This window comes from Aquimarina aquimarini (genome assembly GCF_900299535.1).
GTDB classification, from domain to species: domain Bacteria; phylum Bacteroidota; class Bacteroidia; order Flavobacteriales; family Flavobacteriaceae; genus Aquimarina; species Aquimarina aquimarini.
Genome location: NZ_OMKE01000008.1, coordinates 1 through 57671, shown reverse-complemented (window position 1 = coordinate 57671; position 57671 = coordinate 1). Strand labels below are relative to the sequence as shown.

General features: G+C 31.8%; 52 protein-coding genes and 1 pseudogene (1 of these 53 running past the window's edge). 14 read left to right on the top strand and 39 right to left on the bottom strand.

Annotation, left to right across the window (positions count from 1 at the left end; translation table 11 throughout):
• Positions 1–2727: the 5' portion of a glutamate synthase large subunit gene (gltB, locus tag DG508_RS03535; RefSeq protein ID WP_108866814.1), read on the bottom strand. It extends 1773 nt beyond the left edge of the window; 2727 of the gene's 4500 nt are visible here — the first part of the coding sequence; the start codon lies at positions 2725–2727; its stop codon lies off the left edge, out of view.
• Positions 2728–3156: 429 nt separating this feature from the next.
• On the opposite strand from gltB, the gene DG508_RS03530 reads away from it, so the two are divergent.
• Together DG508_RS03530 and DG508_RS03525 are read left to right on the top strand one after the other, a co-directional pair.
• Positions 3157–3495 (top strand): P-II family nitrogen regulator, encoded by a 339-nt coding sequence (locus DG508_RS03530; RefSeq protein WP_103867167.1) that lies wholly within the window; start codon positions 3157–3159, stop codon positions 3493–3495.
• A 56-nt stretch (positions 3496–3551) separates the two neighbouring features.
• Positions 3552–4802, top strand: coding sequence for an ammonium transporter (locus DG508_RS03525; protein WP_108866813.1), 1251 nt, complete (start codon positions 3552–3554; stop codon positions 4800–4802).
• A 42-nt stretch (positions 4803–4844) separates the two neighbouring features.
• On the opposite strand, the gene DG508_RS03520 is transcribed toward DG508_RS03525, so the two are convergent.
• Complete coding sequence (locus DG508_RS03520; protein WP_108866812.1) at positions 4845–5183, bottom strand: DUF4870 domain-containing protein; 339 nt, start codon at positions 5181–5183, stop codon at positions 4845–4847.
• A gap of 193 nt (positions 5184–5376) precedes the next feature.
• Positions 5377–7269 (bottom strand): trypsin-like peptidase domain-containing protein, encoded by a 1893-nt coding sequence (locus DG508_RS03515; RefSeq protein ID WP_108866811.1) that lies wholly within the window; start codon positions 7267–7269, stop codon positions 5377–5379.
• 295 nt (positions 7270–7564) lie between these two features.
• On the opposite strand from DG508_RS03515, the gene mnmE reads away from it, so the two are divergent.
• From mnmE to DG508_RS03490, 5 genes are all read left to right on the top strand, one after another.
• Positions 7565–8956, top strand: coding sequence for a tRNA uridine-5-carboxymethylaminomethyl(34) synthesis GTPase MnmE (gene mnmE / locus DG508_RS03510; protein WP_108866810.1), 1392 nt, complete (start codon positions 7565–7567; stop codon positions 8954–8956).
• 197 nt (positions 8957–9153) lie between these two features.
• Entirely contained in the window at positions 9154–11067 is a 1914-nt protein-coding gene (locus DG508_RS03505; protein WP_108866809.1) for a hypothetical protein, read from the top strand.
• A gap of 97 nt (positions 11068–11164) precedes the next feature.
• Positions 11165–11467, top strand: coding sequence for a hypothetical protein (locus tag DG508_RS03500; RefSeq protein WP_108866808.1), 303 nt, complete (start codon positions 11165–11167; stop codon positions 11465–11467).
• An 88-nt stretch (positions 11468–11555) separates the two neighbouring features.
• Positions 11556–11843: a DUF6922 domain-containing protein gene (locus DG508_RS03495; RefSeq protein ID WP_108866807.1), complete on the top strand. Its 288-nt coding sequence runs from the start codon at positions 11556–11558 to the stop codon at positions 11841–11843.
• Between the two features lie 119 nt (positions 11844–11962).
• Positions 11963–12598, top strand: a complete 636-nt coding sequence (locus DG508_RS03490) for a hypothetical protein (RefSeq protein ID WP_328515266.1) — start codon at positions 11963–11965, stop codon at positions 12596–12598.
• A 367-nt stretch (positions 12599–12965) separates the two neighbouring features.
• On the opposite strand, the gene DG508_RS03485 is transcribed toward DG508_RS03490, so the two are convergent.
• The 5 genes and pseudogenes from DG508_RS03485 to DG508_RS03460 form a co-directional block, all read right to left on the bottom strand.
• Positions 12966–15089: an RICIN domain-containing protein gene (locus tag DG508_RS03485; RefSeq protein WP_159090645.1), complete on the bottom strand. Its 2124-nt coding sequence runs from the start codon at positions 15087–15089 to the stop codon at positions 12966–12968.
• A gap of 854 nt (positions 15090–15943) precedes the next feature.
• The gene (locus tag DG508_RS03480; RefSeq protein ID WP_108866804.1) at positions 15944–16564 is read right to left on the bottom strand and encodes a hypothetical protein; all 621 of its coding nucleotides are present in this window, start codon (positions 16562–16564) and stop codon (positions 15944–15946) included.
• Between the two features lie 171 nt (positions 16565–16735).
• Positions 16736–17359 (bottom strand): annotated as a pseudogene (locus DG508_RS21235) (porin family protein).
• Positions 17360–17510: 151 nt separating this feature from the next.
• Positions 17511–18284, bottom strand: coding sequence for a GNAT family N-acetyltransferase (locus tag DG508_RS03465; protein ID WP_108866801.1), 774 nt, complete (start codon positions 18282–18284; stop codon positions 17511–17513).
• An 18-nt stretch (positions 18285–18302) separates the two neighbouring features.
• The gene (locus tag DG508_RS03460; RefSeq protein ID WP_108866800.1) at positions 18303–19187 is read right to left on the bottom strand and encodes a LysR family transcriptional regulator; all 885 of its coding nucleotides are present in this window, start codon (positions 19185–19187) and stop codon (positions 18303–18305) included.
• Positions 19188–19284: 97 nt separating this feature from the next.
• Between DG508_RS03460 and DG508_RS03455 the strand changes: the two genes are divergently transcribed.
• Complete coding sequence (locus tag DG508_RS03455) at positions 19285–19602, top strand: alpha/beta fold hydrolase (RefSeq protein WP_108866799.1); 318 nt, start codon at positions 19285–19287, stop codon at positions 19600–19602.
• 63 nt (positions 19603–19665) lie between these two features.
• Positions 19666–20163: a hypothetical protein gene (locus tag DG508_RS03450; RefSeq protein WP_108866798.1), complete on the top strand. Its 498-nt coding sequence runs from the start codon at positions 19666–19668 to the stop codon at positions 20161–20163.
• Positions 20164–20370: 207 nt separating this feature from the next.
• Here the strand turns inward: DG508_RS03450 and DG508_RS03445 are convergent, their stop codons facing one another.
• Entirely contained in the window at positions 20371–22728 is a 2358-nt protein-coding gene (locus DG508_RS03445) for a TonB-dependent receptor (protein WP_159090643.1), read from the bottom strand.
• A 225-nt stretch (positions 22729–22953) separates the two neighbouring features.
• Here DG508_RS03445 and DG508_RS03440 point away from each other — a divergent pair, with 225 nt between their 5' ends.
• Positions 22954–24003, top strand: a complete 1050-nt coding sequence (locus DG508_RS03440) for a sensor histidine kinase (protein ID WP_159090641.1) — start codon at positions 22954–22956, stop codon at positions 24001–24003.
• Positions 23994–24716: a LytR/AlgR family response regulator transcription factor gene (locus DG508_RS03435; RefSeq protein WP_108866795.1), complete on the top strand. Its 723-nt coding sequence runs from the start codon at positions 23994–23996 to the stop codon at positions 24714–24716. The genes DG508_RS03440 and DG508_RS03435 overlap by 10 nt, the downstream gene beginning before the upstream one ends.
• Positions 24717–24799: 83 nt before the next feature.
• Here the strand turns inward: DG508_RS03435 and DG508_RS03430 are convergent, their stop codons facing one another.
• The 15 genes from DG508_RS03430 to DG508_RS03360 all read right to left on the bottom strand — a co-directional run bounded on the left by DG508_RS03430 (position 24800) and on the right by DG508_RS03360 (position 37878).
• Positions 24800–25672 (bottom strand): RNA polymerase sigma factor, encoded by an 873-nt coding sequence (locus DG508_RS03430; RefSeq protein ID WP_108866794.1) that lies wholly within the window; start codon positions 25670–25672, stop codon positions 24800–24802.
• Positions 25673–25742: 70 nt separating this feature from the next.
• Positions 25743–26234, bottom strand: a complete 492-nt coding sequence (locus tag DG508_RS03425; RefSeq protein WP_108866793.1) for a YybH family protein — start codon at positions 26232–26234, stop codon at positions 25743–25745.
• Positions 26235–26386: 152 nt separating this feature from the next.
• Complete coding sequence (locus DG508_RS03420) at positions 26387–27004, bottom strand: alpha-ketoglutarate-dependent dioxygenase AlkB family protein (protein WP_108866792.1); 618 nt, start codon at positions 27002–27004, stop codon at positions 26387–26389.
• Positions 26991–27236 (bottom strand): Ada metal-binding domain-containing protein, encoded by a 246-nt coding sequence (locus DG508_RS03415; RefSeq protein WP_103866219.1) that lies wholly within the window; start codon positions 27234–27236, stop codon positions 26991–26993. Before DG508_RS03415 ends, DG508_RS03420 begins: the two co-directional genes overlap by 14 nt.
• A 3-nt stretch (positions 27237–27239) precedes the next feature.
• Positions 27240–27953 (bottom strand): 2OG-Fe(II) oxygenase, encoded by a 714-nt coding sequence (locus DG508_RS03410; protein WP_108866791.1) that lies wholly within the window; start codon positions 27951–27953, stop codon positions 27240–27242.
• Positions 27954–28796, bottom strand: a complete 843-nt coding sequence (locus tag DG508_RS03405) for a bifunctional helix-turn-helix domain-containing protein/methylated-DNA--[protein]-cysteine S-methyltransferase (protein ID WP_108866790.1) — start codon at positions 28794–28796, stop codon at positions 27954–27956.
• 222 nt (positions 28797–29018) lie between these two features.
• Positions 29019–29951 carry an AraC family transcriptional regulator gene (locus DG508_RS03400; protein WP_108866789.1) on the bottom strand — a complete coding sequence of 311 codons (933 nt, stop codon included), beginning with the start codon at positions 29949–29951 and terminating at the stop codon, positions 29019–29021.
• Between the two features lie 389 nt (positions 29952–30340).
• Positions 30341–30694, bottom strand: a complete 354-nt coding sequence (locus DG508_RS03395; RefSeq protein WP_108866788.1) for a hypothetical protein — start codon at positions 30692–30694, stop codon at positions 30341–30343.
• 4 nt (positions 30695–30698) lie between these two features.
• The gene (locus DG508_RS03390) at positions 30699–31718 is read right to left on the bottom strand and encodes an RHS repeat domain-containing protein (protein WP_255412524.1); all 1020 of its coding nucleotides are present in this window, start codon (positions 31716–31718) and stop codon (positions 30699–30701) included.
• Positions 31719–31989: 271 nt separating this feature from the next.
• The gene (locus DG508_RS03385) at positions 31990–32487 is read right to left on the bottom strand and encodes a GTP-binding protein (RefSeq protein ID WP_108866786.1); all 498 of its coding nucleotides are present in this window, start codon (positions 32485–32487) and stop codon (positions 31990–31992) included.
• A gap of 90 nt (positions 32488–32577) precedes the next feature.
• Complete coding sequence (locus DG508_RS03380) at positions 32578–33036, bottom strand: COG2426 family protein (protein ID WP_103866224.1); 459 nt, start codon at positions 33034–33036, stop codon at positions 32578–32580.
• A gap of 409 nt (positions 33037–33445) precedes the next feature.
• The gene (locus tag DG508_RS03375) at positions 33446–34561 is read right to left on the bottom strand and encodes an imelysin family protein (RefSeq protein WP_108866785.1); all 1116 of its coding nucleotides are present in this window, start codon (positions 34559–34561) and stop codon (positions 33446–33448) included.
• Positions 34562–35959 carry a di-heme oxidoreductase family protein gene (locus DG508_RS03370; protein WP_108866784.1) on the bottom strand — a complete coding sequence of 466 codons (1398 nt, stop codon included), beginning with the start codon at positions 35957–35959 and terminating at the stop codon, positions 34562–34564. It lies immediately after the preceding gene.
• A gap of 72 nt (positions 35960–36031) precedes the next feature.
• Positions 36032–37198: an imelysin family protein gene (locus tag DG508_RS03365; RefSeq protein ID WP_108866783.1), complete on the bottom strand. Its 1167-nt coding sequence runs from the start codon at positions 37196–37198 to the stop codon at positions 36032–36034.
• Positions 37199–37452: 254 nt separating this feature from the next.
• Positions 37453–37878, bottom strand: coding sequence for a hypothetical protein (locus DG508_RS03360; RefSeq protein WP_108866782.1), 426 nt, complete (start codon positions 37876–37878; stop codon positions 37453–37455).
• Between the two features lie 397 nt (positions 37879–38275).
• Between DG508_RS03360 and DG508_RS03355 the strand changes: the two genes are divergently transcribed.
• Complete coding sequence (locus tag DG508_RS03355) at positions 38276–38779, top strand: hypothetical protein (protein WP_108866781.1); 504 nt, start codon at positions 38276–38278, stop codon at positions 38777–38779.
• A gap of 71 nt (positions 38780–38850) precedes the next feature.
• Here the strand turns inward: DG508_RS03355 and DG508_RS03350 are convergent, their stop codons facing one another.
• From DG508_RS03350 to DG508_RS03320, 7 genes are all read right to left on the bottom strand, one after another.
• Entirely contained in the window at positions 38851–39678 is an 828-nt protein-coding gene (locus tag DG508_RS03350; RefSeq protein WP_108866780.1) for an ATP-binding cassette domain-containing protein, read from the bottom strand.
• Between the two features lie 4 nt (positions 39679–39682).
• Complete coding sequence (locus DG508_RS03345) at positions 39683–40453, bottom strand: ABC transporter permease (protein WP_159090640.1); 771 nt, start codon at positions 40451–40453, stop codon at positions 39683–39685.
• Positions 40454–40544: 91 nt separating this feature from the next.
• Positions 40545–42359, bottom strand: coding sequence for an OmpA family protein (locus DG508_RS03340; RefSeq protein WP_108866778.1), 1815 nt, complete (start codon positions 42357–42359; stop codon positions 40545–40547).
• 35 nt (positions 42360–42394) lie between these two features.
• Positions 42395–43513 carry a TMEM70/TMEM186/TMEM223 family protein gene (locus DG508_RS03335; protein WP_108866777.1) on the bottom strand — a complete coding sequence of 373 codons (1119 nt, stop codon included), beginning with the start codon at positions 43511–43513 and terminating at the stop codon, positions 42395–42397.
• An 11-nt stretch (positions 43514–43524) separates the two neighbouring features.
• Positions 43525–44214, bottom strand: a complete 690-nt coding sequence (locus DG508_RS03330) for a hypothetical protein (protein WP_108866776.1) — start codon at positions 44212–44214, stop codon at positions 43525–43527.
• 469 nt (positions 44215–44683) lie between these two features.
• Entirely contained in the window at positions 44684–46153 is a 1470-nt protein-coding gene (locus DG508_RS03325; protein ID WP_199912753.1) for an AAA family ATPase, read from the bottom strand.
• A 289-nt stretch (positions 46154–46442) separates the two neighbouring features.
• Positions 46443–46703, bottom strand: coding sequence for a hypothetical protein (locus DG508_RS03320; protein ID WP_108866775.1), 261 nt, complete (start codon positions 46701–46703; stop codon positions 46443–46445).
• Between the two features lie 241 nt (positions 46704–46944).
• On the opposite strand from DG508_RS03320, the gene DG508_RS03315 reads away from it, so the two are divergent.
• The gene (locus tag DG508_RS03315; RefSeq protein WP_108866774.1) at positions 46945–47163 is read left to right on the top strand and encodes a hypothetical protein; all 219 of its coding nucleotides are present in this window, start codon (positions 46945–46947) and stop codon (positions 47161–47163) included.
• A 74-nt stretch (positions 47164–47237) separates the two neighbouring features.
• On the top strand, positions 47238–48911 hold the full coding sequence (locus DG508_RS03310) for a hypothetical protein (RefSeq protein WP_108866773.1): 1674 nt from the start codon (positions 47238–47240) through the stop codon (positions 48909–48911).
• Between the two features lie 222 nt (positions 48912–49133).
• Here DG508_RS03310 and DG508_RS03305 read toward each other — a convergent pair whose 3' ends face one another.
• The 8 genes from DG508_RS03305 to DG508_RS03275 all read right to left on the bottom strand — a co-directional run.
• Entirely contained in the window at positions 49134–49865 is a 732-nt protein-coding gene (locus DG508_RS03305; RefSeq protein ID WP_108866772.1) for a hypothetical protein, read from the bottom strand.
• Between the two features lie 57 nt (positions 49866–49922).
• Positions 49923–50585 (bottom strand): hypothetical protein, encoded by a 663-nt coding sequence (locus tag DG508_RS03300; protein WP_103866704.1) that lies wholly within the window; start codon positions 50583–50585, stop codon positions 49923–49925.
• Positions 50585–51562, bottom strand: coding sequence for a hypothetical protein (locus tag DG508_RS03295; RefSeq protein WP_108866771.1), 978 nt, complete (start codon positions 51560–51562; stop codon positions 50585–50587). The genes DG508_RS03300 and DG508_RS03295 overlap by 1 nt, the downstream gene beginning before the upstream one ends.
• Positions 51563–51564: 2 nt before the next feature.
• On the bottom strand, positions 51565–54720 hold the full coding sequence (locus DG508_RS03290) for a hypothetical protein (protein WP_108866770.1): 3156 nt from the start codon (positions 54718–54720) through the stop codon (positions 51565–51567).
• 10 nt (positions 54721–54730) lie between these two features.
• The gene (locus DG508_RS03285) at positions 54731–55219 is read right to left on the bottom strand and encodes a DUF4280 domain-containing protein (protein WP_103866707.1); all 489 of its coding nucleotides are present in this window, start codon (positions 55217–55219) and stop codon (positions 54731–54733) included.
• 14 nt (positions 55220–55233) lie between these two features.
• Positions 55234–56187: a hypothetical protein gene (locus tag DG508_RS03280; RefSeq protein ID WP_108866769.1), complete on the bottom strand. Its 954-nt coding sequence runs from the start codon at positions 56185–56187 to the stop codon at positions 55234–55236.
• A gap of 2 nt (positions 56188–56189) precedes the next feature.
• Complete coding sequence (locus DG508_RS20950) at positions 56190–56348, bottom strand: hypothetical protein (RefSeq protein ID WP_158250488.1); 159 nt, start codon at positions 56346–56348, stop codon at positions 56190–56192.
• 2 nt (positions 56349–56350) lie between these two features.
• A partial coding sequence (locus DG508_RS03275; protein ID WP_108866768.1) for a type VI secretion system Vgr family protein occupies positions 56351–57671 on the bottom strand: 1321 nt, incomplete at its 5' end.

Here is a 57671-nt window from a genome sequence, read left to right as displayed (position 1 = left end):
TTCTCCTCCTTCTCCCGAATTACTTTTTCCTCCTATTCGGTTCATTGCAACTGCAAGGTTCTCATGTGCTTCTTTACTAATTGATCCATACGACATAGCCCCCGTTTTGAAACGCTTTACAATCTCTGTCCATGGCTCTACTTCTTCTATCGGGATTGGATCATAATTAGAGAATTCTAATAATCCACGAATGGTCATTAATGATTTTGATTGTTCATTAATTAAATTTGCATATTCTGCATATGTTTTGGAGTCATTGTCACGTACGGATTTTTGTAGTTTGGCTACAGACAAAGGATTAAACTGATGTTTTTCTCCATTACGTCTCCATCGATATTGTCCTCCTATTTCTAAATTCAAGTTTGCTGCTACTTCTTGATCAATATAAGCTCTTTTATGACGCTTAGAGATTTCTTTTTCGATTTCATACAACCCTATTCCTTCTATACGAGTAGCCGTATTAGGAAAATATTGATCAACAACTTTGGCGTTGATTCCTATACATTCAAATAACTGAGAACTTCTATAGGAGTTCAATGTTGAAATCCCAATCTTATTCATGACTTTTAATACCCCTTTGCCTACTGCTTTGTTATAGTTATAAACTGCTTCTTCAAAGGCTAAGCCCGAGATATCATTTTCTTTGATTTGCTCTGCAATGATCTCATTGACCATATATGGGTTGATAGCACTAGCACCATACCCAAACAGTAGTGCAAAATGATGTACTTCTCTAGGTTCTGCAGATTCTATAATTAAACTTACTTTAGACCGTTTTCCCATTCTTTGCAATCCACTATTTACATATGAACAGGCTAATAATGCTGGAATCGGTGCTCTGTGTTTACTCACATTTCTATCAGAGAGGATAATAATATTAGTGTCTTGTTCTATCTCATCTGATACATCATTGAGCAATCCATCAAGTGCATCTTCAAGCCCATTTAATCCTCTGTTGATATTGTATAACATAGATACAGAGCTACATTTAAATCCTTTGCCTGTATATGTTTTGATTTTATCAAGATCTTCTTTGGATATTACAGGATTCTGTACTTTTAGCTTATTACAATGTTTTTCTGTAATATCAAATATATTATGATCTGCTCCCAGAGTTAAACTGATATCTGTAATCAGTTCTTCTCTAATCCCATCAAGAGGTGGATTGGTTACCTGTGCAAATAATTGTTTAAAATAGTTATAAATCAATTGCGGGCGTTCTGAGAGTATGGCTATTGGTGTATCAGATCCCATAGAACCAATTGGTTCTTTACCTAATTGTCCCATTGGTGCAATAATCGTATCGATATCTTCTTGTGTGTATCCAAATACTTCTTTGCGCTTGGCTACTGTTTCTTCTCCTAAAAATAAAGGACAATCATTATATGGTATATCTTTAAGGTGTACCATATTCTTATCTAGCCATTTACGATATGGGTGTCTAGCGGCTATTTCTTCTTTGACTTCTTCATCATTTATAATTCTTCCTTCATCCATGTTTACTAGAAACATCTTTCCTGGTTCTAGTCTACCATGATATTCTATATTACTAGGTTCTAGATCTACCACCCCTGTTTCTGAAGACATAATTACATAGCCATCCTTGGTCACACTATAACGAGAAGGTCTTAACCCATTTCTATCTAATACTGCACCTATATAATTACCATCTGTAAAAGGAATCGATGCTGGACCATCCCATGGCTCCATAGTACATGAATTATACTCATAAAATGCTTTTTTCTTTTCTGACATTTCTGGATTTTTCTCCCATGCTTCTGGTACCATCATCATCATTACTTCTGGAAGCGATCTTCCTGTCATTAATAATAACTCTACCACCATATCCATCGATGCTGAATCTGACTTGCCTTTTAATACAACTGGTAGTATTTTTTTTATATCCTCTCCAAACCAATCACTCTCTAATAGTTCTTCTCTAGAGCGCATTCTAGTCACATTACCACGCAGGGTATTTATTTCGCCATTATGACACATGTATCTAAAAGGTTGGGCCAAATCCCAAGTAGGAAATGTATTGGTAGAGAATCGTTGATGTACCAATGCTAAACGTGTTACCACCTTTGGGTCTAAAAGGTCTGTATAATAAAGCTTTATATCTTCTGGCATTAAAAGCCCTTTGAATATTAAGGTTTTTGTAGACAGACTTGGTAAATAGAAAAATTTGCTCTCAGAGAGTTTAGAACTATATATGGTATGTTCTGTTATTTTTCTAGCTGTAAATAGCTTTAAATTAAAATCAAAATAGCTTTGACTCTTATCTTTTTTACCTATAAATATTTGTTTTATAAAAGGTTCTGTTGTTGTTGCTATTTTTCCTAAATGGGTTTCATCTACAGGAACATCTCTCCATCCTAATAACACTAATCCCTGATCATTAATATTTTTTTCAAAAGTATCTATACAGAATTGTCTTTGATTATCTTTCTTAGGCAAGAAAACATTACTAACTGCATATTCTCCAAAATCAGGTAATTTAAAATCGCAATGTTCTACAAAAAAATCATGAGGAATATCAATTAATATTCCTGCTCCATCTCCTGTTTTTCCGTCAGAACTCACTGCACCGCGATGTTCTAGTTTTTCAAGAATTTCTAAAGCCTTATGAATAATATCATTTGATTTTTTTCCTGCTAGACTACAGATAAATCCGGCACCACATGCGTCATGCTCAAATTCTGGTAGATACATTCCTTGTTTCTTCATACTGTTTTCAAACTTAAAAGGTGTTACAAGTTGATGAAATTAACAAATCATTAAGGAAGGAAAAAGAAAACGAGAGCATTCAGCATCACTTTTCTGAGCTCGTTAAAAAAAGCCTGTATTGGGTAGTATAATCACAAAATAAGGACCTCTAATTATGAATTTGACAATGCATTTTTGACTAAAAACTGTAAATCTTAGCTTATTGATAATCAATAAATTTTAATGAAAACGTTTTCGTAAAGTATCGTTAAAAAACCAATATCAAATCCTCACTTTTATATTAAAAAAATAATTACCCCTAATTTAAATAGGGTTAAAAATTCAATATTGATAAAAATAAACAAAACACCCCCTAAAAAAATAGCGTTATATAATATTTTACATAAATTCACCTCTATAATAGTGCTAATTTTAATTTTTTATTGTTTTATGAAGAAAATAGAAGCAATTATCAGAAGGTCTAAGTATCGTGTTGTAAAAGAAGCTTTACACCATAAAGGTATTATGTTTTTCTCTTATTGGGATGTAACTGGAGTGGGTCATGAACAAAAAGGTAGTGTATATAGAGGGATTACCTATAGCACCACAGATATACAAAGAAGGTATTTATCTATAGTAGTGAATGATAGTTTTGAAAAGGCTGCTATATCTGCCATTCTGGAAGCTGCAAAAACAGGAGAAGTAGGCGATGGAAAAATATTTGTTTCTGATATAAAGGAAGCATATAGAATACGAACCTCAGAAAAAGGTGAAGAAACATTGAACTAATGGTTTGGTATCATAAAAAAAGGAAAATAAAAATAAACTTTAATGCTAATTAAATAATGGAACTTTTAACTACAAACAATATATGGATGATGATATGTACTGCGCTAGTATTTTTCATGCATCTGGGATTTTCTTTATTAGAAATAGGGCTTACACGTCAAAAAAACACCATTAATATATTATTCAAAAATGTATTTATTATCTGTATAGGATTATTACTTTATTATATAGGAGGTTTTAACCTTATGTATCCAAGTTTTGAAGACGGGGATTTTGGTTTTATAAAATTTGCTGGATTTGGCATCACTCCTCCTGAAAATGGTATGACTCCTGCTTATGCGAATGGAGGCTACACTTGGTGGACAGATTTCTTATTTCAAGGAATGTTTGCGGCTACGGCTGCAACTATTGTTTCTGGTGCTGTTGCAGAACGTATAAAACTTGGCGCTTTTATGATTTTTACTTTGGTATACATAGGTTTTGTGTACCCAATAGTAGGTTCTTGGCAATGGGGCAAAGGTTTTTTATATACTCTAAAAATTGGGGAGGCTGAAGGGTTTTATGATTTTGCAGGCTCTACTCTTGTACACTCTGTAGGTGGATGGGCTGCATTGGTTGCTATAATTCTTTTGGGTGCAAGGATTGGTAAATTTACTGCAGAAAAAAAACCGCAGGCAATCCCTGGGCATAACATTCCTCTTGCTACTACTGGTGCACTTATTCTTTGGTTTGGGTGGTTTGGATTTAATGGTGGATCTGTACTTTCTGCAAACCCTGCAGTTACCTCATTAGTATTAGTTACTACATGCCTTGCTGCTGCAAGTGGTGGTATTGGTGCTTTTATATTTTCTACTATACTTTATAAAAATTATGATATCACTATGTTTTTGAATGGAATCTTAGGAGGATTAGTAGGTATTACCGCTGGAGCTGACCTAATGTCAACAAATGAAGCTTTGATTATTGGTATGTTTGCAGGTATTATTACCGTACTTGGCGTATCATTGATAGATAGATTAAAATTAGACGACCCTGTAGGTGCAATATCTGTCCATTTGATTTGCGGTATTTGGGGTACATTAGCAGTAGGGGTTTTTGGATCAAAGGCTGGATTTGATCAATTTATGATTCAAACAGCTGGTGTATTAATCATAGGGGGATTCTGTTTATTTTTTGCTTTTGCTATTATTAGTATTCTCAAAAAGACTATAGGAATTCGAGTATCTGAAAAAGAAGAAATTGATGGATTAGATACCCATGAACATGGTATGGATGCTTATCCTGATTTTAGAATTAATCAGCATTAAAAAAAAGAGAGAGAGGGAATTCCCTCTCTCTCTTTTTTTTAATCATTTAATAATCTCTATTGATAATGGATATGATGGTTGTTCTCCTTTGTTTACTTTTATTGCATTGATCACAGGAAATACAACACATAGTACTGCTATGATAGTTAATCCTATTGCCCCTAAGCCAAATATAAATGTTAACGGAACACAGATAATAGCATAAATAAACATACTTATCTGAAAATTCATAATTGATTTTCCGTGCTCATCCATTGCCATAACTCTTTCTCTTTGAGTTAACCATAGTATTAATGGCACTACAAATCCTCCAAATCCAGTAATAAGGTCTAATAATTGTGATAAATGGGTAACGACTAATAATGATCTGTCTTGTTTCATAATTTACATTTTTTGATTGATGATTGATCAATTGCTAAAAATATTAGCAATCACTACTTATATGACGTACACTCCCCTATTTTGTTACAATTTTACACATTAAATCATGTAATAAAAAAACACTCTTATGAGTATAACATAAGAGTGTTTCCTAAAATATTAACTAAATTAATGTCTTTTTATCTATTTAATTTTAGTTTACAATTAATTTTTTTGTTGTAGATTCTTCTCCGTTATCAATTCTGATAAGATAAATACCTACCCCCAAAGACAAACTACGAGTTGATATCGTATTTATTCCTGGTTGAAGTTCTATTTTTCTTTTTTTACTTCCTAATATAGTATAGATTGTTGCAGTAACAGTTCCTTTTACTTGTGGATTTACATTCAAAGAAAAACTATCTTGAGTTGGATTTGGTGAGATTTTTAATCCTGATAAATCACTTTCATTATCTTTTCCTAATATAGGTGTAGCAGACTCTAATTCGGCTATTAAATCTTCTGAAGTTGCAGATTGACCACATGATCCTTCATAAATTTTCACATTACTAAATATAGAAGAGTTTCCGCTACCTACATCATTATCATTAATAAAAACCAACCTGTTCATTGCGCCTGTATAAAAATTACCTACAGGTATTCTATAAGTTTTGGTTCCCGACCCCGAATAATTATCAAAATTACCGACTCCATAGTTTTGAGTACCATAGACTCTGAAATATCTTGATGGTGTCAATGAGTTATCATTTTCAAAACCAACGGCATGTATTTCTCCTTGAGAAGAACTACTGAACTGAAATTCTATTACTGTATTCGCTGTTACATTATAATTCATAGAAATATATTTCCATGTATTATTTTGTAATGACAAGGAATTTCCACCGTTTTGTATAGAGAAATTACCTGCTCTATCTTGATTAGAAAAAGGCGTAATCTGGAAATCATTAAAATCGATTGTTGTACATGGTGGTGGTGGTGGATTACCATCTAACCCCATAGCATTCCAAAATGCAGGTATTGTTGCACGTTCTCCAGAGTTAGATCCACTAGCACCAGAACATCCACCATACGCATGAACTCCTATAGCATTTCCTGTAGCAGCATCAATAATTGGGCTTCCTGAGTTACCTCCTGTAGTATCTGTTCGATATCTAACAAATGTATTATTTACTGATGATAATGGCCCTGTGTGTATCTGTTGTGTTTGATTATCTCTACCTGTATCAGTACCAAATCCAGTAATCGTTATATTACTTCCTGGAGCACTTTGCACTACATTAAATGATTTACCTTGTGCCTGTATTGGTGTTTGCCCTGTTTGCGAGTTTGCACTTGCTGTAAATACTGCCCAGTCATTGGCTTGGCTTGGATTATTTGTATATGGTGTAACAAAATTACCGATTGGATATTGATCTTCTGGGCCTGGATGTACAATACTTCCGCCTGAATTAGACTTAGGCACATTAAATTCTATAAGTTGTGCTCTACTCCCAGTACAGTGCCCTGCTGTTACTAATCTACCATTAGTTATAATCCAACCAGTACACCCAATAGGTACTATCCGCCCAATAGCATTATCGGCAGAATCAACTCTATCATCTCTTGATCCACATTGACTCTTTGCTCCTTTATACTTTTCTCCGACTCCTAGTTCTTTGATACCAATACCTATAGAACTTTCTCCTGGAGCTACAGTTAATTTAAGAATAACTTCGTCTCCATTAAAATAGGCTGTCGTGTTTTTCCAATCTTTTATTGTTTTGGAATTTAATGTTTGTGTTGCTCCATCTAATACAGATGTGATAGTCAATGTACTTTTATTTCCTAAGTTTACATCTTTTAGAAATAATCGTAACCAAGTAGCTCCTTTTTCTGATATGGTTTCTGTGATAACCTGTGAACTACTTCTACTCTGATCATTATTTGATCGTATTTGCATGTCATACTCTGTATAATGCCTAGGTATTTCGTCCTGAGCAAAACCAGTATAAGAAATTAATAAAAGTGCCAAGTATATAAGTACATACTTTTGGGATATGGGATATCGGCAATTAACTTGAGTGATGTTTGTGTTTGTGTAATTCATAAGAATAAGAATAGTTTTTATTGATTTGACATTAAATTTAGTTACTATTTAAAGTACACTATAGCAGTATGACTCATCATACTACTACAACTCAACCAACTGACTTTTTTATATTTTAACCAGCTACAATCAATAAATTTTCCTATTCTTTTTTTAGGAATAAATTAACTATTATATTAAAATATTCCTTTCTTCCTCTTACAATATATAAAAGAAAAATAACTCATCAAAAATGTTAACCAAAATTTATAATACCTGTATTAATGTCTATTTTTGCTTTTTGATATTTTAACTTATGATTATTCAAGATACCATAGTAGCTTTAGCAACTCCCTCAGGGGCAGGTGCAATAGCAGTTATCCGTGTTTCAGGAAAAGATGCAATTACTATTTGTTCTCCGTTATTTAAGTCTATTAATGGTAAAAAATTACGAGACCAAAAAAGTCATACGATACATTTAGGTCATATCATAGACGGAGAACGTGTGTTGGATGAAGTTCTGGTATCTGTTTTTAAAGGTACTAGCTCTTATACTGGTGAGCCTACCATAGAAATTTCTTGTCATGGGTCTACATATATTCAACAAGAAATTATTCAATTGCTACTACGCAATGGCTGTAGAGCTGCAAATGCTGGTGAATTTACGCTTAGAGCATTTATGAATGCCAAGCTAGATTTATCACAGGCAGAAGCTGTTGCTGATTTAATATCTTCTGATTCTGAGGCTTCTCATCGAATTGCCATGCAACAAATGAGAGGTGGGTTTAGCAATGAAATTAAAATGCTTCGAGAAGAACTCCTTAATTTTGCTTCTCTCATAGAATTAGAACTGGATTTTGCAGAAGAGGATGTGGAGTTTGCAGATCGTACTCAATTTAAGGATCTTATTTCTAGAATTACTAAAGTATTAAAACGTCTTATTGATTCTTTTGCTGTAGGAAACGTAATAAAAAATGGAATTCCTGTTGCAATTGTAGGAGAACCTAATGTTGGTAAATCTACATTACTTAATGCATTACTCAATGAGGAACGCGCTATTGTATCTGATATCGCTGGTACTACAAGAGATACTATAGAGGATGAAATCATTATTGGAGGAATCGGATTTCGATTTATTGATACTGCAGGAATCCGAGAAACCAAAGATGTAGTAGAAAGTATCGGAATACAAAAGACTTTTGAAAAGATTGAACAGGCACAAGTAGTTATCTATTTGGTTGATGGTTCTTTATTAACAGGTGAAAGTATACAGGAACTAAAAACCGAAATAGGAAAGATCACAAATAAACACCCACAAAAACCATTGATTATTGTTGCTAATAAAGTTGATAAACTCAATGATAATCAAACTTCTACTCTAAAATCTGAAATAGAAGGAATTCACTTACTTTCTGCCAAACATAATACTGGAGTTGAAGAGCTACAAAATAAACTTCTGGAATTTGTAAATACTGGTGCTTTACGCAATAATGAAACCATCGTCACAAATTCTCGTCATTATGATGCACTATTAAAGGCCTTAGAAGAAATCCAAAAAGTACAATATGGCCTTGATGGCGGACTTTCTGGAGACCTTATGGCGATAGATATTCGTCAGGCTTTATATCATTTTGGAGAAATTACAGGAGAAATTACGAGTGATGATTTACTTGGTAATATCTTTGCTAATTTTTGTATCGGCAAATAGGTTTTCTTGCTTTTAGTATACTTTATAGTTGCTTTTGTTTGATGTTTTGTCAAAAATTAAAGTCATTTTTTATTTGTATTTGCTCTTAGTCAGTGTTTTCTTTCTTTTTATTGACCTCATAATACTATAAAATTTTATTTCAATTTGTATTTTTAGAGATACTTAGAAAATAGCTGACTATATACTTCATAACCTATATGAATAAAAAACGTACTTTTTTAAATGAGCTCTATACGGACAAGACTGAACAGTTACCTTTTATTGAGTATTTTCAAAAAGACAAATCTTTAAGGGTAGAATTATTTAATGGCTACTTAAAAACCGAGTTAAAACCAAATTTCAACTTATTCATAATAAGCCACTACAATATTAAAGAATTAGAAAAAGGTTTTTCTGAAGCATTCAAAAATATCCCATTAAAAAAACACAACAATGTTGCTGCTGATTTCGTACAAATGACTGAATTCGAAAGTGAGATTAAAAATCTGAGAACTACATTTAACAATTTATGTATAAGAAATGAACTGGCTAAAAAATACTATAGTCATTCTATCAATGAAACAGAAATTATAAGCAGACTAAATTTTATTTCGCTAAAAATTAATGATTTCAAAAATTTGGCAATAAATCGATCACATAATAATTTTAATGAATATGCTACAAATTTTGCTAAAGACTTAATACAAAAACTTGAAGAGATAAAACTACCTCTTCTTCAATTTCAAATTTTAAAAGACTTTGTTGAGGATCAAGAAAACATTGATTTAGAAATAGATTTCATAGTTGGAACAACTTCAGCGTATTCAGAAAAAGAAATTAACTCTTCTTATCGTGAACTAAAGATGTATGCAGATAATTATATTAATGATTTTTTACACGCATCTCCCCAAATGAAGGAGCAACTAATCAAAAACAAAATTGCTTATGAGTTAATCGGCAATAATATAACTAACACTAAAAGTATTAGAACTCATCATATTAAAGATGTCCTCAATAAAAACAGTATCTCTCAAACAGAAGCACAACAAATCCTATTTGATGCGAAAGTTTTTTTCAGCACTAAACAAATCCAAAATATTATAAAGCCTATAAATACTTATTTGAAACAATCAAATGATATAAGTGACCCACATTACTACTTAGAAGGATTTGAACCTTCGGAAATCCGAAAAACAGATTTATTCTCAATCCATAATAATCAAATAAAGACTAATGGTTTCATCAAAATAAACATCGATGGAAATAAAGCAAAAATTTATACTCCTGAACTAGCCATAATCTTTTCAAATGACTATATAAGAGCCAAAATAAGGAATAGTAATCTAATTAGAAATATAGATACTTACAAATTCATGGAGGAATATACTAAAGCCTTTATAAAGGGAAAAGAATATTTCAAAAAGGAGTTTAGTCCTACACTAGAAATTCTATACGGAACAAACAACGCAACTTATATAAAAACTCTTCATCACAATTATTTTCATTCCAATTTTGATTCTTTCAAAAAAGGTTGGAGTTATGTTAAAGACAAATATCCCATAATTATAAATAATAAGATTATAAGAAAATATGGATACTATTCGGGTATTGTTTCTGAAGTGGATGAGCTTATCAATAAACATCCTGAATTGTTTAAAAACTTTGGTAAATGCAGTGCTAAAAAAGATGATAATATTATAATTACCAGACTCTCAAGTGTACTTCAGCCTAAAACAAATATTAAGTCTGAAATCAATAATTTACCAGTTTTTGATAGTGACAAAATCGACACAATACTTAGTATATTAAATGTCCATTTTGACGATCAAAAAAGTGAATTAAAGTTAATTTTAGAAAATAAACATCAACCAAAAACTAAACTTAATTTCACTAGTAATGCAAATAAACTAGCAGATTTTTTTAAACAATTATTTGAGGCTAAATTAATTTCTAATTGTACAAAAAAAGAACTTGAGCAATGGATTTTTATGAGTTTCACATTCAAACATCGAAGTAAGCAAATAGATTTCAAATTAAAAACATTGGAAGATATTATTTCAAATAAAAGTGCTAAACCACCATGCAAAAGTCCGTTAATTAGAATTGAGAATGGAAACATAATAAAAGTATAGAAAAAGATACGGGTTTTACACGGGTCGAAAACCTACCCCCTAGCGACCCTCCAAAATGTGAAACTATTATTGTACTGAATTTGTAAAAAACAGTATAGTGAAAACATTAAAATTTGAAAACCTGCCAAATGTAGTTACCAAGTATCAAAAAGGACAAAGCGAATTAAAAGTCTTATTACTTCAAAAGGCAAACCCTCAACCCGAAACAGACAACCCTATAACGATACAGGGAGTATCAAAATTATTTGATGCAACAATTATAGTGGTATTATTCCTAAGAAAAAAAAGTTTATTAACACCATATTTAATAAACCTTTTTAAAATATTAAAATTCATATATCAACTTTTTAAAACTCTAGATTACCTAAGATTATTTTTTGAATCGACAGGCATACTTTAAATTAGAATATAATGAATAGAGCTAGTATTAATGATATATCGTTATATGTGTTTTAATCAACATAAAAAATATTAATTATCTTTGTACCATGGCAAAAACAAAAAGTATATCAAGCTTTTTTCCAAAACACTTATTTTGGGACATGGATATGGATAGACTTGACTTTCAACAAGACAAGGATATTATTATTCCTAGAGCTTTATTTGCTACAACTGAACAAACTTTTCTTAAAGACATAACACTACTGGAAAAAATATATAAAAAAGACCAGATACTTTTTTACTTGAAGAATACTAAGGAAAGGATTAGTAATTTGGTTTGTGATCTGGTATCCAAAAGATATAACACTGAGCCTTTTAAGCGTTTCCGCTTATGAATGCAGTTTCTATAGAAATTTCAGAATCTATTATAGAATTACAAAATCTCAAAAATCTTCATAACTTTTCATTAGGAGGAGGAACAAATATTGCTCTCTGGTTTAATCATTGAAAGTCTATTGATATAGATTTATTTTGTCCTGACATTATTGGTAAAAAGGGATTTACAGCCATAGAAAAAGAATTAAAACAATTTTATGGAAACCGAGTATCAGGACTTAGCTATCCATGTAATATTGATGATCAGTTTTGTTTTATGCGATTTTTTCTAAAAAAGAATAATGAAACAATTAAAATAGAGTTACTTCAAAACTTTAAGAACCTAGAAGAATCAGAGCAATTAGACGATGTTAGATTACTATCTATTAATGATATTGGAACCTATAAATTAAGTAGTGCTGCAAACAGAACGGCTAAAAAAGATATTTATGATCTAGATTTTATTACAGATACTGTTGATCTAACTAAGCTATACGAGCTTTTAAAAAGCAAATTGGAGAAATTTAACCTCCCAGAACATCGCACTATATTTGATCTCGATAACGAATTTAGTCCAATCGATAAACCTAACCTATTATTGTCATTTGATAAGATTCAATCTCATAATCAATCCAGACCATTTCATTTACAAGATAGGATAGATATCATGCCAAATTCTAAATCATGGCAAGAAGCAAGAATTAGTTGGCGTTCTAAAATGAGGCAACTTTATAATCACATAGATATAAAGTTTCCAGGGGCTCAAATAAAATAAAAAAATAACCATTAATTACTCGAAGCGAAGTCAACCAAAACCCTACTAAAAACAGACAAAAGCTCTCACCATTAGTACACCTTTTAGCCTCTTACTCCTTTATTTACAATGGTTTGACACATATTGTATCGGCAAATAGGTTTTATGTTATACTTTTTCTGCTCATACTGTATAGTTTTACATTTGATGTAAACATATACTTACTTATGTACCAAGCAAAAATTTATGCAATATCTCAAGATAACTAGTCAAATAAAAACACAAAAGTTTCCTCTCTATATCATCACATTATTTTAATAAAAAAACACCCCAACACAAAGATCGAGGTGTTTACTAACTATAAATTTAATGTCTTCTATATGTTATATTAATTCAAGAATAATTTCTTAGTAATATACCCTTGATCACTATAGATCCTAATTAGATAAATTCCTTTACCTAAAGACAAACTACGGGCAGATATCGTATTTACCCCTGGCTGTAAATTTATTTGAACTTTTGCTTTACCCATAGCATTAGCAGAGTGGATAGTAGCAATAGCATTTTTCATATTGTCGCCTAACTTAATAGAAAAAGAATTTGTTGCTGGGTTAGGAAATACAGAAACTACCGATTCATGATCATCCTTTACAGACTCATTAAAAGCAATTTCTATCAAAGCATTAGCAAATGATTCTGCCACGATGAATTTCCAATGTTGGTTTTGATTGTTATTATTAGAACTCCACAAATAGGTGTTTTGTCCATTTCCACCACCACCATTTCCATCTATTGAGAACCCAGGAGCATTCCGTTTTTCTAATCTAAAATGCCCGCCTCCAACATCCACTTTTTTCCAATGTTGATTGAAATTATTTTTGTTATACGTCCATAAATAAAGATTTTGTCTATTAGCACCACCATTACCTCCATCCATAGCAAAATTAGTTCCTTTTTTTACATATGAGTAAAAACCGCCTCCTTGGTTGATTTCTTCCCATTGCTGATTCACATTATTTGCACTGTTAGACCAGAGGTATACATTTTGGGTATTAGCCCCTCCATTACCACCATCCAAAGCAAATCCAGGAGCATTTCTTTTTACCATACGAACAATAGGATTAACTGTAATAAATTTCCAGTGCTGATTTTGATTGTTATTATTGGAACTCCATAAATAGGTATTTTGCCCATTTCCACCGCCACCATTTCCATCTATTGAGAACCCTGGAGCATTCCGTTTTTCTAATCTAAAATGCCCGCCTCCAACATTTACTTTTTTCCAATGTTGATTGAAGTTATTTTTATTATACCTCCACAAGTAAAGATTTTGCCTATTAGCACCACCATTACCTCCATCCATAGCAAAGTTAGTTCCTTTTTTAACATATGAATAAAAACCACTTCCTTGATCGACTTCTATCCATTGTTGATTCACATTGCTACCGTTGTTGGACCAGAGATATACATTTTGAGCATTAGCCCCTCCATTACCTCCATCCAAAGCAAATCCAGGAGCATTTCTTTTAATCATACGAACAATAGGACCTGAAGGAACATCAACGAGCCCCATAGCATTCCAAAAAGCAGGTATTGTAGCTCTTTCTCCAAAATTAGATCCACTAGAACCAGAACATCCACCATACGCATGAACCCCTATAGCATTCCCTGTAGCAGTATCAATAATTGGGCTTCCTGAGTTACCCCCTGTAGTATCTGTTCGATATCTAACAAATGTATTATTTACCGATGATAATGGCCCTGTATGTGTCTGTTGTGTTTGATTATCTCTACCTGTATCAGTACCAAAGCCTGTAATCGTTATGTTACTGCTTGGAGCACTTTGTACTACATTAAATGATTTTCTTTGCGCTTGGATAGGTGTTTGACCTGTTTGTGAATTTGCGCTTGCGGTAAATACAGCCCAATCAGTTTCGGGTCTTCCTCTAACATAATCGGTAACAAAACTACCGATAGGGTACTGATCTTCTGGCCCTGGATGTACAATACTTCCGCCTGAATTAGACTTAGGCACATTAAATTCTATAAGTTGCGCTCTGCTTCCTACACAATGCCCCGCAGTAACTAGTCTTCCGTTTGATATAATCCATCCAGTACATCCGATCGGTACAATTCTACCTATAGCAGCATCATTTGAACCTACCCTATTATCAGCTGAGCCGCATTGACTCTTTACTTCAGGATCTTTTTCGCCAACTCCAAGTTCTGCAATAGTAAATCCAATAGCAGCTTCTCCTGGGGCTATTGTTAGCTTCATAATTACTTTATCTCCATTAAAATAAGCTGTGGTATTCTTCCATTCTTTAATAGTTCTTGATGTTAGTGTTTGTGTGGCCCCATCTAATACTGATGTGATAGTTAATGTACTATTGTTTCCTAAGTTTACATTTGTAAGAAATAAACGTAACCAGATAGCCCCTTTTTCTGATATAATTTGTGTAATAATTTGTGAGTTATTTTTACCCTGATTGTCACTAGATTTTATTTCCATATTATACTTCGTATAATGTCGTGGCAACTCATTCTGAGCAAAATTAAAATACGGTGTGAGTAAAAAAAACACACATAGTAACATGCATATTTTATGTACAGAATACTTATACGTAAACTGAATTGAATTGAAGGTTTTAAAAGTCATAATAATTAGATTAAAAATTATTGATTAGACATTAAATTTAGTTAGCACAAAAATTCTTGTAGTATTTTAATTACTACAAAATTGTATTCCACTAACTGGTCTATCCAATTTTTTAATCAATCAAAAACCAGTATTTTTCTCTTATTCTTTTTTTCGAAAGGAATAAGTTATTCAATACTGAAGTATTTTTTCTTCTTCCTTCTACAAGATAGAAAAGAAAAACAACTCCTCAAAAAAGTTTGGTAGTCAAAATTTATAAAACGATACATTTCTGTAAAACATTTTATTACATAAATAACAACGTAGAAGTTATCTATTGATGATAGATATAACATAATAAACTAACAAAAGTAACTTCAGGAATTTTATACGAGTGTTTAACCTTGTAGACTAAGCATTATCTGTTACCTCACATATCTCTTTTTGAGTAAATGTAAATAATTCCCCCCTACCCTATTAATACTAGGGAAATAAAAGCATCTACATCTCAATACACCCTAGTAGATTCTTTCATAATTAATTATAAAGAAGCTGTTTCTAATTTTTTAGAAACACTCAAAAACAAAACTATCTTGGAACAAGCCCAAAAAGTATTGTATTTGTTTGACAATAAACTTTTAATTTTGAAACAAACTCGTAGCGTTAAAATCTTATTTCGTAAATAAATAGCTTACACAAAAAAAATATAAGGTTGTTATATATAACAACTATCTATTATTCAATTCATCATAGATATTAATCGGTAAGAAATTATGTCGTTGTGAATTATCTTCTCCATTAGATGCTGCATACAATTCTCTAAAAAAACCTACTGCTCCAACAGAATAGTTGATCTTTTCTATCCATCGGTTAAAATAGCTTTCTTTTCTATCGTTTGTTACATATTCAAACACTTTGCCTTTTAGCTTCTCTAGACCTGCATCTGTAAACACTGGACGAGTTGGAAACATTTTGAGTTCACTTTCTTTAATTTCAAGCTCAGATTGTATCCACTCTATATCGGCCTTATATTGTTCTAGGAGTTTATCTTCTAGAGAGTGATATATCTCTTCTTCAAATACAATTCTCAGTGTACTTCTGGTATCAATCATATCATCTATCTTAAAAGTAAGTCTACCTGTACTTCCTAAATGAAACTGACCGTCGCTATTACTTGATTCTATGACTACTGTGTATGGTATCCCGTTGAGACTTTTAACAGAAAATTCTTTTTTACCCATAGCTCTAAGTGCTATTTGGTCGTTTTGTGCATTTCCTTGTATAAAAAAGCATAAAACCATTAGCGTAAGTACTACTCTACTTACTCTAAAAATACTTACTCCACGCATAATAATATAGGTTATAATTTGGACTACAAAGTTAAGATTTCAAACTCGGTTTTCAAAACTCTACTACTACTAGATTTTAAATTTTAAAATCCTTTATGATAAAACATTTAATAATCTAGGGTTTATAAGCTATTTTGATCTATCCATTTTATCTTATTACAATGCAAATATTTACAATGTATATTCAATTCCTAGATTAAAAACTGATGCTTTCGTAGAATCACCTCTTTCAGTTAAACCAAATAAAAACCTACTATTAAGCCCCAAATTATTAGATAATTTATAACCTGCGCCTATTAGTAGTCCAAAATCAAATTTATTATGATCCGATAATATATATATAGGGGTATTATTAACTCCAAATTCTTCAAAAGGACTTTCTTTAATATTCTCCTTGATATTAATTATATAACCAAATTGTGGTCCTGTTTCCATATAAAAATTCTAAGTAAAAAAATAGTGCATCGCAATAGGAGCTATGAGTATTGATTCATCTATATTTGCCTTAAAGTCTCCTGCTATAGGTATCTCATTAGGGCCTCCTCTTAATTCAAACCCTTCTATCAAAATTTTAGTGCCTTGTAATGCAAAAAGTACTTCTGGTTGAATTCTTATTTTTTCATTAACCTTTATATTTACAAATCCTCCAAAATAAAAACCGATTTTTCTTTTAAATTCTGCAATATCCATCCCTGCTGCAGTCAAATCTGGCGTATATTTTGAATAGTTTCCTCCTCCTTTTATTCCGAATTTAAAATTCGTTTCTTGGGCATTAAGTGATATAGATAATAACATACATACCAAAACTATCAATAGACTTCTTTTTTTCATTTTTTGTTATTGTTTCTCTATATATGTCTTGATAGTTACAAATGTTACCAGAAATAGTATCTATTTAAACATTTATCCTGACTTTTTACAATAGTAAATAGATATATATCATTAATTACTTTATTATCTTATCCATTATCTTATCATACCTTGTATCCATACAAACACTAATATCTGTTGTCATGAATTTGCCATTATAAAATAAACTAAAAATGGTTGCCGGGCTTGGAGCTGATTTCGCTTGTTTTATTGTTTCTAGTTTAATTATTTTTAATGGAAGCTTTCTATTTTTTGCAGTTTCAATCAAAGAATTTTTTGCGTGAAATTCTGCAAAAGGACAACGATTAGAATAATAAACTACAATTCCTTTTTTCTCAGAGCATTCTCCACTTTTTACAGATTCATTAAATTTAGGTAATTCAGCTTTTGAATTTATTTTCTTTACTAATAAACTAAATCCACTAGAAATTCTCTCCACCTCTTCAAATCCTTGTTTTAAAAACCATTTTGTATCACTCATAAAATGAAATTTCTTGATTCCTACTACTGTTACCAAACCATCTTTTCCTTGATTTTTGGCATCATCAAAAGCTGTTTTCAAAAGCTCTTTTCCGTATCCCTTCTTTTTATATTTTCCTGAAACCCAAAAACAATTAATGTTCAAGTAATTTGGTGCTGTTATCGGAATCCAGGCATTCTCTGCTGGCCCGTATTCTATAAAGACTTTTGCTCGTTCATCAATCCTTCTAAAAACATACCCATTATCAAACTCTTTTGTCAACCAGTCTTTTTTTGCTTGATAACTATCAGAACACTTTTTATCTGATATCGCACAACAGATATGTTCGTCTGATATATTTTCTTTATTTAACTGTATTAAATCTCCCATTATATATTATTATGAAGCTTAAGTTAAGGCTATTTTTATTTGAGCTGCAAACAACATCTCTAATTCTGAGGTTTTGTTTAGACTGGCAGTATACCATGTTCGCATACCTCTAGTAGATTTAAAAGGTACAACCTTCAATTGCGCATCCTGTAAAAAAGGGTCAAGAGCCCATTTTGCCATAATTGTAATCCCCAAATTAGCTCGAACTAATTGAATAATAGCTTCTGTAAGTTGTACTTTCTGAATTGATTTTACAGTTTCTTTATTATTCTGTAAAATATGAGTAAGTACATAATTTTTTTCTTCTGGTAAATCATAAAGAATCAAATTTTGTTCTATCAGATCAGGTAAATCAATAATCCTATGGTGAGCTAAGTTATTTTCTCTTGCCATTACTACCATCATTTCATCTTGTACTACAGGTTGAAAATGAATAGATGGGTGACTACTCATGGTACTCACAATAGCTAAATCTATTTTACCTTCTAGTAAATACTTAAGAGGTTCTTTAGTCGCTTCTATTACAATATCTATAGCTATATTCTCATTCTCTTTCCTAAATCCTTCAACTACTTTTGACAACCAATGATACGTCGTATAACATTCTGTAGTTATGCGAATTGATCGCTTTTTTCCATTTTTAACCTCCTCAATTTGGTTATTAAGTTGAATAAAAGATACCAATATCTTTTCTGATGTATTAAAAAGTATTTGCCCTGTCTCTGTGAGTACAAGTTTTTTATTTATTCTATTGAAAACCTTAAGACCTAATTCTTCTTCTAATTTTTTTAACTGATGACTCAATGCTGGTTGAGAAAGAAATAGTTTTTCAGATGCCCTAGTTATAGAACCTTCTTTGACTATTACGTTTACCAGTTTTAAGTTCTTAAGAGATATATTCATTTATTTTATGATTATAATAAAAACAATTCATTTTCTTTATATATCAAATGTATTTAAATTTGCTCAATAAATACTTAAATAACACATTAAAAAAGCTATGTCTATAAATAACCCACTCTTTAAATCAACCTATCATGAAGTATTAGGAAGTAAAATGCATGTTCTTTCTAATGAAAAAGGAAAAGGAGATCCTATTCTTTTTCTTCATGGCAATCCTTCTAATAGTTATCTATGGAGAAATATTGCCCCTAAAATCCTAGAAACAGGCCATTCTATCTATATTCCTGACTTAATAGGAATGGGAAAATCTGATAAACCTACAATTGATTATACCTACCTAGAGCAATATGCTTACTTAGAAACTCTTATTAAACAATTAGATCTTAAGAACATCATCTTGGTTATGCATGATTAGGGTTCTGGTCTAGGGTTTAATTACTTTGCAAATCATCCCGAGAATATAAAAGGAATTGCTTTTATGGAAGGTATTATTCAAGATATTGGTTCTTACTTTGATAAAAATACGCTTGATTTTTTTAAACAATTACGAGGGGAAAATGGGTGGAAAATGATTGCTGAAGATAATATTTTCTTAAATGATGTTCTGCCAACATGGGTAGTTCGTGATTTTACCAAGGATGAATTAGAAGCTTACAAAAGTCCTTTTAAAACAGTAAATAGTCGAAAACCTATTTGGAAATTCGTTTCTCAAGTGCCTTTAAACGGTAAACCAGAATTAACATCATTTATTGTTAAAAACTATAGAGAGAAACTACAGCAATCAACTATCTCTAAGTTATTTTTCTATGCAGAGCCAGGGGCCTTTATGCCAGAACCTGTTAGAAATTGGATTATAGAGAATATCCCTAATACAGAAGCCGTAAATATTGGTTCAGGAACACATTTTATTCAAGAAGACAATCCAGAATTAATTAGCTCAAAATTAAAAGATTGGATATCAAAACTCTACGCATAAAAATCTTTATATAATTATATGATAAAAAAATGGCATCACCCAAAAGAGTGATGCCACAAATAGAAGTCTTATAATTGATTAAATGACCCCAAAACATTGGTGATTATAAATACTTCTATTTTGCTAAAACAAATTGATTGATATACATGACCTCCTCATTATTTTTTATTTTATTATTTTTTAAAAATTATACATTTTTTGTTGAGCTTATAGAAATTTATCTGCTTTGATATTTTTATCACGTTTTTTTCTAGAGATTGATCTTACTTTTCCTCCAAAACGGTAGGAGGCTCCTATAAAGAGTTGTTGCGTATCTCGTAAAAATTCTCCTTCCTGAAAAACCGTTCTATAAGTCTCAAAAGCAAATCGTTGTGTTCCAAACACATCATTTACATTGATACTTAAACTCCCTTTACCTTTAGCAAAATTATAGCGTAATCCTGCATTCATATAATAGTTTGGTTTGAGTTCATATTGCAATACTTCTTGCCTGCCACTATAAAATCCAAATAATGATGCTCTTATATTTTTACTGATTTTAAAACTATTAGTCAGCTTTATATTGGCAAGTGTATTCTGAACAGATACCCCTATACCGTCTATGATTCCTTGTTGTTCTCTAGAGTACAGTTCTAGATTCGAATTAAAACGCCACCAATCGGTAATTTCAAAATTCATCCCTATCTCTAATCCATATGCATCATTACTCTCAAAATTATCATAGCTCAATCGTAGTAAATTAGGATCCTGTTGATCAAAGATTCCAATTCTATTGATCTCATCCTCAATCTTTCTGTAAAACCCACTCAAGCTAATTGAATTTTTAGCAAATCTATAGAGGTAATTAACTTCTAATGCATTACTAAATTGAGGAATTAATTGTAAATTTCCTGTCGCTATTATTTGAGGGGTGGTAACTTGTCTAATCGGATTAATCTGGTTAAAAGATGGACGTTCTATCCTTCTACCGTAGCTTAGTTGATATTGATGCGGGCTTTCTAAATTGGCTTTGTATTCAACAAATATAGAAGGGAATACATTAAATAATTTTTGATCAAAATTCGTTACAGCCATAGTTTCTTGATCAAAAGAAGCATTGACCAAATAATACTCAAACCTTGATCCTAGGTTAAATTTAAATTTACCAAGAGAGGACCCCCACATAAAGTAAGAAGAGAAAATATCTCGATCATAGTTTAATACAGAGTTCAATAAATTGGGATTAGAAACACTATATGTATTATCTATAGCATTTATACGAGTTTCTGCCCCTAATTCAATTTTTGAATTACTTGAGATAGGAAGACTATAATCAATATTGAGAGTTAAAACAGTTCGTTGATCTTCTATATTTTCATTATAAAAAGGAGTTTTAGTGTTCCCTGAAAAATCAAAACTGTTAGCCATATCGCTATTATAATTATTATAATCTGCCTCTAACTCCAAAAAGTGCGTGTCTTTATCAAATAACCACTTATAATCCAAATTATATATCTGTGTATGATTCTTTCGTTTTAAGAGATCATTCAGTCCAAAATTTTCACTTTCATTTTGTTTAAATACAACTTGTTTACCTCCATCAAAATAAGCTTTGTAAAAGTTTTGATTTGTAAATAACGAAACCGTATGCTTATCAGATAAATAAATATCTGTGCCCAGTTTTATATTATTAGACTTTCTATTATTGATATTTCTGGTCGTCTGATTAGAATTAAGATCAAACCTGTTCACACGACCATCAGTAATTTGATCTCCAAACCTGTTTGCATATTCTACATAAAAATTGGTAGCTCCTGGCTTATAATTAAACGAGAAACCATTATTATATCGTTCTCTTTGTGCAATCGTAACACTTGAGTTTACCCCTAGATTCCAACCAGTATTACCCGATTTTTTTAATACCACATTAATAATTCCGTTTAGACCATCTGGATTATATTTTGCAGAAGGATTCGTGATCAGTTCTATTTTTTTAATAGTATTAGATGGTATTTGTTGGAGAATATCTCCTGAGTTTTCGAGATTGCTTAACTTACCATCAATAAGAATTCTTACATTTTGGCTTCCGCGGAAGGTAATATTACCATCTGAATTGACATTTACAGAAGGTAGATTATTCATTATATCAATCGCTGAAGGCCCTTGTGAAATCAGATCCTTTCCTACATTTATAATTTTTCTGTCTATCCGTTGTTCTATGGTTGATTTTTGAGAGGTAACTAGCACCCCTTCTAGCATTTCAACATTTTCTTCAAGATATATTGTCAAATCCTTTACAGGTACTCCTGATTTCAATTCAATACTATGTTGCTGAGATTTATACCCTATAAATTCTATCTCTATAGTATAAGTTTGCGGTGCAAGATCTGTAAGTATAAACTGCCCGGAATCTTCTGTAATCGTTCCCATCACAATGGTTCCTTTATCATCTTTTACTACTACACTAGAAAATGCAAGTGGTTCTTGTAGGTTTTTATCCAAGATAGTTCCAGAAATAGTGCCTACGTTTTGTCCAACCGTAATAGAACTACAAAGAAATGAGACTAATAAGATCAAATATTTCATATAACAGTTTTTATCATTTTGACCAAATGTATAGGTTAGAAGTGCCCAAAAAATAGAGAGTAGACGTTCAGTACTTTTATGCATATCAATATGCAGATTACCATGCTATTTTAATTAATTCTGTGGTTAATATGTATTCGTATGCGCAAATTGCTTCTTTGTCATCGATACCATCTTATTTTGATAAATATTGCTATCTTAGAATATCCAGTTATTTTTATACCAATGAAAAAACTCAATCTTAGTAATAATCTATGGTGGCATTTGGCATTTTGGTGTTGTGTCCTAGTATTCTCTATAGCTAGTGCCAATTGGTACTATTCAACTTTTACAGAACTTATTGAGGTATATACCTTTAAGGTTTTATTACAAATGATTTTTGCTTATACTATGAGTTGGTTATTGCTTCCTAAAATTTTAAACAAAAAAGGAAGTACTGCATTTGCGATTTCTCTTCTGGCATTATTTGCAATTATTCATGCCTTATGTACTTCTTATCTTGTATATTATTTGGTTCCTAATTACCCAACAACCTATACAACCTATTTACAACGGTTTGAGTCTACCAGTTTTCAAAGTATCTATTTCAATTTTAATCAATTTTTTTCTACATCTTTATACTATGCCTACCCTTGTGTAATTCTGGTAGCTATTTTATTTTATATAGAAAAACAAAAACTTCTTGAACTACATGAAAAAAAACGAGAAGCAGAATTGAATGCGTTAAAAAATCAATTAAACCCACATTTTTTATTTAATACATTAAATAGTTTATATCTACTTGCTCTAAAAAAGTCTGAAAAGACAATCAAAGTCATAGAAAATTTATCTCACATCTTAGATTATATGCTATATCGTTGTGATAAGAAATATGTTCTATTAAGAGATGAACTCACTCTTATAAATAAATATCTAGAACTAGAACAGATACGGTACGGCAAAAGAGTTAACGTGATTTTTGATGAATCTATCACAGGAGCAGAAAAAATTGCCCCTCTACTGTTATTGACATTTGTAGAAAATGCTTTTAAACATGGAGTATCTGAGGAGATTAATATGGCTACTATTCAAATAAAAGTAGCAAATACTGGTGATCAATTATATTTTGAATTAAAAAATTCTAAACCTCCCAAAAAGAATGTAACCTCAGAACGCAAGGCTTTGGGGCTTCTTAATGTAAGAAAACAACTCGAGCTTCTCTACCCAAAAACACATGAGTTAAAAGTTACTAATACTGAAAATACATACAAAACACAACTTCAAATATGTCTGTAACCTACAATTGTTTAATAGTTGATGATGAACCTTTGGCTGTTGAACTTATAGAAGAATATGTATCTAGAATCCCTAATCTTATAGCTGTAGGAAGTTGTAATAATGCCTTAGAGGCTTCTACACTGCTTTCTCAAGAACATATTGACCTGTTATTTCTAGATATTAATATGCCTGTAATGAAAGGGACTGATTTTTTCAAAAGTTTAGTAAAAAAACCTAAAGTCATATTCACAACGGCATATCGAGAATATGCGCTAGAAGGTTTTGAGGTAAATGCATTGGATTATTTATTGAAGCCAATCATTTTTGATCGCTTCTTTATGGCAATCCAGAAATTTTTGAATGAGATGAACAAAGGCTCAAAAACAGAAAATACTGAAAAAGTAGAACAACAGACTTCTTCAATATTCATAACGCAGGGACATAAAAAAATTAAACTAGTTCTAGACGATATTTATTATATAGAAAGCTTCAAAGATTATATAACATTTCATACCAGAACAGGATCGGTTAAGACCAAAGAAAACATTGGCGTAATGCAAAAAAGACTAGGTGCTCAATTCTTAAGAATACATCGCTCCTATCTTGTACATGTACCTTACATTAATGCGTTTACCAAACAAGATATTGAAGTGAATGAAAGAGAACTTCCTATAGGATCAAGTTATAGAAATGGAGTCTTACAATTTTTAAACACATTACATCCTTTATAAATATAAGCTCTCAAAAAAATGTTCTTTTAATGAGTTAAATTTAGGTTATCATAAACCCAAGAGCTGATATTTATATATTTCTCTTATTCAAAATTAAAGGTTTCTTTTATAGTTTTTGAAGAGAGTAAATCTTTAATCGACTGTAACATAACAGGACTTTGTACAAAGGGATGTTCTTGATATAACTTTTGATATTGAGAGGTTATTTCTTCTTTATATGTTTCTATTTTTTTATCTATTACCTTATTGATACTAGTAATCGTTTTTTTCTGGAAATGTAGGTTTACTGGGTCAACAAATCCCATTTTTATAAATCCTACTGTTTTTCTGGCACAACGACAAGGGTTCTTTTTATTGATAAGTCCGCATTTATTATTCATAAAATTATACAATTGTTTTTTTGCTCTATGTAGTTTGACTCTAAAATTTTCTTTAGAAATTTCCATTATTTCACTACCAATCGAATCTGTAAACTCAAACAATTCTCCAATTATATATATCATTCGTTGTTCTCTATCAAGGCATAACAGCATTCCTTTCATACAACTTATTTTTGCTTCTTTTACCAATAATTTATTTTCAACTTCAAAAGAGTAATTAGAAAGAGGCTCATTTGGTAATTGGTCAAGTCCTTGTCCAAATTCATCAAATGATAATGAATTGGTTTCATATTTACCCCTTTTCATATTCAAAAAATGATTTTTCACAATACGATACACCCATGTTTTAAAGCTACTTTTTTTCTGAAATGAAGTTAGCTTTGTTATCACTTTAATCAATACCTCTTGTGTTAAATCTGCTGCCTCATCACTATCACCAGTAAATGTCAAAGCAACATTATAAATCCAATCTTGATGCTTTTTAATCAGGTTTTCTAGTGCAATTTTATCACCAGCAAGAGATTTTTCTATCAAAATAGTGTCAGACACTGTTATATCAAATGATGTACTACGCATTTTGTGTTTTATGAACTATAAAATTTTGCCCTTGTAAATACAAGGACAAAATTTTAATACGATTATACTATTATTTATTCATTAAAAATTGACCATGAGGATTATCAAAAATCATAAGCCATTTTCCATCTTCTTGTTTTCTTAGCACTGCAATAGATAATCCATTCTGTTTAATTTCTATTCCATCAGGTGTTTTTGCAGTCATTTCCCATGGTGCAATATGAGTTGCTATAGTTCCTGCAATAAAAACTTCATGTCCACTATAGGTAAAAATAGGATTTATCATAGCCATTTCCTTAAACATTTCTCTCAAAACTTTAGGATCAGATATTGGTGTTTCTGGTTCAAATACTACGACTGCATCTTGCTCATAACTGGCCATGACTCTATCAATATCTTTGTTTTGAAAAGCTTCTGTCATTTTTTCTATAGCTGTTAATACATTTTTTTGTTCTGTTGTCATCTTTTTTTCTTTTTTAATTTGAGCATTACTATTAATTGGTATTGAAATCACACAAAATAGCATGACTATCAATAATTTTGAATGTGTTTTGTACATCATAACCTTTTTATTTTTATTTGGTTTACGATTTAGACACAACACATAGATGACTGTTACAGTAAATGTATTTTTTTTTGAAATGTTGAAGAATTTCTTCTATTATCCTATCTATTCAAGGTAGGTAAATCAACTTTTGAGTATATTTTTAGTAGCTATCTATTAATTTCCTCAATCGTTCTAAAAGTTAAGTTCACTCTGGGAGTATGTATTAATTTTGTTTGTGGTAATCGGTGTAACCAATTTGTTTGGGTAGTTCCTTTCATTACCAGTAGGCTACCGTGTTCCAGCATCAGTTCAACTTTCTCTTTGGTTATTTTATGCTTAAAGGCAAATTTTCGTTCTGCTCCAAAGCTCAAAGACGCTATAGCTCCGTTTTTTTTCAAATCTTTTTCAGCATCACTATGCCAAGCCATGCCTTCGCTCCCATTGTGATATAGGTTTAACAAGCAAGAGTTAAATGTTTCACCCGTTTTTTGTTCTACTTTTGTTTTTAACTCTAATAGCTCCTCTGTCCAGGGTAAAGCTAATTTTGTCGTTTTGGAGTACGTATATTCAAAAGGTTTTTCGCCATACCAAGCTACTTTGCGTTTGGTAATTATCTTTTTCCCAAAAATTATTGCCTCATCATTACGCCACTCGATAGTATCTAATAAGGATTCTAGATATTGATTTGCTTCCCTTTGGTTAAGTAATGTACCATAATAATGTACTGTTCCCTCTTTTGGGAGCCAATTTTTTGTGGCATCCACTTCTATATTAAACAGCTTCATTTTTCCATTTTTTATATTCCTTATTCATACAATGACCACACGGACGAAAATTATTTTGTAAAGCTTCCTTTTCACTAGAAAAGAACACTCGATTTTTACGCTTCATTCGTTTACCTGATTTACAGCCTAACTTACCATAAATTTTTAAGTTCTTATTACCTCCTAAGAGAATTTCTTTCCTCTTAATTTTAATACGTAAATCACGATCTAAAATAACATTATGCGCTATCATATCCTAGCTTATTGCATCATGAAAAATTATGCCTACTGTATGTCTTGCCCCACGATGTAATTCACTCACCCCATGTTTCATATTTGCTCTATAATATCCTTTTTTTCCTTTTATAGGTCTAAAATTAGTTGTAAAAATAAGCATATCCCCTTTTTTAGGTTGTAGTACTATAGCTTTAGATTGTGCTCTTGGTATTTGTTGCATAAGCACAAATTCACCCCCATCAAAATCAACATTTGGCTCGTTTAAAAATAATACCGCTTGAAGCGGAAAATACACCTCTCCATATAAATCTTGATGCAAGGTATTGTATCCCCCTTTACCATACTTCAAAATTAATGGAGTTGGTTTTAATTGATTGACATCATGACATTGTTTTTGTAACGCATACAATGAGTCTGGAAATTCTTTTTCCATTTTCAAAACTTTCATCCATAAATTGGCTATTGGTACTAATTTTGGATATATCTGCTCTCGCAGGGTTTGAATTATTTCTGGCAATGGGTAGTCAAAATACTTGTATTCTCCCAGACCAAAACGATAACGCTCCATGGTTACAGTTTTTCTATATGCTATAGGTTCGTCATACATATTGAGTAATACCTTACATTGCTTTTCTGATATTAATTTTGGGATAATGGCATATCCTTTTTCATTCATATTCAAAGCAATATCATCCCAATCAATAGCTTTAATTTTTGTAATTAACCTCTCCATTTACACATTAGTTTTTGCAGCTTCCCAACCAATTATTGCTGATTTTCTAGTGCTTCCCCACATATATCCTCCAATATTTCCTGTAGATTGAATGACTCTATGGCAAGGAATCAGAAATGCCACTGGGTTACCACCTATTGCTGTTCCTATGGCTCTTGATGCGTTGGGATTATCAATTTCTTTTGCTATTGCCCCATATGTTGATAGCTTACCCATTGGAATTTTTAACAGCGTTTCCCATACTTTTAACTGAAATGGTGTTCCTTGTAAGTGCAATTTTATCTGATTGAGTTTACTCCAATCGTTTTGAAATATGAACAGTGCATTTTGTTGTGTGGTATCTACAACTTGATTATACTTAGCATTTGGAAATCTACATTTCATTTTTATTAGAGCTTCCTTCTTATCTTCAAAAAATTCTATATGGCAGATTCCTTTTTTGGTAGATGCTACAATAATATTACCAAACGGGCTTTCGGCAAAACTGTAATTTATAAAAAGGTTCTCCCCTCCATTTTTATATTCTCCAGGAGTCATTCCTTCAATATTAATAAATAAATCATGCAAACGACTTGTACCAGACAAACCTGTTTGATATGCTGTATCAAATAATGTAGCTTGTTTCTCTTTTAGTAATTGTTTGGCATAATTGATACTTAAATACTGCATAAACTTTTTAGGGCTTACGCCTGCCCAATCGGTAAAAAGACGTTGAAAATGATATGGGCTTATATCTACACTATCTGCAATCGTGTTTAAAGAAGGTTGCTCTTTAAAATTTTCTTTGATATACGTTATAGCTTCTGCTATTCGATTGTAATTAACATGCTCTTGATCTGTCATTTTATTATATTTTATGATACAAAAGTATGTAGGTTCTGAAGGTCATAAAACCCGATTCTTGCTACATTTAATTTTTGGTAGAAAAAGGTTTCTTACTTGATCTTATGCATAAAACATGATCTATTTTATACTAATGTTTGGCTCATAAACAAAGATACTAGAAAAGAGCTGAATAAATAATTCAGCTCTTTTCTAGTATCTCATACCCTCAATTGCATTTTCTTAAATAGCTTTTACGGGTACATAAAACTCAACTTTGAATATTTCTCCTTTTGGTTGCTCTGGATACAATTCAAAATATGGTTTATCATCGGGAACATAATTATTAGTAGGAAACCACTGCCCATAAATCCAGTCCCATGCTTTTGGAAAATCCTGTGCAGACATCTCAAATTGACATACTACATATTTTCCTTCTTCAATATCCATTTTTCCTATAATACCGTCTGTTTCTGTTTCCTTAGGGATTGTTACACATAAACTCATTCTTTGTGTATCATTAAGAGTTACTTTGGGGTTATCATGATAAACGATCAGGTATTTAAAATCTTCGTTACCCATCAATTCTTTTGATGCCGCCCAAGCAAAGAGCTCTCCTCTATGTTTTTGATATAATTCATTATTTCCTTTATAAGGGCCTAAACTTCTATTATAAGCCACCGTCATTTTAGAAAGCGTCCTTACTTCTACGTTTTTAATAATCTCCATAGTACTTGTCCATTTTATTGTTTTAGATGCTGGACAAAAGTATGGGGCGATCTTATCTTCCTTATGTCGAATATTGCTATTCGTTTGACTATTATTGCTTTTTTGAATGGCTTCTTTTTTGTAGAAAGATGCTGTAGTATTGAAATGTTTTTTAAAACTTCTAGAAAAAATAGAAAGATCAGAGAAACCACATTGATACGCTATCTCTGATAAACTTTTATGTGGTTGAGATATAATAAGTGATGCTGATTTTTCTAAACGAAGTCTTACTATATATTGAAAAGGGGATTCTCCTACAATAGCAATAAATATTCTACGAAAATGAAATTTTGAAAAATTGGCTATCAACGATAGTTCTTCTAGTGAAAAAGATTTCTCTAAGTTCTTATCGATATAATCCAATACCTTGTTTGTATTTCTTATATAATGATTCTGTTTTGTCTGCACAGTTTGTCGTTATAAAAATCAATCTTTTTTTGAATATCAAATGTACCATATAAAAGAATACTTTATTTTTATTTTAATACAGAACAAATTTATTTCCCAACCACGGCTAAGCCCATCTATTTAGTAAAACCTAACAAAAAACCATCACTACCAATTTCTAAAAAGGTAGCCAAAATCTACAAACCATAAAAGCTACCTCTTACAGTAGCTTTTATATTTATTTTATATTACAATCTTTAATAATCGCACGGATTACAAATCCGCGCTATCGGGTTACTCTTGCACGCCACTAAGCCAAGCTTAGCGGTAGCCGTTACTTTGACAAACTAGCGCCATCTGGGGTCGAGCACTAGCAATCAATCATTCGTGCGCCAGCGGGGTAAGACAGTTTATTCAAGTATTTCTTGATTAAAATTAATTACACACTTTTCAGGATCATTAATATTATAATATAAACGAAACTTCAAACCAATACAACTGCTATCCTTATAACAAGTAGCAAATTTTCTCGAATAATTATCCGTTTTTATATACTCCCGATCTCCAACATTATATCTATAAGTAACATAATAACCATCTCCAATTCCTATAACCTCGTGTTTAATGATAATTGCAACAGTAGGTAATGAATTTTTAGATATTTCTTCAATTTCATTTTTCCTAGAATTCCATAAAAAAACAGAAATTAAAAGAACAATAATCACCCCTATAATTTCTATATGATTTCTTTTTATACCTATCAAAATATCAACCTTTTTTTACTTTAGTTTTATCGTTTACCTTATTATTCTTTGCTCTTTCATCAACTTTTTTAGATGGGATTTTAGTAGGTTCAATATTTACTTCTTTTATTTGTTTACGGATTTCATCTTTAAACATTTTTATTAATAAATTTTCAAAAACACTTTTTACTATATCAGCTCCCTCTGATTTATCGATACCTGCTTTTTTAACACCTTTATCAATAATTCTTCTTAATGCAAAATCATAAAGTCCTTCATCTAAACTTTTTAAAGACACATCTCCTTCTTTAGCGTCAATAAAAGCTTTGAAAAAATCAGATGCTGCCTTATTTTTAATAACACCAGAAATCACAACATTAGCCCAATCCACTTGTTCGACATCTCCTCCATTTTGAAGTAATTGTTTAAATGCATCTAATGATGCTTCTGCTATAGCTTTTTCTAAATAAATAGCCGTTCCCTCTGGTATGAGAGTTGCAACAGCTGGAGCCCCATATATAACCGCGGGAACTGTTACACCTGCAACTATCGTTGTCATAGTTGTTAATTCAAGAGGCTTAGCTATTGCTAATTCTGTTAAACCAGCTGTAAGTTGAACATCGTGCATAAAATCTTTTTTATTTTCTGCTATTTGAGGATGATAATTTATCATATCATTAGATCTATTTGCTCCCTGTAGAACATTTCCTTTAGCAGTTGTTATTTCTAATTTCCAATTGGAGTAATAAAGTGACAATCTCATAATAACATTATCCCACTCTCTTCCTTCAAGACCTATTCCATCAACAACCCTATTTTCACTAAAAGCATATGGGCTATTCCAAGGATATTCCCAACTTAAAGGGTCAACAGCAAAGAACCTCCCCACACGAGGGTCATGCATTCTATATGTATAGTTAACAGAGTTCCCTTCCCCTTTGATTTCGTTGTCTAGTTCTTGTCCTTGGAAGCCGTATCTATAGTCTGCACTGTTTCCATGTCTATTAGGAAGTAACATCCCAAAAGGATAGTAGTCACTGCATATTTTTCAGAAAAAACACTTTTTTTTGCGCATACCTCGCCAGCTAAACTGCTTTTTTTATTTTTAAGAACGTATGCCTTTCGACCTTGTAAATATAGTTAAATTCAACGTTTGGAGTGTGTTTCAGCTTCAAGGTTAATTATAGCCTAGTCGCGACTGAACGAAGCTACATGTGTGTAAAACAGGATGAAGCCATAACGAAGAGGAACTGCCGACGTGTGGGAGGAAGCCTACCAAGGCTCTTAATTTCTTTTGATATAAAAACTAAAGTAGATTATACGGATTCCAAAGTACTTTTCATAAACAGGTATAACTCTTTCATTTGTGTTGTGCCTGCTTCTCTACCTAATCGTCCTGCAAAATAGAGTACAAACCATGCTATTAACAGGAAAATCATACTAACTACAGGAAAAATAAACGATTGATCAAGAGTCATATTTACATACATCCAAATTCCTGCGCTTATAAATAATATAGCAACTATAAAGTGTAGGAACATAAAAAGTGTCCAAACGGTTGGACTAGGACCAAAAAGCCCTTTTAACTCTGTTTGCGTTTCTGTTGTTTCGTAAATTTCGAGATGCAATTGAGGTGACCAGAAGTGTTGTTCTTTTTTGGGAATACGAATAAAAACATGATGATCTACTCTACTTATTTTAAAATCAGGAGAAGTTTTTGCTATTTTTTCAAAGGCTTCCAACGCTTTTTCTGGTGGGATTTTTAAATCTTTAAAAAACCTTGGTCTTAAAACAATGTCGTTTGATATTTCCATAAATGCATTTATATATCAATGCTACTATGTTTTACTCTCATTATCAATGACTTTTGTCAGGTTTAGCAAAAAAAGAGTTCAAAAAAATAATTAGGCAACCCCTTTTATAGTAAGTAGAGTTGTTCCCCATACAATAACAGAAGAGAAAAATATACCTATGCTATTTGCTACAAAAGCTTCTCTTTTTCTTATTTTAAATAAATAAGTAGCAATACTACCTGCATAGACTCCTGTACCAGGAAGAGGAATCATTACAAAAAATAAAAGCCCCCAGAAGCCATATTTTTTGATCTTACCTTCTGATCCAACTTTTGCTTTTCTTGCAACATATATGGCTGCTTTTTTATAGAATGTCCATTTCAACAGGTAACTATTTACTTTTTCCAGAAAAAATATCATCAAAGGAAAAACAAGCACATTAGCCAAAAAGCATGCTACAAACACCAAATAAATATTTAGTCCATTGTACATACCGTAGGGAATCCCTACTTTGGCCTCTCCAAACGGAGAAAGGCTCCATAAAATAGCTATAACAAAATCTTGAATCACAAAAATTCTTTTTATATAAGGTTTACAAATTTAAGGTTCTAATCGATTCATCCAATAACTTTAACTCACAAAAAAACATTAAATTACTTTTTAGAATCATTTTAAATACCTTTTTTCTATTTTAAGCAACTTTTAATCGCTATATCACAGATTTTTTCACATACTTTGTCGTATATAATTATGATAAATTTCATAGAGTAATATATAATTAAAAAATATATCATAAAGTTTCCTCTATAAAAAAATAGGGATGCTAATAAAATAACATCCCTATCGTACTTGAGGCATATATAGTAATCTCATATTTATTCAAAAAAACTATCAATTATGAAACATTTATTCTTGCCTAAAGCTATTTTTTGATCGACAACTTTTTTAAAAAGAAGTAATCTCAGTTCTCTATTTTTTATCAATCACCATCGTTATCATTAAATGTTATAGTAGTTCCTAATCTATTCGCCATATCAATTTTGATAAGTACCAATAGATCTCTAAACGAGTTTTTGAGGGCTACAACTGCTGCTGGTTTAGAGATTATCTCTTCTTGTAAACTTCCTTGTATTGCATCAATAGCAGATTGACATACTGAGAACTGTTCTATCAATTTATCGGCTACATCTTTACTGCCTATCAACTCTAAAATATCATCAAATCCCTCCTGCTCTGTATTTTGCCCAAAATTACCAGTATAACACATTTGTAATGCTATCAAATGTTGTTGTAGTATTTCTTTTGAAAACTCGCTATAGTATGCTTCTAGCAGTTGTGTATCTACAGTTCCTCCATTTGAATCTCCTAATGGTTTTCCTAACTTGGTAAGAATAACTTCTTCTATCAAGGCTACCATTGCATTAACTACCAGATTTTGACTACCACTAATACCATTCTCTAATGCTGTTGTAAATCCATCTCCATGAGTTTGCCAGAGTGCCTGTAATGCTATTGATTTTGTTTGTAAATCTTCACTCAAGGCCAATAGATATTCCATCCTGCGCGAGGCATAGGTATCTGTAGTATACATATCTAGTACACTTGTATTTTCTATATTAGAAAACAATAAATATTCAATACCAGAAATCCCTTTTGATGAAGACCCTAAAGAAGTAATAAAAGCTGTACTTAATACCTGAGTCCCTTTTATATTTGTATCAATTCTTTGTATGTCTGATGGCCAACGATTGATCTCGAAACTAATAAAACTACTGGCAATATTACCTAAGTCATAAAGTTCTAATTGTTTCCATACCTTTTGAATTGCTTTCCATTGTTTTTGAGCTGCTTGTAGATTGACCAAAGTAGCATCATTCTGAAAACGCTTTATAGTTTCTACGAGTGTAGTTGTCTCTTTTACAAAATCTGTATTCAAAGGGGATATACCATATTTATAAATGGTAGTTAATTGATTTTTTTTGTGAAATTCCATATCAGGTTCAGATCCTGAATCGCTATCACACCCAAGTAAAGCAGCTATAATGCTTATTACTACCAAAGTGATAACTATTATTTTTTTTATTGAGAAATTCATTTATAGTGATTTAATAAAGTCTATTAATTTTGTTCTTTCCTCACTTGCAAGGTTCATAAATTCATTTTTAGCAGCTAATGCTTCTCCATCATGCCATAAAATTGCCTCTTCAATTGTACGTGCTCGTCCATCATGAAGTAAATTTGTATGTCCGTTTACTGTTTCAATAAGACCTGTTCCCCAAAGAGGAGGTGTTCTCCATTCTTTTCCTGTAGCCAGAAAATCGGGAGTATTATCTGCCAGTCCGTCTCCCATATCATGCAATAGTAAATCTGTATAGGGCCTAATTGTTTGGTTTTCTAATGCTTTTATGGGATATGTTCCTGTTTGTAATACAGGAATATGACACGCCACACAATCTGCATCTTCAAACAATTGTTTCCCTTCTAATATTTCTTGTTTATCAAAGTCTCTACGTGCTGGAACGGCAAGTGCTGCCGAATAAAATGTTACTTTATCAAGATTTTCATCTGGAATTTCAGGAGTTCCTCCATTGATAATTGCATCACAGTCTACTCCATTAGGACAATTCTCATTGGGGAATAAAGAAGTGGTAATTCCTAAATCTCCAGAAAAAGCGCCTGCAACCTGCTGTCGTAAATTGGGCTGGTTACTCTTCCATCCAAAACGCCCTATTTTTACAGATTGAGTTTCTATATCATATACATAATTAGGCCTTCCAGAGATACCATCACCATCACTATCAAACTCATCTGCATAGCTTAATAATATACCCTCAGGAACAGCATCCAATAATCCCAGTCCTATCATTTGATTGGCTACTCTAGGTGAAATTTGAACATTGGCTGCCATGGGTCCATAATTTAAATTCACAAAATTATAAGTAGGATCTTGCAGAGTAACCGTTGCCCCGTCTGGATAGGTTACTACAATAGGTTTATATGTAATTTTTATATCTCCTTCTACCAAAATTCCTTGTATCACATCATCCTGAAATTGCCCTCCATAATTGGGATCGGGTAGATTTCCTCCTAATGCATTGACACCAGGAACACTTAATCTAAATAATAGTCCAGAAGGTTTTTCTCCATCAAATTTTGGGGGACGTCCTCTACCATCCTTAAAATGACATCCAGAACATGCTCTTGCATTAAAAAAAGGACCTAACCCATCTCTTGCAATGGTAGACGCAGGCGCTGTTACCCAACTTTGATTAAATAAAGAATTTCCTGTTCCAAAAATTAATTCTTGTTCTGTAGTTAAATTCCTAGCAAAAAAACCAAAAGCATTTGGTGATATATCAAACACTGTGGTTTCTCCTCCAGAAAATTCTTCTTCATTTTCTGGTAAAAGGGTATACTCATTAGAATCGTCTTTACTGCATCCAATAAAGATGATAATAAAAAGTTTTAAGATAATTAAATTAAATCTATTCATTTTAAATAAACAAACTAGGTGAAGATTATACTTCACCTAGTACAGTGTATTGATATTATGACCAATATTTTGTTAATTGTTCAGTGCTATTCCTAGAGCAGTTGCTCCATTTGTAAGCTCGTTTCCTAATGCTTGAAGAGATAATACTACTGCTCGAACTTTTTTACCTTCTGTAGAACTTGCACCTCCTGAAATAGCAAAATCAAAAGGAATTGCAATATTAGAAATACCAGTATCTACAGTATTTAAAGTTTGCGTTATTTTTTCTCCCAAGGTCTTATTTTGTTCGTTAACCAAATCTTGTAAAGAAGCTCCTTTTATAGTGCCATAAGAACCAGTGTAAACATTTCTAATTCCTTCAAAATTTAATAGTATATCTCTATGTGTATTATCACTAAAACAAGAATGTTCATCTTCTTGATCTGCAAGATCTAATGCTGTATTCATTCTTTCTATAGCAAGTTCTGAAGAAGATAACTCTGCTATACCAGCAAGCATATTTTTTAATGCTATATTTTCATCTAGTGCCAAGAATGTTGTTCTGTATGCTCCTCCTGGTTTCCACTCGTCTAACAATGATTGTAAGTGATCAAGTAATAATTCTGCACAAACTACCAAATAGGCTCTTCTTCTATCTTGATTAGCAGCTGTACCGCCATCTACAAAATCAGTGTATGGTCGTTGACCTGCTTTTTTATCAGTAGGAATAGGGTTATCCTGTCCCCACAATAAAAATTCTATCGCATGGTATCCTATACTAATATTTTTTTCTCCACCCTCTTCGTTTAATCCTGCTAAGGTAGCTTTATCAATGGTTTTTGATACATCATTGATGATACCAGCATTATCATTACCTTCTACATAATCTACATAATTCTCATCAAGCGGCCATGCATTTAACAACCCTTCTGGTCCATCGGCATCATCAATAGGACCATTAGCAAAACGAAAAGCTTCTGTTTGTCCGTATGGTTCTCTTGCAGCTTTCCAAGCGGCTTTTGTTGCATCAAAATTAGCTTGATTTGGCGTTGCCACAAAAGTAGCTATAGCAGTTTGCATTTTTTTTGCTTCATCATATGAATCTTTATAATTCTGATATACTAGATTTGCATAATTTTCTATTACTGCAGATTTCTCTACACCTGACTGATCATTGGTCGTGTCATCATCGCTAGAACATGCAACTACGCCAAGTAATAATGTACTTAAAAAAATACATCCAATTAATGTCTTTCTCATCTTTATGTTTATTTAGACCTTTTTAAAATAAAGCACAAAGATATTTTTTAGACCTAATAAAAACAACTTAATTTAGATTAAATTTAAATAATAAAACAAAGAAATACTACCCTCCTATTTAACAGTAATTTATGCTTTCTATCATTTCTTAATTGGTATTAATCTTATAAAAACCCAAAGGCCTTGTTCTATAAAAGAACAAGGCCCACACAAACTCAATCCATTAACTGAAAAAAATCAATTAATAAACCTACTTACTGCATTAATTTCTTAGACAACTCTTGTAATTGTGTTGCTTTTTTGGTCATATAATCGCTAAGCTTTTTTCCATCTTCTGGAGAAAGGTTACCCATTACTTCTTGAGCTTTTTGCCCTAATTTTTGTCCTTTTTCTCCAAGAGAAGCAAAAGCTGTCATGTCTTTGCTTTCTGCCACTTTTTTGTACTCCTCTACATATGCTTCATAAGAATTCACATATTCCTGAACTGCTTTATCACTAAAAGTTGGTACACCACTAGCTGCCTCAGAAGTAGTTTCTTCTTTTGCTTGTTCTGTTGTTTCTTCTGCTGCTACTTCTTCTACTTTTTCTGAACCTTCAGTAGCATTTGATTTTGTTTCTCCTTTACATGATACTGCTAATACTGCTACTAGTAATGAAAGGCTTAAAAATACTTTTTTCATGATTTGTTTTTTTTGTTGTTGTTAGTTATTAAAATATTATTAACTCATAATGACACTGCAAAGATGGGAGATATAAGAGCCTTGCCAAACACCTTTTTCCGTGAAAAAAGAACACCCTGTTTTCAGGGGGTATATGCTATCAATTGATTATTACATTACCGCTGCCTTTTAAAAAAAAAACCACAACACACTAACAAACAAACACATATACTACAAACCACAACTAACAATATTATATTCCTGCTATTTTTATTTTGGCAGCCTCCTTATCTATTATCATTTTACCACAGTTAATTTTGTTATCTCTATCAAAAAAACACACAGAATTATTCAGCTCTTTTATTATATTAGTGCTTTATTCAAAAAATATGGTATCCTCCATTAGTTATAACAAAATATGACCATACAAGAAATTATTAGCTGGTTTGCAAATAATCCAAATCTTATACTGGGTTATTTTGCAGTTATTATTATACTCTCCTTACTGGGTTTGGCTGTTGTAAACCAAAGAAACTTTAAACCGCCTATAAACTATTTTTATGGTATGCTTGTATATGCTGTAACCATTCCTGGTTTATTGGCGCTGATCATAATTTTATACAGCTTTTTCTTTTTAAAGGTTAATTTGCTTCAAGTAGATGTGCTGGCCTATTTTGTTCCTGTAATTTCAATGTTTGTCACCTTATTTATTATTAATAGAACTGTGCCTATGTCTAGAATTCCAGGATTTGATAAGCTTTCGGGTTTATTTATTATTGTTGCTATCACTTTTGTGATTACTTATATAGCGCAACGTATGTTTTTTGGAGTATTCTTTGTAGGAAGGTTTCAATATTTGATCATCTTCTTTTTGGCCTTGCTCCTGATTTTGAGAATCGCATGGAGAAAAATCACAAAATAATACCAATTATACATTAAATTATAGTTGGTATAAAAACTGATGTTTGAAACATCAAACATCAGTAACTAGTTTTAGGAGTTTAGCATTGTAGCTTTAATCTGCTTAACAACTTCTATATGATCTAATCCAAAATCTTTCCAGGCAAGGTTTAGTTCTTTCATATCGATATGTTTTACTATCGTACCGTAATCTGCTTTTTTACCATCGATAGTAGGATATCCTATTACATAAATACTATCTGCAAGCTCTACGGCCAATTCTATATCGTGGGTAGAATAAATAATGGTATTAAACTCGTGTGAAGAGGTTATCAGGTTAAATGCTTTTTTTACATCTTCGATATTACCTACATCCAATCCAGAAAAGGGTTCATCTAGCACCATATAATGTCCTGAGCATAATATTTGCTCGATAACTGCTGTACGTTGCCGTTGTCCTCCTGATAATTCACAGGGGTATTGATCTTTTGCCTGTGCCAGCCCCCAATCAGTGAGATAACTCATTATTGTTGTGTGCTTTTCTTCTTTGGTCATTTCCTTTTTTCTAAGTGCAAAAAGTAATGCCTCATACACTGTTTTATTTCTAAACAGGGTATATTTTTGATCTACAAAACCTATGTCTCCTTCATTTACCTCTTTTGCATCATTTTCTGATGCTGTCGTTGTATCTGCGATAAGCACTTTTCCTGTAGTAGGTTTTATCAATCCTGTCATGGCTCTAAATAAGGTAGATTTACCTCTACCTGATCGGCCTACAAAAGCAATTACCTGCCCTGTAACGTTTCCTTCTCTTACTACATCTTTTTCAACAAAATTAACGTCTTTTATTACTGTTTTATCACCATAAACAACGCTTAGGTCTTCTACATATAATAATGTATTATGTGTATTATAATTCATCTATTTATATTTTGGAGTATCTAAAAAAGGCTTTTCGTAAGTAATCTAATGCAAAATCTATGGATAAACCTACTAATAATATCACGATCTGTAATGCTATAATTCTACCGTGATTCATAAATTTATCAGAGTTTTTTATCAAAAACCCTAATCCTCCTGCGGCTACCAGAATGGACTCTACTGTCACCAACATCATCCATACAATTGCTAAGTTTTGCCTTATCACTTCGATTACATGATCTATTCTTCCTTTTACTACTACTTCCCACAACACTTCCCATCGACTACATTGTAACGATCGTGCGTGGTCAAATTCTTCTTGCGATATAGCACTCACCATACTTAATAATGATGTGGTAAGATAGGTACTCATAAATACAACCAACACCCATACTTGCATAGTTCTGGCATCACTAATTATAATTGCCAAATAGAATGTAATTCCTGTAAGTGGAAGATATCGTAATTTACTTAACGCCTTAGCTATAGGAGCTACAACTGGTATTGTGGATAAATAGGTAATCACTAAAGAAATAACAACTGCTATGAGTATTGCTTTTATACAAAGTAACAATGAACTTCCTATATGAACTACAAGTCCTTCATTATAAAGTTCTGTAAACCCTGTTAATACTTGCTTAGGAGAAGGAAATAGGTGTCGTTCTCCCATACTTGAAAAAAACCAAAATACGACTACCAACAGTATCCAGAAAAGAACAATAAGGAGTCTATGGTTTTTACTGATATTCTCAAAAGGTCGAAATAAATACTTCATACTAATTGTTATTAAAAAAGAAACCGTCTAATACAATGTAAAACAAGGCTAAACATTGTATTAGACGGCTTTTATTAACTAGATATCATTATTATTTTAATAGTGTAATAACTACACGTCTGTTTTTTGCTCTACCACCACCTGTAGTATTGCTTGCTACTGGTTGATCTTCTCCTTTTCCTATAACAGACTGAAAACGCGACTGAGGAATTCCTTTACTTCTTAAGAAATTTACCACCGATTGTGCACGTCTTTGTGACAGATCATAATTAGATTCTGTAGAACCTGTATTATCTGTATGTCCTTCTAATCTCAGTTTGGTATCTTCTGCCTGAATCAAAAGGTTGTAAATGGTTTCTAATGTACTTGCTGATGATCCTGAGATATTAGCACTTCCTGTATCAAAATTAATATTCCATTCACCAGATGCTAATACTTCATCTGCCTCTTTAGTATAATCTGCTTTATATGCAGAACCTGCATCGATATCATTTATATTTTTGATAAAATAAAGGTTTACTGCTTCTTCATAAGGTACTATTCTCTTTACAGATTCATTAAATCCAAAAGGATTCAGTTCGCTCAAATAAGAAGAGACTTGGTTATATACTGCTTTATAACGGTTGGTTCCATCAGTTATACCATAATACTGCATTACATCAGCATAATTAAATACTCTAGAACCTCCCATATTATAATCGATCCCATTTTTATTTCCTTTTTGTCCTTTGAACATATCATACCAATACTTTGGTGTTTCTAGATCATAGGTTTTTGCTACAGCTTCAGAAGCTCTTACTCTCCACCCATCATATTGTTTCATCTGATTAGATGCTGTCAAGGCAGATTTCAAAATATTACTTACAATATTAGGGTGTTTTACTGCCCATTCTTTTACTGCAATAACGGTTGTTGCCATCTGATTGTTAAACTCACGGGTAGATATAATATCTGTAAATCCACTTAATTCATCAAACACCATCTTATCTCCTGGAGTCCATGTAGCACATCCATCTACCTTTTTATTAATGGTCTTTCCTGTTAACTTCCCGTTTCTTACTTCTTTTAGAGGAACTGTCCAACCTGCTTTTTGTGATTTAATCAATTCTTCTGCAGATTTTATATAATCATCATCTTGTGATGGATAAAAGTTTACTGCTTCTGGGTCGTAAGTAGTAACATCTGGGTTTACTTTTAATCCATTGGCAAAAGCATAGTTTAGGGCAGTTACCCAGTCACCATCTCCTAATACTGCAGATATCAAAGCTCCTTTCATGCTTTTTGGGTCTACTTTCCAACTTGGTGGTCCTATTAGTTTATCTTCTCCATAACTTAATCCTACTGCTCCAACTACTTGTACATGATATTTATCTTTTCCAAACTTATCATCTAAAGCTTGTTGCATGGTACTGATATAGAATGGTGCTCCATCCCCCATCATCATAATAGCAAATGCACTTTTATCGGCATCAGGAAACTCTTCTCCTCTATCGAATTCTTCGATAAATTTCATTTGCATGTTTCTCAATTCAGAAAGCCAGTCTTGACGTATTATTTCAAGGTTTACCCCATTTTTTTCCATAAGAGACCCTTTTGTTGTTTTTGGTCCTCCATTGGATACAATAATACCTGACTGAGCATTCCATGCATAGGCGGCTATTTTTACTAATGGCTTATTTTTTACACTACTAGAAAGGCTATTAGAAGGTAATTCTAATTTTTCTGAAGTAGTTACATTATCTACTTCATCTTTATTTATATTTAGCTCTTCTAATTGCTTCGCTTTTCCAACTCTCAATCCTGGAGCAAAATAATACACGGCACCCAAAATTGCTCCTAGTATAATAATTACTATGATCAACTCGGATAAGGTAGTGAGTTTCTTTGTTCTTAAGATTTTACCCATTTTCTAATTTTTATTATAATTTGTATTTCAGTTAGTTAATCAAACATATTTCCAAAACCACCACTTGCCTGCTTATCTTCTGCAGAAAGTTTGTAATTTGGATTGTTATATTTTTTTGCATCAGGAATATAGTCTTTTCCTGTTTTTATTTTATCTGCCAATGTATCTAATTGTGAGTAGAGCTCATCGCTATCAATATCATACTTAGAAGTAAGCATATCGATATCTGATAAGTTTTCTTGTGTTTTTGCTATATCTAGAGCAATCGTTTCTGTTACTACATCTAGTGCATATTCCAGCTCCCAATCTTTGGTAAACAACATTGCAGATTTTGCACCATCGGTAGCTGCTTTTGCGGATTTTGCAAATTCATATTCTTTTTCCAGCATTTTGATGGTTACTTCAAAATCAGAAATTTTAATATCAATAGCTGTACCTGCTAGTGTAAGTTTTCTGTCTAACTTACCCATTACACTGGCTCTACTACCGTATTTTTGAATAAACCCTTTGCTTTGTTGTAATTGGTGGGATACTCGTTGTGATTCTGATAATTTTTTTGCCAATGCACTATGTAATTCTACATAGTCATCGGTATCTTTTCCTGCATCTCCTTTTTGTGCAACTATTTTTTCCATTCCGTTTCGGATTTTCTCGGCTTGCTTTTGCAAAGACACGATTCTATCTTGAAACTGTTCTGCTTCTTTTTCTGCTTTATGCGCTTCGACTTCCATATTACTTTTCAAAGCTTTTATTTTTGCTTTAGAGTCTTTGAAAACCTTTCTGTTTCTAAGCATTTTCTCCTTTTGTTCTTGTAATTCTCCAAAAGGATCATGTCTGATCAATGATTTATGAATTCCTCTGGTGACTCTACGCAAAAATTTAAAAATTAGCGGTAGCATCATGATAAAGAATATGACAAAAATGGCTACTCCTGCGAGTGCAATTACCTGTCCTAAAGCCGTAAACAATGGTGGAAGCACATAAATCCATGCGGCATATCCCAATCCTGCAAATAATGCAATCTTTAAAAATGCATTAAGCCCTTTTTCACCATTTCTCCATTTATTGGGGTTTAAAGATATTTCTCCTTTTTCGTCATCAAAATGTTTTAGGATTGGTAAATCCAGTACATGACTTTTTGATTCTTGATCCATTAATGTATTGGTTATAAATTATTTTTTATGCCATCAACTACGGCAACTATTGTTTCCAAAATTTTTGATCGTGCCTTATCATTGGCAACTATTTTTTGATCTATCTCTGATACTTCTGACATCAAATTGGCATCAACCGAATTAAGTAGATCTTTTTTAACACTGATCTGGTTTTGGATATCTATTAGTTTCTTTTCTAATTGAGAAACCTCAGCATTTAAACTGTCTTTTTTTGTTTTCTGAGCTTCTAAAATCTTGGTTTTCTTTGTGCTTCCCTGACTAGAATATTGTTTATGCACTTTTTCTATCTCATTGATATAAAAATCTGCCTGAGAGAGCAAACCACTTTTTGTTACATTAGAATCAACTCCTTGAGCCATCGTTAATGCCATCTTATATACAGAGGGGTCATTAGAGCCTACTGCTTTGATTGCTTTGAAAAACTCATAGAAATCATATCCTGGTTTATTCAAAGATTCAAAACCTGACTCATACATTTCTATGACAGTATTTAATACTGTATCGTTTACCAAGGTAGTTTTTGGCGGTTGTACGGGAAATTTTGAAGCTGGTTTTGTAGTTTCAGGAAAAGATTGAGTTTGAGAACGAGCTGGTTCTTTTGCCTCTTTAGTTTTTTTCTCTTCAGAATTTTCTTCATCATTGATAAAAAGACCTTTCCAGTTAAATTTTTCTTTAGACATTTATTCTATTTTTGATAAACTCATTTATTACTACTATAAAGTGATTTAAACTTTTTTCAATTCGCTATAAAAATGCCCCTTTTCACTCAATTTTTGTGTTTTTATTACTTCGTAATCCTGCTATAAAGTGTAAAAAACATTTCAATTGATCAAAAAAGTTTAAATCACTTCTATTAATCCAAGAAACAAATTTATATAAATTCTTATAAATATTATTCTTTTTTTAATCCTATGCAAGTACTGAATCCTAAGTTTTAACAAATCATATCGCTACTCTTGTTTTTTTACTCTATAAATGATCCTTACTAGTATATTCGTATATGTATGTGATCGTTTGTTACATGCTTATATACATAGCATTAATTTTTATTAGTATCCACAATGATCTAAAAATACATTTTTTTAAACTATAAACACAAAAACATACTGATAACTAACCCATTGCTGTTAGTTAATCCGATTTTTCTTACTACTCTTCGTCTTCATCAAAAAGAATAATTTCTTTTACTGTTTTTAATATTTCGGGTATATCATCCTCTGTCAAGGTCATTAATATCTCTTCTGTAATTGGTGTAATCGATACGATTCTATTGGCTTGACGTTCTATAATTTTTTCAAATAAATTTCTTATGGTTCTTGCATTTCCGAAACCTCTATGTCTTTTTTCGTATACTCTATCAAGGATTTCCATCAATTTTTCTTCTGCATCAGGAGTAAGTTTAAAATCTGCTTTTTTGGCAAATAGTTTAAAAATATCCAGTAATGCATGTGCTGTAAAATGATCAAATTCAAAATATCTATTGAATCGGGATTGTAGCCCTGGATTGGTTTGTATAAATCCTTGCATTTCATCAGGGTATCCCGCTACTACTACAACTATATTATCTCTGTGGTCTTCCATACGTTTTAGCAGGACTTCTATGGCTTCTGTACCAAAATCATTAAGTCCTCCTGAGGTAAGTGAGTATGCTTCATCTATAAATAAGACTCCTCCTAGTGCAGATTTTATAATCTCGTCTGCTTTGATCGCTGTTTGCCCTACATATCCTGCAACCATTCCGGCTCTATCGGTTTCTACCAAATGTCCTTTTTCTAGATATCCTAGATGTTTATACATTCTACCCAACATACGGGCAACGGTTGTTTTACCTGTTCCTGGAGGCCCCATAAAAACAGCATGTAGTGTATTATTTGATGCTTTTAAACCTTTTTCTTCTCTTATTTTCTGAATCTTTAAAAAGTTAGTAAGGTCTTCTACATTTTTTTTTATTGCATCCAGCCCTATAAGCTCATTGAGTTCTCCTAATACAATCTCTAGTGTATCATTCTCTGGAACTTCATTGACACTGGCTTTTTGCACAAAAATTTTAGGGTGGTTTATACGGTGGGTGGTTTGCTTTAAAAACCCTTTTTCTTTCTCATTAATTTTTCCATCGGCATTGACTATCAAAGATGCTATTCTATGTAAAAATGCTCCTATGGGTAAAAGCTGATCACTACCAATCTTTGACAATATCGATGGTAAAACGAATTCAGTTTTTAATATTTCTGCTGGTTCAAAAAAAGAAGTCTCTCTAATAGTGCTTACATTTTTATCAAACTGTGAGGATACTACCAATTGGTTGATTTTTGGCAGATCATATGCAGCACTCAAATCTTTGCCTTGTAATTTTTCGTAGAAATAAACCAGTATGAACTTAATTTTTGTTTCTATTGTATTTGAAGTTGTGTGTAGCTTTATAAAATCATCAACTATTTTTACGATATCGTGTAGCAAAACATGTTCTGCCTTGTATGCTACACCTTGTTGGGCATTGTCATGAATAGTTGAAGTAACCGTTTTTTTGAATTCATTATTGCCATTCAATTCTTTACAAATTGCTACTGCTTTATCTCCTTCTTTTTTTAATAGTTCAAGATAGGGTAATGAGATTTTCAATGCTCGTTTTTTTAAGTTTATATATAGTACTACAATCCATACCTGATTCAAATATAAAATATCTTATCCAATAGACCGCTTTATCAAAAAAATAAGAAAAATATATTACAAATAATTATAAAAAAACCATAAGCAAGGTATCACGAATAAGCTCTTAGTTATTTTTGGACTTAATAAAAGTTCTATTAATTTATCTTTTTCTTCATTATAAGCCAATACAATTGAAATAATAACAAGTAGAGTAGATCACAACATTATTTAAAATTCAATTCAGGTTTTATCATCGTATCTAATAACAATGTATTGTCCAGGAACTATTTTCAAAATCAACTTCGTGTAGTTTGATTTGAATATTGAATTTTGTTTTTCCTTTGTAGTCTATTTCCTCTGATTTCATCAAATGACCGCATTCTGTCATAAAATCATGCTTAGAGAGTTTGGATAATTGTTTCTGCTTATAAAAAGTGATAGCATACCCATAGGTTAACAGTTTGTCATTTTTTTCCCATACAGAATAGCAATAATCAGTGCCTTGAGGTTCTTGATACAAAAGAATGGTATAATCTACTAGAAACGGAGCTTGGTCTTTTTTGTATCCAGGCGGGTAGCAAATCCAGACCTCTACATAAGCAATAAAAGCTATTGTTTTTAATCTCTATTTTTCTGATATTGCGATAGATGTTTCTCTCTAATCGAATAAAATTTCATTCAAAATCAAACTTTAAAAACTAAAACAAATATTTAGAGACAGAAACTGAAAAATTAAAATAAACCATTAGAAATAAGTGTTTATGAAAAAACAAAAGCCTTATTCTAGGGGATACCAAAAAACAAATGAACTAACAGAGATTTCTAATCAAGCAAAACGGCTTGTAAAAAATCCTATGATAAAAGATCTTCTAGTAATAGGAGCTGTTTATGGGTTACTTTTTATCTCCAAGTATATTATAAAAGAATATGCAGAGGTAGTTGTGGCATCTAAAAAGCTGAGAGATGCTTATAGACTATAATTTAATAGAAAAAAACACCTTCTAAACGTTTATAGATAAGTATTTGAGAGACTTTGTGAGTTCACTGTATTAATATGATAGAAAAAAGAATTGCATCGGTTAAGGAGTCTATGCTCAACAATACTTCTTTAACCAAATCAGACAGAATATGGTTGAATGAACAAAAAAGGTTCTACGCAAAAAAACCAGAAAGCTTTAGTGTAATAAAACTAGAATTATTAGACTCTCTCAATCCTTATCTGGGATATAATTGGAAAGAAGGCTTAAATCTTAAAGAACAGGCTCAGAAAAAGAATGTAGAAGATATTTATCAAGCCATGAAGGAGGGAAAGCCACTTTCTGGAAGATTAATAGATTGGTTGAATGCTAAGAAAAATATTTATCATAAAACCCCTGACAAACTTGATGATAAACTTATTAAATTATTGGATAGCCTAAACCCTGTATTGGGTCGGGATTGGAGAGAGCCTTTTCGATTCCGTGAGCAACACTCAAATACAATGCTGCTTAAGCTTTCTTCTTCCTTAAAAAGTAAAAGAAAACCAGAAAAAACGGTAACAAAATGGCTTGTAAGACAAGGCTATAGTTATCGAAAAAACCCAGATACATTTAGAAAGAGTATCAAGGATAAATTAGATGCTTTGATTCCTCTATTAGGTTATGATTGGAAACTCCTTAGACGTAATGAGACAATATCGTTTGAGAAAAAGGTAGCAATAATCAAAAGAAAATTGCAGAAAAAAAGAAAACTAGATCAGAAGGAAAAAAGATGGTTAGCACATTATAGAAGAAAATATCACAAAGACCCATATACATATCCACAAGAACACATTACTGTATTAAATACTCTCAATGCATTTCTTGCAATTCCTTGGCAAGAATATGCCACAACAAAACCAAAGCCGAATAAACATTTTAAAGATTGGGTAAACGAAATTAAAGAACAAAAATTACCGTATCATTTACTTTCTGTAAAACAGAAAGACTACCTTAGAAAACAGCGTCAAAGGTATTTAAGTAACAAAAAAAAATACCCTCCAACTCAATTAATAGCCCTTAATAGTTTAAATGAAATATTGGAAAGAGATTGGAAAAAAAAGATCAAAAAAAGTAAAAAACCAATCCCGTTTCATAAACAGATAAAAGCAATTAAAGTTAAATTGCAAAGCAAAACTGAGTTGTCTTATAATGAAAAAAATCTTATTTCTCGTTCCAGAAATCTATACCATAAAGATAGCGTTTCACCTGAGAGAATAGAACAACTTAACACGTTGAGCTCTTTACTGGGTTACGACTGGAAAGATCCTTCGCGCCTAAGAAAAGACACTAAAACCTTTAAAGAACGGATAGCAGTTATAAAGGAGTGCTTAGAAAGCAATAAAGAATTACCATCAAGACAAAAAAAATGGCTTGATTATCATCGTGCACGCTATCTCAAGTCTCCAGATAATTATCCTGCTGATAAAATTTTTATACTGGATACTCTCAACCCATTATTAAAAAGAGATTGGAAGGTGAAAATTATAAATGTTAAAGAAAAAATTAGTTTTAAAGAGTCTATTGTAAAAGTCAGACAACAATTAATTGCTAAAAAAGAATTAACCGAAAAACAAAAAGCATGGCTTAATCTACAGCGATCATATTATAAAAAAAACACCCACTTAATGACAGAAAGCAAAATAAAATCTCTAGATTCTTTAAATATTCTATTAAAATATGATTGGAAAATGTATAAGCATGAAAGGTAGAACAACTAGAATTAAATTTTGATAGATAGTATCTCACTAAGTGTGTAAAGTTTAAAATATCGAGGGTAGTAACCTTTGATATTTTGTTGATTAATTTTAAATTTTACATACAATAAACAAAGAAGATTTATTAAACGACGAATTTCTAAAACAATTCAAGACAGGAGAAGAGTTAACCTCTTTCTCAAAACCTATCCAAAAACGGAGCATAGAAAGTCTATACTACTTTTTTTCTTCTATAATCACTTTACGATACGCCCAACTTACCCAAGAAAATAAAATTAAAAAGAAAATACTAAGTAATGAATATATTATTCTATTCTCAGAGGAGGTTATACCGAATAAAAGTTTTATAATATAGTATATACAAATAGTAATAATACTTAAAAAGATAAAAGGAAGAAATATTTTCAGAGCTAAGAATTGAGTTTTTTTGATTATCGTTTTGCCAGATAAAAAATTTAGTATATATAGAATACTACAAATAATTATAAAAAGAACCCACAAACAAGATATAATGAATAAGCTACTGGTTATTTTTGAACTTAATGATACTTCAATTAATTTATCTTTTTCTTCATTATAAGCTAATTTAATAGAATCACCAATAGTGTATGTCCTATATGGAGATTGATCAATTTCTTGTGTCACTCCTGAAACTATTACAGTTTTCACAATGACTTTTTGTTCATAATTTTCTGTAGACTCATCCCAAACACTATAGATATCAATTATTTCTCCTTCCCGTACCTTTAACGTTAACTGATCAGATAACTTGCTTAAAAAAACAGGAAATAACAAATAACAATATCCGATAGCAATAAAATACATCACAAAAATATAAATTATATTGCCTAGTCTAGATGAGAAGAACAACCATTTTTTGGGAATTTTTGAATACAAACCTATCGCTAACAGCAATGATACAAGAGTAATTATAATAAACGATATCATAATTTTATAATGTTAGCAACAAAAATGATTTGCCCATTTTAAAGGAATATTTTTCTTCTAATGATGATTTTCATCATCCATGACTGGAACAGTTTCTTCCCCATCTTCTAATTGACCTAATTTTTTTCTTTGGTTTTTTAATATTTTAAGGTCTTCTTTATTGAAATAATAATACAGCTCCATTAATAGAAAAATCTTAAAATTTTCATCTTTAAAATATGTATCAGAATATACCTCCTTAACTATGGCTTTATAAAACTTATATTCTTCTTTTTTTGTTTTAAATTCAATTTTACTATTCATTCTTAAAGAATCAATTTTTTTGAAGAATATTACATCAGCTTTGGCTAGTTGTTTAAAAATACTAAGTTCCCTAATTCTTTTGGATTTCTTTTGAAAACAATGATCATTTTCTGCAAGAAATTGCGTTGTGATTTGATTATTATGGTATATTTTATTTATTATTTCTACTTGAGAAGAATCAAACTCTCTATCATAATTATTAAATAGAGAGATTGTATACAAATCCCAATAAATTTCACTTCTCTTATTAATTATTTCATTTGCTACCAATTCTTTTTCTAAATAAGAAAACCATTCTTCACTGGTTTTCTCACTATCAAAGCATGAAAACAATAAGGATTTATCTTCTTGTTGTGCGCAACCACTTAGGCAACAACATAACCCTGAAAAAACAAGTAATTTATATATCGATTTCATTATCTAATAATTTCTAATGGCCCTCCTGTTTTTGGACGGTGAAGATTAATTATTAATGATGTTCTATAGTAATAATCCCCCTTTATATATTTGATTCGCATAGCATTTTTTCCTTTAAGGTTATTATCAATTCTCATTAATGTCACTACTCTTCCATTACCATAAAATTGCATTTTATAATTTTCTAGAGGTTCTGTTTTAACACCTTTTAATTCAAAATATTTCTTGTAATTATCTAAATCTTCTTTTACGGATAAGCTATCAGCATATACTGCTTGTGCCATTTCTTTTTGTTTGGTATAAATCATAGAAAATAAGGTTTCTTCATCTTTATCCACAATCGCTTGTCCATATTTTTCATGTATGGTAATTACTTCATCTAATAATATATCAGGATCTTCTTTGGTCAAATCTTGTGATTCTGACCACCCTGTCATGGTATAGGGTACTTTTGCCTCAAATGTACCTGTGTACTCTACATAAGGTAATCCGTGCCCTGCAAAGATGGGTACATTTTCTGCCCCCTCGTCATTAGTTCCCTTTATGGTAGGGGTGGTAAAGGTAAATCCTTCATCCAAAGTATCGATCCCACCTCCTTCTTTAAAACGTACACCCGATACCACTAATTTAAAAGATGTTTTTTTTACCAAACTATCCATAAAAGTACCATCTTGTTTCTTTTGAGGATATAAACGTATGGTATAGGTTTGTAATCCTGGCTTAAGAATATCATAATTGATAGGAAAACTAGTACCGATACCTCCAGTATCGTAGTAGGTGTACACTTCCATATCATTTACCAAAAGTTCAAAACTACAATCACTACTATAAAAATCAGCATGATAGTTAATGGCTTCATTTCTATATTGTACTTCTTTATAGACTTGGCTTATTTTTTGTGTCATTTCTTTAGTTTCCTTTTGTTGTGCGCAACTGCTTATATTTATGGCTAGTAAGCAGATGATTAGGTTTTTCATAATTAATTATCGTTAAAATAAAATTTAGTTATAGGTTGTGCTTCTTGCTTATCAATCACTCGATACTTAAACTCTGATTTACCGCCTACTTTCTTCTCTTTAGAGGGTTCTTTTGAATTTCCTGAAGTGGTTTCTTCAACACGTTCTCCTTTTTCTTCACCTTTTGAAACTTTAACCTCTGCAACGGCGTACCCAATTAGTTCAAGTCCTTCAAAGGTATTCTTTATATCCATATAAAATCCTTTTTGATCAGCTGCAATTTTGGCATGAACAGAATCTGATGCGGTAGCACTAATCCCTATTGCTCCTGTAAGTATTACTTGATGCTTTAAGACACGAGCTGTTTTTACAGCTTTAATACTGGCTTCTAGCTTTATGGTTAGGTTTCCTTTTAGGGTAGCGACTTCTGCACCAGATGATTTTGCGGTATCAGGTTCAAAACTATTTTCTCCTGTAAGGGTATTGATTTCTCCTTGTATATATCCCCCAAAAGTACCTGTAGCTGTTAGATCACAAGTAATAGCACTACCATCTCCCATCATACTCATCGCAATATCAGCAGCTGCAATTAATGCTAACACTGCTGGATGTGCTCTTTGTGCTAATGCCAGAAAATCTAATTTAATTTCTAATCCTATTAGAGGACTTGCACTTATTTTACCTCTAACTACAGTACCTACCTTATGTCCCATATTTGTGGTAATATTGGCATTGGTAGTTTTGGTTCCTTTTAGATACCAATCAAAGGCAAAGGATAGACTAGGGTAGATAATTCTGAAAGTAACTAAATTACGATTGATATCGATCCCTGCTTTTTCTCCTTTCTTTTTTAAGCTTTGTTGTAGGTTATCACGATTTCTGTATCGTTTTAATAATTTTTCTTTATCCTTTGATCTTTGTTTATCAAGTGCTTTTTGTGATGGATATTTATCTCTAGGATAATTCTTGTTTTTTAGATGCTTTATTTCTTTTTCATTATCCTGTAATTTGTCTAACGCCTTTTTTACATCGGGTTGATTGTTAATTTTTATCTGATCTTCTTTTTCTTTTTTTCTTGCAGCTTTTTTTGCTTTTCTTAGAGCTTCTTGATGTTTCTCATCAGGTTCATCATGATCAGATTCAGGGTCTTTTTTGTTCCCTAATATGGTCTCTTTGATAAATCCACCAATATCATTAAAGTTATCCATAATAGGACTTATCACTTTTTTGAAAGGGGCAGAGAGATCATATTCATCTTGTTTTGCAAAAGCAGTTTTATCAGAAAACTCACCATACTCTTTATTACGATTGAAAGCCACTTTTAGCCCAAAATCCCAAGAACCATCACCACTTTTTATAAATCCTTTGGTAGCATTCTCTTTTTCTTTATTGGTTTGTCTTGTACTATTACCCCACCCCATTTGTTTTGATTTGTCTACCTGGTTAAGGTTAAGGTATACCGACCATTTTACATTAGGATATGTATTGATTATAATACCTCGATTATACCTACAACTCTGCGCAGTGATTGAATATGGGTGTGGCTTGATACCTCCTGTCCATAAATATCGTAATATAAACGGCAGAGGTGTTGATAGCCCCCATAACTTTATAGAATCGGTATTGTATGGATATAAAGCATAAAAAACAAGCTTTGTTTCTGTATGTTCTAATACTTCTACTATCTTGTCATCTACTATTTGTCCTTCATTAGTCCTTTTTAAAGTTACATTATTTGTGCTCACATTATATCCAAGCTCTGTAGACATTTTTTTTAGCTGTTCTTCAAGAAAGTTACCTATCTCATTTTTTTTATCTGATTCGATTACTCTTTTAATGAACTCATCAGCTATATTAAAAACAAGCATATTATCTTTATGCGCATTTCCTGTGGTTGTTTTTGGGACATTTTCTGAGACACAAGCTTTTGGCATTGTGCCTTCTTTATCATCAGAATTTATCAAATCTATAATTACTTTTCTTCTATGTCCATTACCTCCTGTTACAACTTCATAAGGTTCAAAAACAGGTTTATTAAGTGGTTCTTCTTCAAAAGCTACATATGTTCTCTGCTTTTTGTCTTTTTTGGTTTTTGAATCTAAATTAAATTCGCTAATCTCTATATACTTATAATGACAAGGTTCTGTTCCTTTAGCTTCCTTAAGAACGCTATCTTCAATGATTACTGTTTTGGGATCATAATCTGGTCTAGATTCCTCTAGTTCATATGGTTTTGGTAATCTTACTTGTAAAGGTTCTGAAATATAATTTGGGTCATATCGGTTTGGTTTTAAACCAAGCATCACTTCGCGTATTGCATATTTTTCTAATCTAGGATGATCTACCAATATTCTTAACTCTATAGAGTCCCCCCACATTGTTTTGTGTTTTCCCCAAGTTTCACTTAAAGAGATCAAAAAAGTAAGTGTTCCATCTACACCAATAGTTTGGTTATATTTTTGAAAAATATCATAATTATCAGGAAATACTAAACGATCATGTATTGAAGTACCTTTCCATCTAACAACTTCTTCTCCATTTTTTCTGTTATGATTAGTTATTCTTTCTCTAGAATGTATTTCTCCCTCGTCTTCATAGAGTAAACTAGTATCCCCCCAACGGTCGTCCCATATAGAAACCTTAACTAACTCTTCATTGAGTCCTGTTGTCTCTAACTTTAACAAAACCCATTGCCCCAGATACTTTTCTTCTGTTATCTCACTACCATCTGGGTTTAGCCAAGTAGCTTTTACAGTTGGCGGTGGTGGTTCAAAAGAGATAATCATACTTAAATTATCTGTAGTGTAACAACCAGTCTCAAAATTCGAAGTTTCTTTAAAAGCTTCTATCCAATATCCTTGTTTTGACTTATACCCTTCATTTACAGCAATTGAAACTGTTTTTCTACTAGCTCTATCAGTGGGTTTTTTATCAATCCCATCTACTGTTTTTTGCCATTGAAAAGATGTTCCTGATTCAATATCCCAAAGATCCCATAAAAAACCTTGAAATAAATCTTTTCCCAGAGCAGACACCATTGCTTCAGTTTGGTATAGTTCAAGTTTTATCTTTGCGCTATCTTTTAATATCAGATGTCTATTCGTTTCATTCCAACTTACTACTTTTTCGGGATTTTTTAAGTCCTCTTCTATAACTCGTATACCAAAACCTCTAATCATTGTATAAATATTAACTTAGTTGAATACATCCAAAAGGGTCTATATTTTCTATTCTATTTGGGTCAATAAGTGGATTTAGTTGACTTTGTACAATCTCATTTGCTTCTTGTACTTCTGTGTTAGATACAGATGGTTGTTGCCCATGCATTATAAATTCAACACAAGGAGTGCCCGCAATTGCGCATATTCCTTTGCTATCCTCTACGAGTACTTGTCCTTGATTACTTAAAGTTACTTTATCATAAAAATCTTGCCAAGTAGTTATACTAGGAATACAAGGTAAATATCCACTAGAGCTTGGCTGTAGTTTGCATTGACCAAAAGTACCTTTTTCTAATGGAATACCTATATCCATAGTAGAAGCAATTAATTTCTCAGCTCCTTCTGCATCATTCACATATTCATTGGGAGCACTCAACACTTTTAATTTATCAGGAGTAAAACCGTTTTTACACTGGCATAATGCTCCATTACATACTATATGTCCTGTTACACTCATATTTTTATTTAGTTTTACAATTCATTAATTATTATGGTAGTAGAAATGTTATTTCCATCTAGATTTATCGTTACTGTAGACCTACAGAATTTAAGCATCCCTGTTTTTCTATCCAGATCATATTGTAGATTACAATTACCTTGAGGAATTGTTTTTTCTTTAGAAACCTGCATATTAAATCTTTTTTTATTTTTAAGATCCACTATGCTTCTATTATCTGCTATTTCTCCTTTATATTCTACTTTTACTGTATTATATTCTGTATAATATTTTTGCACAGTTTGTACCCCCACATATCGTATTGAATTTGTAAAAGGAATTATAGGAAAATTAAATACTACTTCAGATTTTAGATTCTTGTCATACGCTCTAGTTTCAGCAATATGTTTTAATAGAGATAAGAAAATATCTTGTCCTAAAGCTCTATTCATAGAATTTACATTTTCTATTATCTTTCCTGTGGCTGTTACATACTTAGCGACGTATTCTCCTTGAAACTTATTTAATATTTCTTTTTTTAGCTTATTCCATCGTTCCTTAATTTCTATAGGATTTTTTATTTTGTAGTCCAAAAAACCAATTACAATAGGGTACAGAACTCCTCCACAGATATTTGCTAATTCTTCTATAGTCGTATTTGGTAGTTCGTTGTTTATGTAAATGTCACTTTTATTTATTTGATAACAATATTCTCCCTCTTTAGTATGGGTTGTCTGTATTTTAGTTTCAAAATCAAGCTGTTGAGCTTTTGAATTATTTTCTTCTTGAATAATTCTAACTCCATATGTAAGATTTGCCTCTTTGGTTAAATAAGGTAGATAACAAATCCCAGGAGCATCTATTGGTGATACAATTAAAGAAGAATAGTTACCCTGAGAAATTGTTATCACTTTTTCTTTCTTTTTATTAATAGTATTAGAGTACTCGGGGAGATCTTCTTCATTTAAAAATGACAACCTTCGTTTCATTATTACAATCCTTTTTTAATAAATTTAACCCCACCGTTTTCACCCTTCATAATAATTTTCTTGGCAGTAGTTAGTTCGATATTGCCATCATGAGCATTCCACACAATACTTTCTGCTTTTTCTATATATTTTTTACAAGTTTTAATAATCATTCCTGCCATAATTAAAATAATTTTATTTTATCATTACTATTATTTACAACTTGATTAGAACTGTTTAATTCTATATTTTCTACAGTACTATTTGCATTAATTTTATCAGCGTTGGTTTCAATATTTTTTGCTTTTGTTTCCATATTTTCATCAGCAGTATGATATAAATTAGATGCAGTTAAATTATGATCTTTAGTTATATTTTCGTTCTTAAAACCACTAACATTTACATTCATATCTTCTGCTACTTCAATAGACAGGTTTTTAGATCTAAGAATCATTTCTTCTGGTGCAGATATAGTAATACGTCCGTTTGAAGTATCTAAACATATTAAATTATTCCTTTTATCAGAAATAGTAATCATTTCTGCCCCATTACTATCATCTAGAGTAATCGTGTGCTGACTCTTTGTTCTAATTGCTTTTATATCATTATTCTGTGATTGCCAAGGTGATGGATTTTGACTACCATTATACAAAGCACCTAGTACAAAGGGGCGTTCTGCATTACCACCTTCAAATCCTAACATTACCTCTTCATTGATCTCTGGGATAAAATGAAATCCTTTGTCTGCGCCTGCATGTGGGGTTATCATACGTAACCAAGGTGTACGCTCTCCTAATGGTTTCTGCCATGCAAATTGTACTCTAATTCTTCCTAATCCATCTGGGTCGGAATTCTCTACTACAGTGGCGGTTTGTGTTTCACTTTTTGGAAATTTGTAGATATCCATCTTAGGGTAAGCATCAAAATTGGCATCTACTGCCTCAAACTCATTTTTGTATACACCGCCTTCTACATTGGTATGTACTATTTTGGTAACTCTATAACTACCATGACCATTGATCCTTATGATTTGCCCCAAACAAACTCCTGGGTTATCACTACCGCCTTTTGCTATAATTTGCTGTATCGCTCTACTTTTTGTATAGGCTTCTACCTGAGCATCTAATCGAGGCTTCATAGTAGCATCTGTATACAAGGGATTGTATATGCGTGTTTGTTTATTGTATAATTCTCTAGATTTGCTATCTGCAAAGCCATGATAGCCTTCTGAAGGTATGCTCACTTCGCTGCTATTTTTCTGATGTTGTTTATTTGCGATATAATCATTGGTGAAATAAGAAGCATTATTTGGCATAGGTTCCATATTGATACTGAACTCTTTGAGATCAATACCATAAGACAATGCTATTTCTTCTGTAGAGGGTCTACCAAATATCAATTGCTTACCATCATAGTAAAACCACTGGTTGTAATAGGCAGATAATCTACTTGCATAGGCAAAATCACTCTCATTATGTTGTACACTATAATGAATAGTACTGCTA

Excerpts from the sequence above, each read along its gene's own strand:
- DG508_RS03530 (WP_103867167.1), top strand. The coding sequence starts at position 3,157 with ATGAAGAAAATAGAAGCAATTATCAGAAGGTCTAAGTATCGTGTTGTA.
- DG508_RS03525 (WP_108866813.1), top strand. The coding sequence starts at position 3,552 with ATGGAACTTTTAACTACAAACAATATATGGATGATGATATGTACTGCG.
- DG508_RS03520 (WP_108866812.1), bottom strand. The coding sequence starts at position 5,183 with ATGAAACAAGACAGATCATTATTAGTCGTTACCCATTTATCACAATTA.
- DG508_RS03515 (WP_108866811.1), bottom strand. The coding sequence starts at position 7,269 with ATGAATTACACAAACACAAACATCACTCAAGTTAATTGCCGATATCCC.
- mnmE (WP_108866810.1), top strand. The coding sequence starts at position 7,565 with ATGATTATTCAAGATACCATAGTAGCTTTAGCAACTCCCTCAGGGGCA.
- DG508_RS03505 (WP_108866809.1), top strand. The coding sequence starts at position 9,154 with ATGAATAAAAAACGTACTTTTTTAAATGAGCTCTATACGGACAAGACT.
- DG508_RS03495 (WP_108866807.1), top strand. The coding sequence starts at position 11,556 with ATGGCAAAAACAAAAAGTATATCAAGCTTTTTTCCAAAACACTTATTT.
- DG508_RS03485 (WP_159090645.1), bottom strand. The coding sequence starts at position 15,089 with ATGGAAATAAAATCTAGTGACAATCAGGGTAAAAATAACTCACAAATT.
- DG508_RS03480 (WP_108866804.1), bottom strand. The coding sequence starts at position 16,564 with ATGCGTGGAGTAAGTATTTTTAGAGTAAGTAGAGTAGTACTTACGCTA.
- DG508_RS03465 (WP_108866801.1), bottom strand. The coding sequence starts at position 18,284 with ATGGGAGATTTAATACAGTTAAATAAAGAAAATATATCAGACGAACAT.
- DG508_RS03460 (WP_108866800.1), bottom strand. The coding sequence starts at position 19,187 with ATGAATATATCTCTTAAGAACTTAAAACTGGTAAACGTAATAGTCAAA.
- DG508_RS03455 (WP_108866799.1), top strand. The coding sequence starts at position 19,285 with ATGTCTATAAATAACCCACTCTTTAAATCAACCTATCATGAAGTATTA.
- DG508_RS03450 (WP_108866798.1), top strand. The coding sequence starts at position 19,666 with ATGGAAGGTATTATTCAAGATATTGGTTCTTACTTTGATAAAAATACG.
- DG508_RS03445 (WP_159090643.1), bottom strand. The coding sequence starts at position 22,728 with ATGAAATATTTGATCTTATTAGTCTCATTTCTTTGTAGTTCTATTACG.
- DG508_RS03440 (WP_159090641.1), top strand. The coding sequence starts at position 22,954 with ATGAAAAAACTCAATCTTAGTAATAATCTATGGTGGCATTTGGCATTT.
- DG508_RS03435 (WP_108866795.1), top strand. The coding sequence starts at position 23,994 with ATGTCTGTAACCTACAATTGTTTAATAGTTGATGATGAACCTTTGGCT.
- DG508_RS03430 (WP_108866794.1), bottom strand. The coding sequence starts at position 25,672 with ATGCGTAGTACATCATTTGATATAACAGTGTCTGACACTATTTTGATA.
- DG508_RS03425 (WP_108866793.1), bottom strand. The coding sequence starts at position 26,234 with ATGATGTACAAAACACATTCAAAATTATTGATAGTCATGCTATTTTGT.
- DG508_RS03420 (WP_108866792.1), bottom strand. The coding sequence starts at position 27,004 with ATGAAGCTGTTTAATATAGAAGTGGATGCCACAAAAAATTGGCTCCCA.
- DG508_RS03415 (WP_103866219.1), bottom strand. The coding sequence starts at position 27,236 with ATGATAGCGCATAATGTTATTTTAGATCGTGATTTACGTATTAAAATT.
- DG508_RS03410 (WP_108866791.1), bottom strand. The coding sequence starts at position 27,953 with ATGGAGAGGTTAATTACAAAAATTAAAGCTATTGATTGGGATGATATT.
- DG508_RS03405 (WP_108866790.1), bottom strand. The coding sequence starts at position 28,796 with ATGACAGATCAAGAGCATGTTAATTACAATCGAATAGCAGAAGCTATA.
- DG508_RS03385 (WP_108866786.1), bottom strand. The coding sequence starts at position 32,487 with ATGGAAATATCAAACGACATTGTTTTAAGACCAAGGTTTTTTAAAGAT.
- DG508_RS03375 (WP_108866785.1), bottom strand. The coding sequence starts at position 34,561 with ATGAATTTCTCAATAAAAAAAATAATAGTTATCACTTTGGTAGTAATA.
- DG508_RS03370 (WP_108866784.1), bottom strand. The coding sequence starts at position 35,959 with ATGAATAGATTTAATTTAATTATCTTAAAACTTTTTATTATCATCTTT.
- DG508_RS03365 (WP_108866783.1), bottom strand. The coding sequence starts at position 37,198 with ATGAGAAAGACATTAATTGGATGTATTTTTTTAAGTACATTATTACTT.
- DG508_RS03360 (WP_108866782.1), bottom strand. The coding sequence starts at position 37,878 with ATGAAAAAAGTATTTTTAAGCCTTTCATTACTAGTAGCAGTATTAGCA.
- DG508_RS03355 (WP_108866781.1), top strand. The coding sequence starts at position 38,276 with ATGACCATACAAGAAATTATTAGCTGGTTTGCAAATAATCCAAATCTT.
- DG508_RS03350 (WP_108866780.1), bottom strand. The coding sequence starts at position 39,678 with ATGAATTATAATACACATAATACATTATTATATGTAGAAGACCTAAGC.
- DG508_RS03345 (WP_159090640.1), bottom strand. The coding sequence starts at position 40,453 with ATGAAGTATTTATTTCGACCTTTTGAGAATATCAGTAAAAACCATAGA.
- DG508_RS03340 (WP_108866778.1), bottom strand. The coding sequence starts at position 42,359 with ATGGGTAAAATCTTAAGAACAAAGAAACTCACTACCTTATCCGAGTTG.
- DG508_RS03335 (WP_108866777.1), bottom strand. The coding sequence starts at position 43,513 with ATGGATCAAGAATCAAAAAGTCATGTACTGGATTTACCAATCCTAAAA.
- DG508_RS03330 (WP_108866776.1), bottom strand. The coding sequence starts at position 44,214 with ATGTCTAAAGAAAAATTTAACTGGAAAGGTCTTTTTATCAATGATGAA.
- DG508_RS03315 (WP_108866774.1), top strand. The coding sequence starts at position 46,945 with ATGAAAAAACAAAAGCCTTATTCTAGGGGATACCAAAAAACAAATGAA.
- DG508_RS03310 (WP_108866773.1), top strand. The coding sequence starts at position 47,238 with ATGATAGAAAAAAGAATTGCATCGGTTAAGGAGTCTATGCTCAACAAT.
- DG508_RS03305 (WP_108866772.1), bottom strand. The coding sequence starts at position 49,865 with ATGATATCGTTTATTATAATTACTCTTGTATCATTGCTGTTAGCGATA.
- DG508_RS03300 (WP_103866704.1), bottom strand. The coding sequence starts at position 50,585 with ATGAAATCGATATATAAATTACTTGTTTTTTCAGGGTTATGTTGTTGC.
- DG508_RS03295 (WP_108866771.1), bottom strand. The coding sequence starts at position 51,562 with ATGAAAAACCTAATCATCTGCTTACTAGCCATAAATATAAGCAGTTGC.
- DG508_RS03290 (WP_108866770.1), bottom strand. The coding sequence starts at position 54,720 with ATGATTAGAGGTTTTGGTATACGAGTTATAGAAGAGGACTTAAAAAAT.
- DG508_RS03285 (WP_103866707.1), bottom strand. The coding sequence starts at position 55,219 with ATGAGTGTAACAGGACATATAGTATGTAATGGAGCATTATGCCAGTGT.
- DG508_RS03280 (WP_108866769.1), bottom strand. The coding sequence starts at position 56,187 with ATGAAACGAAGGTTGTCATTTTTAAATGAAGAAGATCTCCCCGAGTAC.
- DG508_RS20950 (WP_158250488.1), bottom strand. The coding sequence starts at position 56,348 with ATGGCAGGAATGATTATTAAAACTTGTAAAAAATATATAGAAAAAGCA.